We start from the raw sequence: 42,192 nt of genomic DNA on the forward strand, positions 1-42,192 counted from the left end.
GTCGTCTCCGCCATGACGCGATCTCCCTTGATCCAGCGGATGGTTGAAGCTGTGCCGCGCGCGTGTTGTACGTGGGTTCAATAACGCTCCAGTGTGGTCCCGTTGTTGAACCGACGTCAAGTAAAGTGACGCCATGCCCGCGAACCAGGGGGAGCGCGCCCGGCGCAGACTCAGTACCGAGGAGCGCCGTGAGCAGCTGCTGTCGGTCGGTGCGCGGCTGTTCTCGGAGAGCCCCTACGACGAGGTGTGGATCGAGCAGGTCGCCGAGATCGCCGGAGTCTCGCGCGGACTGCTGTACCACTACTTCCCGACCAAGCGGGACTTCTTCGCCGCCGTCGTGGAGCGGGAGAGCACCCGCATGCTGCGGATGACGGAGGCCGTGCCCGGCGTGCCGGCGCGCGAGCAGCTCGCCGCCGGCCTCGACGTCTACCTCGGCTACGTCCAGGCCCACGCCCACGGCTTCCGTGCCTTCCACCGCGCCGACGCGGCGGGCGACCAGACGGTCCGCCGGGTCTACCGGACGGCACTGGCCGCCCAGGAGAAGCAGATCCTGGCCGCACTCGCCGCCGATCCCGAGTTCGGGCCCGTCGTCGAGGCCGCTCCCGAGGTGCGGCTCGCGGTGCGCGGCTGGCTCGCCTTCACCACCGCCGTCTGCCTCGAATGGCTCCGCGGGGACGGCGGGTTGAGTCGTGAACAGGTGCGCGACCTGTGTGCCCGCGCCCTGCTGGGCGTCCTCGCGTAGCCCTGTCCGCCGGTGCGGCGTGGTTGGCGTGCGCCCGGATCTTCGGTAGGTTAGGCAAGGCTTACCTTAGGAGGTCTCGGATGGGTGACACGCAGGACTGGACGGCCGCCCCCGGCGCGGCGGAACGGGCCCGCTCGGTGCTGGCCGCCGCGTGGTCGTGCGCGGTGACCGCGGACGGCGTCCGCGAGGAGTACGTCGGCGCGCACACCGTGACCGACGACGGCCGGGTGCGGCTGTCGGTGCCCGACGACAGCGGTCTGTTCGCCGCGGCCCTGTGCGCCCCGCGCCAGGAGCCCTCCGCCCTGCTGGAGTTCGCCGACGTGGCCCCCGTACCGGTGCGCAACCGCGTCCGGGCCCGGCTCTGGCTCTCCGGCTGGTTCGCCCCGTCCGGCGACGCGCTGCTCTTCCGGCCCACCCGGGTGGTGCTCCGGCAGTCCTCCGGGCCCGTGGTCATCGACCTGGACGACTTCACCGCCGCCCGGCCCGACCCGCTGGCCGGCGCCGAGGCCCACCTGCTCACGCATCTCGCCGACGCCCACCCGGACGCCGTCGAGCGGCTCACCCGCCTGGTGCGCCCCGAGAGCCTGCACGCCGCGACCCGGGTGGTGCCGCTCGCCGTCGACCGGCACGGACTGACCCTGCGCATCGAACGCAGCCGCGCCCACGGCGACGTACGGCTGCCCTTCCACGCGCCCGCCGACGACGTCACCCAGCTCACCGAGCGGATGCACGTCCTGCTGGCCCAGGCGAGCGCCGCCGCCTGCCCGCGCGCGCTACAGCGGCAGCGCGCAGACGGCGACGGGTGACGGGAACGGCCCGCCGGCCGGACGGAGTTCTCCGCCGTCCGCGCCGACGTGGAAGACGGTGACCGTGCCGGAGCGCTGGTTCGCCGCGAACAGCAGCCGGCCGTCGGGCGCGAACGCGATCTGCCGCGGGAAGTCCCCGCCGACCGGTACCGTGCCGAGCAGCCGCAGCCGGGCCCCGTCGGCCTCGACGGCGAACCGCGCGAGGCTGTTGTGGCCCCGGTTGGCGAGGAAGGCGTACCGGCCGTTCGCCGTCACCAGGATCTGCGCCGGATAGTTCGTGCCGCCGTCCGACCCGGTCGGCTGCGGATCACCGATGGTCAGCCTGCCGGACCGCGGGTCGTAGGCGCAGACGGCCACGGTGTCGTCCACCTCGTTGGCCAGGTAGGCGTACCGGCCGTCCGGGTGGAAGGTCAGATGGCGTGGCCCCGCGCCGGGCCGGGTGTGCGCCCGCGCCACCTCGGTGAGCGTGCCCTTCGCCGGGTCGAGGCGATAGGTGTAGACGGTGTCGGTGCCGAGGTCCACGGCGAGGATGTGCCCGCCGTCGGGGCTCGTGACGCACTGGTGCGCGTGCGGGCCCTGCTGGCCGGGTCCCGGCGCCGGGGAGCCGTGCGTGACCAGGGCGGTGCGTTCGCCCAGGGCGCCGGAGGCGTCGATCGGGTGCACGGCGACACTGCCGGACCCGTAGTTCGCGCTGAGCAGCCACCGCCCGCCGGGATGCACCGACAGATGGCAGGGGGCCGCGCCGCCGGTGCTCCGGGTGCCCAGGACGCGCCGGTCCGCGAGGCGTACGGCCGTCACACCGCCGTCCTCCCGCTCGTCCACCGCGTACAGCGTGCGGCCGTCCGGGTGCACGGCCAGGTAGGACGGGTCAGGAACCCCGGTGAGCGTGCCCGAGCCGGTGATCCGGCCCGACCCCGGATCGTACGACGCCAGGCCGATGCCGGTGCCGCCGCCGTCGACGGAGGTGTAGGTGCCCACGTACAGCGGGCGCGGTCCGGCCGGCTCGCGGGATGGTGCGGCGGCCTTCGGGCCGCTGTCCGTCGCCGGAGTCCCGGCGGGCGGGGCGGCCGGGGCCGGCACCGCCACGACGGCCGCCGTACCCGCCGCTGCCCCGATGAACCGGCGCCTGGTCCAGCCGCCGCCGTGCTCCCGGCCGCGCCGGGGCGGCGGAGATCCCTCTCCCGCCGCCCGTGCCTCCGTGTCCATGCCGCACCTCAGGTCGTCGGTCGCCCGCTCGTGACAGCAACCTTGGCCCGCAGCCGCCGCCGAGGGCAAGCCGGGCAACAGGCATTGCGGGGGGCGCAACCCGGAGGGGCCGTCAGGGCGTCGGGCGGTGCGGCGACGGCGGTGCTACCACTCGCCGTCCTCGACCGGCTTGCCCGGCGCGTCCTTCAGCGGGGTCACCTGGCCGGCGGACGGCGACTGCCACGCGTCCAGGTCGTCGCCGAGCCACTCGCCGGCCGGCCGCACGTCCCCCAGGGCGTCCGTGGGGGCGAGATCCTCGGCGGCGTCATCGTCGTCGTAGTAGTCGTACCAGGGCAGGCCCGCCCGGGTGTACGCCGCCCGGTCCACCGGCGACGGCGGGGGCTCCTCGCCGGTGATCCGGCGCCACTCCGGGGGCGTGACCAGGTGGACGAAGACCCGCCCGGCCGGCTCCTCGGACCAGTCGCCGAGCGGCCGGTCGTCCCGGTAGACCTCCTGCCGCATCGAGCCGCCGACGCCGAGCCCCATGGCCGCCGCCCGCCGCGGGGCCGCCCCGGCCGGCGGCGGGGGAGCGCCGTAGGACGCGGCGGGCGCGGGCGGCGGCGATCCGGGCGGCCCGGCCTGCCCGGGGCCTCCGGGGGCCGCCGCGCTCGGCGGCGGGACCGCGCCGAAGCCGCCCGACACGCCCGCCGGGCCCGTCCGCAGCCGCCGCTCCCGCTCGCGCTCCAGGCGCCGCCACTCGGCGAGCGCGCCCTCCCGGAGCCGGAACGACTGGAGCTGGACCCCGCCCCACACCTCCTCGCCGGTGACCTGCCCCTCCACGGTCGCACCGAGCCCCAGCGGCACGGCCACGAACTGGCGGACCGTGCCCTTGCCGGAGTTGATGCCGTCCAGCCAGGGCTGGCGGGGCAGCACCACATAGTTCTGCGGGCGCCCGGACAGCCGGTCGCGCCACGGCTCGCCGGACACCGCGCACACCTTGCCCACGCCGACCTGGAGCGCGGCCGGCTCCGCCGTGCCCGCGAAACTCAGCCACATCGCCTCGCGCAGATACACCGGCAGCATCACGCCGCCGCGCCGGAGCCACTCTGGCGGCACCCGGTCGGCGTGGTCGGCCACCCGCCGGACCGGGAACTCGCCGAGCCCCGGCGGCAGCGGATGCGTGCCGTTCTCCGGCAGCCGCAGCGTGCGCACGAACCGCACCGCCACCCCGCCCGGCAGCCGCAGTGTGTTCCCGTCGATCCGGACCCCGGATCCGGTCATCGGCCCGCCCCCTCCGTTTCCGCGCCGGCCCCGTCCCGGCACCTCCTCACCGAGAACGCTCACCGACCCCCGCACGGTTCCGCCACAGCTCCTCCTGGACACCGAGGCGTTCGCGCAGCCGGGTCATCCGGGGCAGCTTGGTGCGGTGCCGGCGGGAGACCCGGTCCAGCTCCTCGAAGAGGCGGCGGGTGCGGTGCTCGGTGTCCAGCTCGTCGATCATCCGGGTCGTCTCGGTGAGCACGGCCCCGAGCAGCTGCCAGTTCGCCCAGTCCTCGCTGACCTCCTCCCGGAGCAGCTCGGCCAGCCGGTCCCGGGTGCCGGCCGCCGTGTGCAGCTCGGCCGTCAGCCGGGCCTCCGCCGACTCGGCGTTCTCGCTCAGCTGGGTGGTCACCAGCACCGCGAAGCTGACCACCGCGTCGGCGATCTCCGACAGCAGCTGCTCCACGGTGGCCCCCACCCGGGGCGAGAACAGCTCCTGGGACCCCCGGGCCTTCGCCAGGTCCGTGAGCGAGCGGGCCAGCACCCGCAGCACCACGGTGCAGATCTCCAGCGTGTCGAGGCCGGTGCGCAGCACCACCCGGTGCAGCAGCCCCTCCTTGACCCGCGGATTGAGCCGCAGGCTGTCCTCGGCCTGCCGCAGCGCCGCGTCCACCTGCACGATGTCGTGGTCGAGCCGGCGTGCCTCGTGCAGCCGTTCGGCCGCCCGCTGCCAGGGTGTCCGGCCCGCCGCCTCCTCGCCCATCCGCAGCATCAGCCGGCGCACCCGCCGGGCGAGGTCCTCGATGGACCGGCCCGCCTCGTCCACCCACACCGGCGGCGGCAGCAGCAGATTGCAGGCGGTGCCGACGACCGCGCCGATCAGCGTCTCCACGATCCGCGCCCACGCGGTGAACCCGACCGTGGTGACCCCGAGCACCAGCATGGCGCTGATCGCCACCTCGGCCACGTACTCGTCGACGCGCACCAGGTGCCCCACCGCGAGGGAGGCGACGATCAGCAGCGCGAGGCTCCACCAGGTCAGCCCCACCAGCACGCTGAAGGCGATGGCGACCAGCACACCCGCGACCACCGAGTTCACCCGGCGGATGCCGTTGGTGAGGGTGGCGAAGAAGGTCACCTGGACGACCAGCAGTGCGGTCAGCGGAGCGGTGAGCGGGGCCGGCTCGGGACTCAGCCGGAGCGCGATGACGTAGGCGACCGTCGCCGCCGCCGCCGAACGAAGCGTCTGGACGACCACCGGCTCACGGCGGCGCCGCACCAGACGCAGCAGTCCCTCGGGCCACTCTCGTAGATCGCGCATCCTTTGGCCTGTTCCCGTTCCCCGGGGGGACCGAACGTGGCCGTTTGCGGGCTGTTTCCGGCCGCACCGCGCGCGGGCCCGCTACGCGTACAGCTTGTCGACGAAGGCGGCCAGGTGGCCCTTCGCGCGGGTGATCTGCTCCTCCAGGGTCAGGCTCTCCTCGAACCGGGCGCCGGACTCCGGGACCTTCTTCCCGCGCACGTACAGCGAGCACGCCAGGTCGGTGCACATGTACAGGCCCACCGAGTTGCCCTCGCGGCCCGCCGCCCCCGCCTTGCGCGCGGTCATCAGTGACACGCCTCCGCCGGGATGGGTGGTCAGGCACACCGAGCACATGCTGCGGTGCAGGTAGCCGCGTTGCGCGGGCGGGAAGCGCAGGGCGACACCGGCGAGCCGGCCGTCCCGCTCGGTGACCAGATAGCTGCGGTCGGGGGCGCCGGGATCACGCCAGCCGAGGAAGTCCAGGTCGTCCCACGGCCGTTCACCGAGGTCGCGCGGGACGGCCAGGCGCTTGGCCTCACCCTTGGTGCAGTTGACGAACGAGTTGCGGATGTCCTGCTCGGTGAGCGATTTCATGGGGGGAGTCCTTCCGGGATCCGGTGCCCTGCCCGGTACCTAGAGGGTCTAGGTGTATGGCTATCTTATTTAGTCACAGAGGGGTGGGCCAATGGATTTCAGGTGGGGGCCGTCGCCGCGTGCCCGGCGGGCGCTGGAGCATGTGGCGACCGGTGCGTCCGGACCGCCGGTCGATCCCGGCTTGCGCATCACCCTGAACTTCCATCCCGACCGCGGCTCCGGCGGCCTGCCGATCCTCCAGTCGCTGGCCCGGGACGGCGCGTACTTCTCCCAGTTCGTCACGGGCACCGGCAACGGCGGCCTGACCGCGCACCCGGGCGGCGAGCGGACCCGCTGGGAGAGCCGGATCTTCGGCGGCGCGTACGACGACGCGGACCCGGCCGAGCGTCCCGTCTACGGCGCGCTGGACTTCCGCCGCCAGGTGGTCGGCGCGGCCCCCCGCTTCGGCTCCTCGTACCTCAGACTGTCCGCCGCCGTCCTGGCCCGGGCCACCTTCTGCTACCCGGACAGCGCGGCCGAGCCCACCGACTTCGGCGTGGCCGCCGCCATGCCCCTCGTCCCGCTCGCCGAGGCCGACGAGCGGGACGCCCTCGACGACTACATCGAGGCCCATGTGCACGGCGGTGTGCGGCTCGACCGGGACGCGGAGGTGCTCGTGCTGGACGCCGGCTACCGGGGCACGGCGGTGGAGGCGGCCGCCCGCGCCCTGCCCGTCCCGCTCGCCTGGCACCCCGGCTACCGGCTCACCGTCACCGCGCTGCGCCGGCACGCCGGCTACCGCGGCCCGCGCTACGCCGAGCTGGGCGCCCGCATCGCCGAGGACGGCGTCATCACCCCGCGTGTCATCGGGGACGCGGCCCGCGGCGGCCGGTACGAGCTCCAGGATCTGAAGAAGGTGTGGCACACGCTGGCCCGTTTCGGGGCACCGGAGGGCGCCGGAACGGCGTACACCGCGACGGCGGAAGGTGCCGGAACGGGGTACACCGCGACGGCGGAAGGCGCCGCCGTCCGCGGTGGGGCCACCGGTTACGGAGCCTCGGACTCCGCGGTCCCCGCCGCGGGCGGCCACACTCCGGGGGCCAGCACCCCCACGGCGTAGGCGCGGGCGACCAGCTCGGTGCGGTTGGCCGCGCCCCACCGCGCCGACAGGCGCCGCAGGTGATAGGTGACGCCGTCCCTGCTGAGGCCCAGCTCGCGGGCGACGCGCGCGGTGGTGGCGCCCCCGGCCAGCAGCGCGAGCACCTGCCGCTCCACCGCGGTGGCCCGCTCCGGCTCCGGCGCGCGGCGCTCGCCCAGCACCCGCAGCATCACCAGCAGGGCCGGCGTCTCCTCCACCCGGTCGCTGACGGGGTCCGCCGTCAGCTCGCCGTACCGCTCGGCCCCGCCGGGCGCCCGCCAGCACACCGACACCTGGTAGCGGGAGCGGTGCCGCAGCCGCAGCGCCTCGGCGATCCGCTCCACCTGCGTGGCCTCCTGCGGCCGGAACAGCTCCAGCACCTGCCGGCCGCGCAGCCCGCCCGGCGTCGTACCGCACTCCGTGGCCATCGCCGGGTTCGCCAGCACCACCTGGCCGTACACGTCGCACACGGCCACCGGTACCGACACCCGGTCGAACACCAGCAGCGCGCGGTTGCGCCAGACCACCGCCTCGGAGCGCCCCGCGTCCATCCCACCTCCCGGTCCGCCGCCCGCCATCAAAGAGGAAGCGACAGGTCAGCGGCAACTCGGCGAACGCGCGCCGGGCCGGGCGGCGCAAGACCGGCGGCGGAATTTCCACTGCACGATCGTGTAGTGCCATGGCACCGGCCCGGACCGCCGGTCGAGCACGCTGGAGCGCAGTCGTCCGCTTACCGCGAAAGGCAGTTGTCGCGCCATGCCCCCCACCGCACAGCACGCCGCACCGTCCGGGACCCTGCCCGGCGTCCCCGTCGTCGACATCACCGCCACCGGCCCGGGCCGTACCCCCATCCAGCAGGTCATGGAGCTGATGCGGGTCCACGGCCCGGTGCTGGTGCGCCGGCTGCACGGCCGGGACGTGCTCTTCGTCGCCGACGCGGACCTGGTCGCCGATCTGGCCGACGAGGAGCGGTTCGCCAAACACGTCGGACCCGCCCTCCAGAACGTCCGCGAGTTCGCCGCCGACGGACTGTTCACGGCCTACAACGACGAGCCCAACTGGGCCAAGGCGCACGACATCCTGATGCCCGCCTTCGCCCTCGGCTCGATGCGCACCTACCACCCCGTGATGCTGAAGGTGGCCCGGCGGCTCATCGACGCCTGGGACGGCGCGGCCCGGACCGGCCGGCCCGTGGACGTGCCCGACGACATGACCCGGATGACGCTCGACACCATCGGACTCGCCGGATTCGACTACGACTTCGGCTCCTTCGCACGCGACGAGCCGCACCCCTTCGTGGAGGCGATGGTCCGCTGCCTGGAGTGGAGCATGACCCGCCTGGCCCGCACCCCGGGCCAGGACCACACGGCGGCCGACGCGGCGTTCCGGCGGGACGCCGGCTACCTGGCCCGGGTCGTGGACGACGTCATCGCCACCCGCACGGGTACCGACCAGAGCGGTGCCGACGACCTGCTCGGGCTGATGCTCGGCGCCGCTCACCCCGCGGACGGCACCACCCTGGACCCGGAGAACATCCGCAACCAGGTCATCACCTTCCTGATCGCCGGCCACGAGACCACCTCCGGCACGATGTCCTTCGCCCTCTACCACCTCGCCAAGGACCCGGCCGTGCTCCGGCTCGTGCGGCGCGAGGTCGACGCGCTGTGGGGCGACACCCCGGACCCGGAGCCGACGTACGACGACATCGGCAGGCTCACCTACACCCGCCAGGTCCTCAACGAGGCGCTGCGGCTGTGGCCGACGGCCGCCGCGTTCAGCCGGCAGGCCCGCGAGGACACCCTGCTCGGCGGGCGGATCCCGCTGCGCGCCGGGCAGGCCGTGACCGTGCTCGCGCCGATGCTGCACCGCCGGCCCGTCTGGGGCGACAACCCGGAGCTGTTCGACCCCGAGCGGTTCACCCCCGAGGCCGAGGCGGCCCGCCCGGTGCACGCCTTCAAGCCCTTCGGCACCGGCGAACGCGCCTGCATCGGACGGCAGTTCGCCCTGCACGAGGCGACCATGCTGCTCGCCCTGCTGGTGCACCGCTACCGGCTGCACGACCACGCCGGCTACGCGCTCTCGGTGAAGGAGACCCTCACCCTCAAGCCGGAGGGGTTCACCCTCACCCTCACCCCGCGCACCACCGCCGACCGTGTGCACCCGGCCCTGCCCGGCGCCGCCCCCGCGCCCGCCGCGGGCACCCCAGCCCCGGACGCCCTCCCGGCCCGGGTCCGCCCCGGCACCCGCGCCCTCTTCCTGCACGGCAGCAACTACGGCACCTGCCGGGAGTTCGCCGCCCGGCTCGCCGAGGAGGCCGCGGCCGTCGGCTGCGCCACCGAGGTCGCCGCCCTGGACGACTTCGCCGGCGCACTGCCCGCCGACCGCCCCGTCGTCATCACCGCCGCCTCCTACAACGGCCGTCCCACCGACGACGCCGTCGCCTTCACCGCCTGGCTCGACGCCACCCCCGACCTGACCGGCGTCACCTACGCCGTCCTCGGTGTCGGCGACCGCAACTGGGCCGCCACCTACCAGCAGGTCCCCACCCGGGTCGACGCCCGCCTCGCCGAACTCGGCGCCACCCGGCTCACCGCCCGCGCCGCCGCCGACGCCTCCGGCGACCTCACCGGCACCGTGCGGGAGTTCACCGGCCGGCTGCGCACCGCGCTGCTCCAGCAGTACGGCGACCCGGACGCGGGGGCCGGCGCACCGGCCGAGCCCGCCCGCACGTACGCGGTGCGCACCCTGACCGGCGGCCCGCTGGACGCGCTCGCCGAACGGCACGGACTGCTCCCGATGACGGTCACCGAGGCGTACGACCTCACGGCCCCCGGCCACCCGCGCACCAAGCGGTTCCTGCGCATCGCCCTGCCCGAGGGCGTGGACTACCGGACCGCCGACCATCTGACCGTGCTGCCCGCCAACGCCCCGGAGCTGGTGGACCGCGTCGTCGCCGCGTTCGGCCTCGACGCCGACGCCGTCCTGGACATCAGGGCCGACCGCCCGCGCCGCGGCGGCCTCGCCGTCGACCGCCCGCTGACCGTGCGCCAGCTCCTGACGCACCACGTCGAGTTGCAGGACCGTCCGGCGGGCGAGCGGCGGGCCCTGCTCGCCGCTGCCAACCCCTGCCCGCCCGAGCGTGCCGCCCTCGCCGCCCTCGCCGACGACGACCCGCGCACCCTGGTGGAGCTTGCCGAGGACCACCCCGCGCTGCGCGGCGCCCTCGACTGGCCGCTCCTGCTCGACCTGCTGACCCCGCTGCGCCCCCGCCCCTACTCGATCTCCTCCGCCCCCGCGGCCGACGCCCGGCACGCGGACCTCATGGTGTCCGTGCTCGACGCCCCCGCCCGCTCGGGCAAGGGCCGCTACCGCGGCACCGGCTCCGGCCACCTCGCCTCCCTGCGGCCCGGCGACACCGTGTACGCCCGGGTCCAGCCGTGCCGCGAGGCGTTCCGGATCGACGCCGCCGCCCCCGTCGTGATGGTCGGCGCGGGCACCGGCCTCGCCCCCTTCCGCGGGGTCGTCGCCGACCGGACGGCGGCCCGGGCGCGGGGAGCGGAACTGCCGCCCGCACTGCTCTACTTCGGCTGCGACGCGCCCGACGCCGACTATCTGCACGCCGCCGAGCTGCGAGCCGCCGAGCGGGCCGGCGCGGTGTCGCTGCGCCCGGCCTTCAGCGCCGCCCCCGAGAACGGGGCCGCCTTCGTGCAGCACCGCATCGCCGCCGAGGCCGACGAGGTCTGGCGGCTGCTGGCCACCGGGGCGCGGGTGTACGTGTGCGGCGACGGCGCCCGCATGGCACCCGGGGTCCGCGCGGCGTTCCGTACCCTGTACCGGGAACGCACCCCGGGCGCCGACGAGGCGGCGGCCCGCCGGTGGCTCGACGCGCTGGCGGCGGACGGGCGTTACGTGGAGGACGTGTACGCGGCGGGCTGAGCCGCGGGGGGAGGGGGGCCGTGCGGGAGTCTCGGGAGCGTGTCCGGAGGGTCCCGCACGGCGCCGTGCGCGCTCCGTCTTAGCTCACAGCATGAACTAAGGCTTGGGGTAATGTCGCGCGGCGGCTGTCCGAAGGAGTATGTTGCAGGTCGGGCAGGGTTCGTGAAGGGAGCCATATGGCGGGGCGCAACGGGCGCACGGTACGCGACCTGAGACGAGGCAACCGCACGGCGGTGCTCCAGCGGCTGTACTTCGACGGCCCGCTCAGCCGTTTCGAGCTGGGACCGGCCACCGGACTCAGCTCCGGCTCGGTCAGCAACGTGGTCGCGGACCTGATCGCCGACGGCCTGGTCGAGGAGGCCGGCAGCGTCGACTCCGACGGCGGCCGGCCCCGTACCCTGCTGCGCGTCTCCCCGCACAGCGGCCAGATGATCGGCGTCGACGTCGGCGAGACCCGCGTCCGGGTCGAGCTGTTCGACCTGGCCCTCACCGAGCTGGCCCGCGCCGAACGCCGGCTGACCCAGCAGGGCTACGACGCCGAGGTCATCGCCGGCCACATCCGCGACGGCGTCGCCGAGGTCCTCACCGCCGAAGGGGCCGCCCCCGAGCTGCTGCTCGGCGTCGGCGTCGGCGTCCCGGGCATCGTCGAGCACACCCCGGACCGGGGTGCCGTGGTGCACGGGCAGACCATCGGCTGGGACGCGGTCCCGCTGGAGCGGCTGCTCCGCTCGGCCTCGCAGCTCCCCGACGAGGTGCCGTACCTCATCGACAACGGCGCCAAGACCCTCGGCCAGGCGGAGATGTGGTTCGGCGCCGGGCGCGGCGCCCGTAACGCCGTGGTGGTGCTCTTCGGCTCCGGTGTCGGCGCCTGCCTCGTCACCCCCGAGGTGGAGCACGGACGGGCGGTGGAGTGGGGGCATCTGACGGTACGGGTGCGCGGGCGGCGCTGCCGCTGCGGCGCCCCGGGCTGCCTGGAGGCCTACGCGGGCGCCGAGTCGCTGCTCGCCCGCTGGCGCGAGGAGGGCGGCCGGCCGCCGGAGGGCACCGACGAGGAGACCGCGCTCACCGCGATGCTCGCCGCCGCCTACCCGGCCGAGGACGGCACCCCCGATCCGGTCGCGCTCGCCGTCCTGGAGGAGACCGCCGAGTACCTCGGCGCCGGCCTGTCCGACCTGATCAACCTCTTCCAGCCCGAGCGGATCCTGATCGGCGGCTGGGCGGGCCTCCAGCTCGGCACCCGGTTCCTGCCCTCCGTACGCCGGCACGCGGCGACGTACGCGCTGCGGCACCCGGCCGACAAGGTGACCATCGACCTCGGCCGGCTCGGCCCGGACGCGGTCACCGTCGGCGCCGCGATCCTGCCGCTCGCCGACTTCTTCGCCAGCGGCGGCCGGCGGCCCGAACCGGCCGCCCAGGACCGGCTGCCCGCCTGGCGGGCGGCGCTCCAGGAGCGCGCCCCGCACTGAGGCCCCGTCCGTATGCCCCTTCCGGGCGGGTATGCGAAAGCCCCGGCCGTGACGGGGGATTCACGGCCGGGGCGGTCGGGGTGGTGGGCGCGGATGGCGGTCGCCTCTCGGCGAAAGGCTCCACAGGGCTTCAGCCGAACGATCGTCCCTGTGGGCAATGGGTGAGGCCCGGGGACACTGTCCCATCCGCTCCCACGGTTGGTTCAACGGGCAACCACGACATGCTGTTCCGCCCCCTTGCGTGACCTGTGTCACCCATGAGGCCCGGTGTCCGCGGCACGCGCCGGCAGCCGGCCCTCCCGGGTCCAGTCCAGCAGCTCCCCGGCCGACCAGGTGGTCACCACCCGCCCCGGCGGCACCCCGCACTCCTCGGCACGGGCGCAGCCGAGGATCTGCCAGTCCAGCTGGCCGGGCGCGTGCGCGTCGGTGTCGACGGCGAACAGCACCCCCGCCGCCACGGCCTCGCGCAGCAGCCGCCGGGGCGGGTCGAGCCGCTCCGGGCGGCTGTTGATCTCCACCGCGGTACCCGACTCGGCGCACGCCGCGAACACCTCGTCCGCGTCGAACCGGGACTCGGGCCGGCCCCGGCCCGTGACCAGGCGGCCGGTGCAGTGCCCCAGGACGTCGGCGTGCGGATCGCGCACGGCGGCCACCATCCGGCGGGTCATGGCCCGCGCGTCCATCCGCAGCTTGGAGTGGACCGACACCACGACCACGTCGAGCCGCGCCAGCAGCTCCGGATCCTGGTCCAGCGAGCCGTCCTCCAGGATGTCGCACTCGATGCCGGTGAGCAGCCGGAACGGCGCCCAGCGCGCGTTCAGCTCCGCCACCGCCGCCAGCTGCTCGCGCAGCCGCTCGGCCGACAGGCCCCGGGCCACGGTCAGCCGCGGCGAGTGGTCGGTGAGCACGGCCCACTCGTGCCCGAGACCGGCCGCCGCCCGCCCCATCTCCTCGATCGGGCTGCCCCCGTCGGACCAGTCCGAGTGGGTGTGGCAGTCCCCGCGGATCAGTGCCCGCAGGGCGGCACCGGCACCGTCGGTGACGGCCGGCCCGCCGGCCTCCTCCTCCAGCGTGCGCAGATAGCCCGGCACCTCACCGCCCAGCGCCTCCCGCACCACCTGGGCGGTCTTCGGCCCGATCCCCTTCAGCGACTCCAGCGTCCCCGCCGCCGCCCGCTCGGCCACCTCGTCCCCGGGCAGCGCGGCCAGCACCCGGGCGGCGGTCCGGAAGGCCCGTACCCGATAGGTGGGCGCGAGCGCCCGCTCCAGCAGGAAGGCGATCCGGTCCAGGGCGGCGACGGGGTCCATGGGGACCAGGGTGCACCTCGCGCACGGCCGGGGCACGCGGCCGGGAGCCGGCCGTGCCACCCGGGGGCACGGCCACCGTGTGCCGTCCACCGGTCCGCACGCGGTGCGTCGTCCGGGCGCGGCACGCGGTGGCCTGTGCGGGCGCGGTGCGCCGGTGGCCCCGGCCCGCGGTACGGCTGCGGCCTCCGCGCTCACCCGGCCGGGCGAACGGGGAGGCCACAGGCGTCCGGGCACGCGGGGAGCGGCCCGGACCGCGGTTCACGGTCTCCCGGACGGCTCCGGTGGACGACCCGTCCGCGCGGGTTGCGTTCTAGGCTCTATTGCATGACCGAACAAGGATCCCCCTACATCTCCCATCCGCGGGTCCTGGTCCTCGGCGTGTGTCCGGGCAGGCCGGGCGAGCCGCCGTTCCGGATCATGGAGCTCGACGGCGAGGTGGTCGGTGAGGCCAGGACCGTCACCGATGTCCTGGAGACCGCGGCCCATCACGGCGTCGTCATCCACGACCTGGACGATCCGGACATGGTCCGCTGGGTCGGCGGGGACAAGTACACCTGGACGCTGCACTGAGCGGACGGCTCAGCCGACCGTCCACTTCTGGTTGGCGCCGCCCGAGCAGGTCCAGATCTGCAGCCGGGTGCCGTTGGCCGAGTTGTTCCCGGTCACATCGAGGCACTTGTTCGCCTGCGGATTGACGATGTCGTGCGCCGCCGAGACGGCCCACTTCTGATTGGGGCCGCCCGTGCAGTCCCACAGCTGGACGGTCGTGCCGTCCGCCGTGCCGTTGCCGTTCACGTCCAGGCACTTGCCGAGCGCCCGGATCGTGCCGTCCGAGCCGACCGTCCACGCCTGCGCCCCCGTGCCGTTGCAGTCGTAGAGCTGGACCGGGGTGCCGTTCGCCGGGCTGGCGCCGGCCACGTCGACGCACTTGCCGGCGAGGCCCCGGATCGGCACGCCGGCGGCGCTGTCGCTGGTGGTGACCGACACCGAGTCCACCAGCAGCTGCTGCGGGAACTGCGTGGAGCCGTCCGGGTCGCCCGGCCAGTAGCCGCCGACCGCCAGGTTCAGGATCAGGAAGAACGGCTTGTTGAACACCCAGGTCTTCCCGCCCAGGTCGGCGGGGGTGCGGCGCTGGTAGACGTTCCCGTCCACCGACCAGGTGATCGAGTCGGGCGCCCAGTCCACGGCGAAGGTGTGGTAGGCGTCGGCGAAGGCCTGCCCGTTCGGCAGGGAGTAGCCGGCGCCGATGCCGCCCGAGCCGGAGTAGCCGGGGCCGTGGATCGTCCCGTGCACGGTCGAGGGCTCGAAGCCGACGTTCTCCATCACGTCGATCTCACCCGAGTCCGGCCAGTTCACCGGCGTGCCGAGCATCCAGAACGCGGGCCACATGCCCTGCCCGCGCGGAATCTTCATCCGGGCCTCGACATGGCCGTACTGCGCGTTGAACTTCCCGGAGGTGTTCAGCCGGGCCGAGGTGTACTGGCAGCTGCCGTACCAGCACTGGTACCCGGCCGGGTTCTCCTTGCGGGCCGTGATCACCAGATGCCCCTGGCCGTCAAGGGCGGCGTTCTTCGTACCCGAGGTGTAGTACTGCCGCTCGTGGTTGTTCACGTTGTCGCCGGTCTCCAGCGACCACTTCGAGCCGTTCACCGCCGAGCCCGCGGGCCCGTCGAAGGTGTCGGAGAACGTGGTGACGGCGGCGGCCGCCGGGGCGTCGGGCCGGGCCTGCGCCGGGCCGACGGCCGCGGAGCCGATCAGCACGGCGGACAGCGCGGCGAGAAGACATCTGCGGAGCAGACGGGGGGAGGCCATGGCTCTCCGTTCGGTGGGGGGCGGAGTGGTGTGCCTCTTGATTTAAGGAGTGAGATAAGGGAGCGTCAATACTCTGGTACGGACCTGCTGGTGACGATCACTCACCCGACGGCGCGGGCACGCGCCGGTGCACCCCGCGACCGAGCCGCCGCCCCAGCAGCAGCCAACCCAGCAGCGCCCCGGACGTGTTGAGGATCACGTCGTCGATGTCGAAGGCCCGCCCGGTCACCAGCGCCCCCTGGACCAGCTCCACCACCAGCATCACGAGGGCCGTCAGCGCCAGCACCTGGAGCGCCCCGCGGGCGCGCGGCGCGAGGACCGGCACCAGCACCCCGAAGGGCACACCCAGCAGCAGGTTCCCGCCGACCTGCCGCAGCGCGTCCCGTGCCGACGCCTGCTCCAGATAGGCGCGCAGGGACCGGCCCGGATGCAGATTGGCGTGCGTCAGCGCCACCGAGGCCGGGGACGGCTGGAGCGTGATCCGGGCGAGGACTACCGCGAACGCCACCATGCACACGAAGGCGATCAGCATCGCCAGCAGCCGCAGGGGCAGCGGCAGCGCATGCCGCGCGGGAGCCGGCGCGACCCGTTCGCTGCCCGGCTCGTCCCCGGCGGGCTGAGTGTCCTCGGCGGGCCGCGTGTCCCCGGCGGGTGTCTCGCCGGCGGGCTGTGTGTCGCCGGCCGGCCGGCGCTTGCGGACGGGGCGCAGGATCGTGGGCAGGAGCGGGACGGTGCGGGCCATGGGGTCCTCCGGGCCGGTTGTCAACTTCCCCGTGTCGGAGCCCGCTTACCCCCGGTGCGGCCGGGGATGCCGGCCGTCCGTGCGGCGCCGGGCGCACGCCGGTGGTTTCCGTCCACGCCCGCGGGGCACTCCGGATGCGACCCCGCGTGCCGCAGCTCCCGCCCGGCCCGGCGGTGCTTGGATGCCCCCAGCGAACCACGGACACAGCAGCGCACACCCGGGCACACCGGACCGAGAGGAGGTGCCGCATGACCCGCCGTACCGCCCCGCGCGCGGTGCTCCTGGCCGGTGCCGAACTCCTCGCCTGGTGGGCGGCGCTGGCCCTGCTGTGGCTGGTGCTCATCACCGCGGTCGACACCCTGGAGCGGATCGTCGGCGCGAGCGCGGCCGCCCTCGGCGCGCTGCTGGCGCGGGCCGGCCGGCGGGCGGTGACCTGGCGGTGAACGGCTGGATCCTCGCGGCGACCGCCGTGCTCGGCGGGGGAGGGGCCGCCGCCCTGTGGGGCGTGTCCACCGGCCCGACGTCCCGCCGGGTGCTCGCCCAGAACCTGACCACCTCCGCCCTCTGCCCGGCCCTGCTGCTCCTCGCCCAGGGCTACGGCCGCCCGTCCTATGTCGACCTCGCCCTGCTGCTCGCCCTGCTCGGCCCCGTCGGCACGCTCGTCTTCGCCCGGCTGCTCGCCGACGAACTGGCGCGGGAACACCCCGGCGGCTGGGCGCCTACCTGGGCCGCCGCCGTTGTCGGCACGGCGGTCGTGGTCGCCCTGTGCGTGGCCGGCGGGCCGGGCCGGGCGATGGCGAAACTGCTGGTGACCGGCGCCCTCCTGATCGGCGGCAACGTGATCGCCACGCGGGCGGTGGCGGGCGGGTTCCGGGAGGTGCGGCGTGGCTGACGGCACGGGCGCCGGACTCCGGGTGGCTGCCGGGCCCGTTGCCGGGTACCGGGTGGCTGTTGTGACGGCCGCCGGGTACCGGGTGGCTGACGTGCCGGCCGCCGGCTGCGGACCGGCTGAGATGCGAGGAGCGGGTGCCCTGTGTCCGACGCGGTGATCGCCGTAGCGCTGCTGCTGGTGGCCGCCGCCGCCACCGCGGCCGTGGCCCAGCGCGACCCCGCCCGCCAGGCACTGGTGCTCTCCGTCCTCGGGGTGCTGCTGGCCGCGTTGTTCACCGTGCTCCAGGCCCCCGACGTCGGACTGTCCCAGCTGGCCGTCGGCTCCGCGCTCACCCCGCTGCTGATCATGCTCTCGGTGCGCAGGATCAGGCGCCGCGGGCGCCGCGCGGAGGAGACGGAGTGAACCGGCTGCGGCTGTGGCTGCTGGCCGTCGGCGGCGCGGGCATGGCCGCCCTGCTCGTCGCCGCCTGCCTCGACCTGCCCGGCTTCGGCGGCCGCCGGCACCCCTACGGCGACCGGGCCGTGCACGCCTCGCTCGCCCGGCACACCGCCAACGTCATCTCCTCCATCAACTTCGACCAGCGCGCCTACGACACCCTCGGCGAGATGAGCATCCTGTTCGCCGCCGTCCTCGGCTGCGTGGTGCTGCTGCGCCAGGCCCGCGACGAGCACCGGGCGCGGCCCGCGCCCGCCGAGGTGGCCCGCCCGGTCCGCCGCTACGCCCTGCTCGTGCTGCCCATCGCCCTGGTCACCGGTCTGTACGTGATCGCCCACGGCCAGCTCAGCCCCGGCGGCGGCTTCCAGGGCGGGGTCGTCGCCGCGACCGCCCTGCATCTGCTCTACCTCGGCGCCGACCACCAGGCGCTGGAACGCGTCCGCCCGCTCGCCGCCTACGAGATCCTCGACGCGCTCGCCGTCTGCGCCTACCTGGTGCTGGGGCTCGCCGGAGTGCTGGCCGGCACCGCGTACCTGGCCAACACACTGCTGCCGTACGGCACCTTCGGCACGCTGTCCTCCGGCGGCGCCGTCCCCCTGCTGAACGCGGCCATCGGGATGGAGGTGGCCGGGGCGGTCGTCGTGCTCCTCGCCCACTTCCTCGACCAGGCCGTCGAGATCGAGGAGGAGCACGGGAAGTGAGGACACCGTGATGCACACGCTGCCGTACCTGGTCGCCGTCTACATCTTCCTGACCGGCTGCTACGGCCTCGCCACCAGCCGGAACCTGGTCCACGCCATCGGCTGTCTCGCCGTGTGCCAGTCCGCCACCTATGTCCTGCTGCTGGCGGTCGGCTACCGCGACGGCGCCACCGCGCCCGTCTTCTCCGACATCCGGCCCGGCTCCCGGCCGGTGGTCGACCCGGTGGTGCAGGCCCTCACCCTCACCGACATCGTCGTCGGCGCCACCGTCACCGCCCTGCTGCTCGCCCTCGTCCTGCAGATCGCCAAACGGCACGGCACGGTCGACCCCGACGAACTGCGGGAGCTGCGCGGCTGATGCACCATCTGCTCCCGCTGCTCGTGGTGATCCCGCTGCTCGGCGCCGCCCTGCTGACGGTCGTCGGCCGCAGGCTGCCCCGGATCGCCGCCGAGATCACCGGCTTCGCGGTCTCCGGCGGTACGGCCGCCCTCGCGCTCCTGCTGCTGCTGAACTCCGCGCCGCCGATGCTCGAATGGGCCGGCGGCTGGCTGCCCGTGGACGGCGAGAGCGTCGGCATCGTCCTGGTCGGGGACGGTCCGGCGCTCGGCATGGCGACGCTGGCGTCACTGCTGACCCTGGCGTCCCTCGTCTACTCCTGGCGCTACTTCGACGAACCGCCGGTCGGCCACCGCGGCGCGTTCACCTCGCTGATGCTGGTCCTCCAGGGTGCGATGTGCGGCTTCGCCATCGCCGGGGACCTGTTCAACGCCTTCGTGTTCTTCGAGCTGATGAGCGTGGTGGCCTACGCCCTGACCGGCTACCGCATCGACGAGGCGAAGGCCGTCCAGGGCGCCCTGACCTTCGGGGTCGTCAACTCCCTCGGCGCGTACGCCCTGCTGATGGGCATCGCTCTGCTGTACGCGCGTACCGGCGAACTGGCCATGACGCAGATCGGGCGCGGCCTCGACACGGCGGCCGGTCCGGGCGGCCCGGACGCGCTGGTCCTCGCCTCCTTCGTCCTGGTGCTGACCGGGCTGCTGGTCAAGGCGGCGGCCGTGCCCTTCCACTTCTGGCTCCCGGACGCGCACGCCGTCGCCCCGACCCCGGTGTGCATGCTCCTGTCCGGCGTCATGGTGGAGCTCGGCGCCTACGGCGTCTGGCGCGTGTACGGCACCGTCTTCGCCGGGCCCGGTGGCATCCCCGCCGCAGATCTCACCCGGGCCCTGGTGACCCTCGGCGTGCTCACCGCCGTGATCGGCGCCGTCATGTGCTGGTACCAGCGGCACATCAAACGGCTCCTCGCGTACTCCACGGTCTCCCACACCGGGCTCTTCCTCATCGGGCTCGGCGTCCTCACCCCCGAGGGCGACGACGGCGTCGCCCTGTACATCCTGGGACACGCCGGGGTGAAGGCCGCGCTGTTCGCCTGCGCGGGCGTCCTCCTCGACCGGTTCGCCGGCGTCGACGAACACACCCTGCACGGCCGGGGCAGACCGCTGCGCGCCACCGCGGTGCTGTTCACCGCCGGTGCCCTCGGCCTCGCCGGCCTGCCGCCGTTCGGTACGGCCCTCGGCAAGGCGGTCACCGAGGAGGCGGTCGGCGGCCCGCTCACCGTGGTGTTCGTGGCCGCCTCCGCGATCACGGCCGGTGCGGTGCTGCGGGTCGCCGCCCGTGTGTTCCTCGGCCTCGGGCCGCGCCCCGCTGACGCGGAGTACGAGACCAGCGGCTCCGACGAGGAACCCGAGACCTCCGGCCGGCTGAGCCGGATCCCGGACACCATGACGACGGTGCCCGCCGTGCTGCTCGCCGCCGCCCTGGCCATCGGGGTGATCCCCGGCTTCGGCGCGGTGGTGGCCCGCTCCGTCAACGAGGCCGGTTCGGGCGGCGCCCACACCTCCGTGCACTGGACCCCGCACGGCGTCCTGCTGGGCCTGGTCTCGACCGTGCTGGCCGGCGTGCTCGCCGGGCTCGCCGTCACCCGCCCGCGCTGGGTGGCCGCCCCCGCCTGGGCCGAGCCCCTCCGGCGCCTGCAGTCCGGGCACATCGGTGACTACGTGGCCTGGCTGTTGGTGGGGGCGACCGTGCTGGGGGCGCTGGCCCTGCCGGGCGTGCCGGGGTTCTGAGCGGCGAGGAGCGGCTACGGCCCGGCGGATGCGACCCGCCGTCGGCTCGCGCCCGAGCCGTGGTCGACGCCGGACACCATCGCGTGGACGCGGGTCGCGCGGCACGGGTCCGCCGGGCCACCCGGCCCCCGAGCGCCTTCACCGCGGCCTCGCCGACGTGCGGACACCCGGCGATCTGCGCCTGGGACAGCCCCCGGCCTGCGGGAGCGGCACCTCGTGCTCCCGGTCGGCCGGTCCGCCGCCGGGTGACGGCCGGACCGGGCCGGGCGGGCTCACAGGGAGCCGGACGCCGCCTCGGAGCGGGCCAGGGCCGCGTCCAGGCTCGGCTGCGGGGGCAGCAGCCGGGTCAGCCCGGTGACCCGGAAGACGCGCAGGGTCAGCGGGTGGGTGCAGACCAGGTGCAGCTGCCCGCCGCGCTCCAGCATCCGGGCCCGCGCCCGGTACAGCAGCCGCAGCCCCGAGCAGTCGAAGAACTCCACCTGCCGCAGGTCGATCACGGCCCGCGCCTGTGGCCGCCCGGTGACCCGGTCGAGATGCGGGCCGATCTCGGTCGCCGCGACGATGTCGATCTCGCCCCGGAGCTCCAGCACGGTGTGCCCGCGGTACGCGTACATGCCCAGCTGCCGAGTGAGTGGTACGGGTTCGTGTCGCACGTCGGCACCACCTCCCACCCCGTGCCCCGACGTCGCTTTCCGATCGTCAAGTTACCCTCGATGGAAGGAATTTGAGCATGTTCGATTGACATATGTCTTCGAGTTTCACGCGTCCGGGGGCGGGTGCCGCTCAGTCCGCCAGGAGGACCAGCTTGCCCGTCGTGCGGCCGGTGTCGCCCAGCTCGTGCGCCTTGGCCGCGTCGGCCAGCGGGAACGTCCCGGCGATGGTCGCCCGCAGCTTCCCGGACTCCGCCAGTTCAGCGATCGCCCGCATTCCGGTCCGGTCGGCGTCCACCAGCATCCGTACCGCCCGCACGCCCAGCCGCTCGGCCTCCGCCTCGAAGTCCGGCGAGCCGACGGGCAGGATCGACACCACCGCACCACCGGGGCGCAGCATCCGCAGGGACCGCACCGAGGTGTCGCCGCCGAGGGTGTCCAGGACGACGTCGACGTCCCGCACCGTCTCCGTGACGTCGGTGGCGTGGTAGTCGACCGGCTCGTCCACGCCGATCTCCCGCAGGAAGTCGTGCTTGCCCGCGCTCGCCGTGCCGATCACGTACGCCCCGCGCGCCTTGGCGATCTGCACGGCCACATGGCCGACCCCGCCGGCCGCCGCGTGGATCAGCACCCGCTGGCCGGCCTGGACGTCCGTGTGCTCGGTCAGCGCCTGCCAGGCGGTCAGGGAGACCAGCGGCAGCGCGCCCGCCTGGACATGGTCGACCGAGGCCGGCTTGTGGGTCAGGGCACGGACCGGGGCGATCACGTAGTCGGCGTGCGAGCCGTGGCCGTAGGGGTAGGGCAGCATGCCGAAGACCTCGTCGCCGGGCCGGAAGGCGGCCACGCCGATCCCGGTCTCGACGACCTCGCCCGAGACGTCCCAGCCGAGGACGAACGGGGGCTCGCCGAGGAAGCCGCCGGTGGCCCGGTGCTTCCAGTCGGTGGGGTTGACCCCGGCCGCCCGCACCCGGACCAGCACCTCGTTGGGACGCGGCTCCGGCCGCTCCACCTGTACTTCCTTCAAGACCTCGGGACCGCCGAGGACGTCCTGGCTGATGACTCGCATGGTGTTCACATCGCTCATGGTCACCCAGCCTGCCGGAGTCCGCCCGCCCGGGAAATGGCATGATTGCCAAGCTTCGATAGGATCGTGCCATGCTCGACATGCAGCTCCTCAGCCGGCGCCCGGAACGGGTCGTCGTCCTGGCGCTCGACGGCGTCTACCCCTTCGAGCTGGGCATCCCCAGCCGGATCTTCGGTGCGGCCGACGGCCACTACGAGGTACTCACCTGTACGGTCGACGGCCGGCCGGTGCGCACCAACGCCGACTTCACCGTCGGCGTCGCCCACGGCCCCGAGATCCTGGACACCGCCGACACGGTGATCGTCGCCTCCGTGCCGCCCGCGCACATCCCCGCCGAGCTGTCCCCGGAGGTGAGCGCCGCGCTCGCCCGGATCCGCCCGGACGCCCGGATCGTGTCCATCTGCACGGCCGCCTTCGTGCTCGCCGCCGCCGGACTGCTCGACGGCCGCCGGGCGACCACCCACTGGCAGGTGGCCGACTCGTTCCGCCGCCTCTACCCCGAGGTGGACCTGGACCCGGACGTCCTCTTCGTCGCCGACGGCCGGATGCTCACCTCGGCCGGCGCGGCCTCCGGAGTCGACATCTGCCTGCACATCGTCCGCACCGACCACGGCAGCGAGCTGGCCAACGCCGTAGCCCGCCGCTGTGTCGTCCCCCCGTTCCGGGACGGCGGGCAGGCCCAGTACATCGAGCAGCCGGTCCCCGAGAGCGGTGCCGCGAGCACGGCCGCGACCCGCGCCTGGGCGCTGGAGCGCCTTGACGATCCGCTCACCCTTGCCGACCTCGCCGGACACGCCCGCATGAGCCTGCGCACCTTCGCCCGCCGCTTCGGCGACGAGGTCGGCCTCAGCCCCGGCCGCTGGCTGATCCAGCAGCGGGTGGCCCGCGCCCGGCATCTGCTGGAGGCCAGCGACCTGCCCGTGGACCGGATCGCCGCCGAGGTCGGCTTTGCCACCGGCGCCTCGCTGCGCCAGCACCTGCACGCGGCGATCGGCGTGTCCCCGCAGGCCTACCGGCGCACTTTCCAGCAGGCCCGCTGAACGTTCCGGACCGCCCCGGCGTCGCAGGACCGTACGGAGACCCGTACGGGACACGGGAGAACGGGGGCGGGGATGCGCAGAGGGTGCGTGGCGGTGACGGTGGTGCTGACGGCGGCGGTCGTGGCGGGGTGCGACGACGGGCCCCGGAAGGACCTGGTGGTGCGGGGCACCCCGCCGGCGACGCCCTACAGCGGCCCGCTCGACGTGGCCACCCGGGAACGCGACGAGAGCGGCCCCCGGGCCCTCCGTCTAGCCTCCGGGGCGGCGGGGCGCGCACTGGAGTGCGACGGGGAGATCTTCGACGGCTCCGGGCCGGACGGGTGGGGCAGGTCCGACGGCGGTGCCACGCCCGAGGCGGGCCTCGCCCTCTACTTCGACATGTTCCAGCCGGAGGTGCCCGACCACGGCTACCGGGTGGAACGCCGGACGGCGGACCGGGTGCTGTACTCCTACGACGTCGCGGGCCGCACCAGGGTGGCCGTCGTGGTCGCCGAGGACCAGCCGGACCGGCCCGGCTGGGGCCCGGAGACCAGCGCCTCCTGCGACCCGGCCGAACTCCCGGAGAGCTTCACGGCCACCACGGAGCGGGAGATCTGGAAGGACCGTGCCGGCCGGCGGGTCCCGGTGGGCAGGCTGGAGAGTTCCTCGGGGCCGGAGCACTGCGGCTGGCAGTCCGCCGTCCTCCTCACCCTGGGCGACCGGACGTACGCCCGCGACCCCGACGGCGTGCTCGGCCGGGACGGCCTGCTCGCGGCGCCGTACCGCCCCGAGGTCCGGATGCCCGCCGGTGCCGTGGACACCGGCTACCACCGCGGCGGCCGGCGGCTGTGGCTGACGGACGACAGGGCGACCGCCTACGTCCGCACCGACGCCGGCGTGGAGGCCTGGCCCCTGCTCGGCAAGGGCGTCGCCTGCCAGTGACCGGTGACCGGTGACCGGTCACCGGCTGCGGTGCAGGGCAATGAGCAACTGCCAGACCTGATCGGCCACTTCGGCCGGTGAGGCGTCCAGCAGCCCGTGCAGCCAGTCCGCGAGGACCCCCGCGAAGGTCGCCGCCACGGCCGAGGCGACCAGCGGGGCGTCCGCCGCGCCGGCCAGTTCCCGCTCGGCCCTGCTGCGGGCCCGCAGGTCCCGGTGCAGCACCCGCCCGAGCGGCCCGCCGCCGCCCGGCGCGAGCAGGGACCGGTACAGGGCCGCGTGCGGGGCGAGCCCGGCGAAGAACTCCCGCAGCGCGGGCGGGGCGTTCACCGGATCGGGCCGTCCCCGCCAGGCGTGCAGCGCGTCCACCGCCTGCCGTACGACGTCCGCGCACGCGTCGACCGCCAGCTCCTCCAGGCCGTCGTAGTGGACGTAGAAGGTGGCCCGGCCGACGCCCGCCCGGCGCACCAGCGCGGCCACCCCCACCTGCTCCAGCGGCCGTTCGGCGCACTCCGCGAGCAGGGCCTCCCGCAGCCGCGCCCGGGTGCGCGCGGCCCGCGGGTCCTCGGCCGCGGCGCGGGCCGTCACGCGGCCAGCACCGCGGCCAGGGCCAGCGCACCGGGCAGCGCCTGGGCGAACAGGATCCGCCGGTTGGCCGTGACCGCCCCGAACACGCCCGCCACCACCACGCAGGACAGGAAGAACACCCGCACCCGGAACCCGGTCGGATCCGCCGCGACCAGGCCCCACACCAGGCCGGCCGCCAGGAAGCCGTTGTAGAGCCCCTGGTTCGCGGCCAGCGGCGCGGTCGTCCGGGCCAGTTCCGGAGCGAAGCCGTGCAGCCCCCGCCCCGGCTTCTTCTGCCACAGGAACATCTCCAGCACCAGGATGTACGCATGCAGGACGGCCACCAGGCCGACCAGGACGTTCGCCACGATCTCCATGACCGGCGGACCTCACCTTCTTGGACAGGTGTCCAGCATACCTGGGCACCTGTCCAGGAACTCACCCGGCGGCGTACACCCGCTCGCCCCCCACATAGGTGAGCGCCACCCGCGCCTCGGCGATCGCCTCCGGCGGTCCGTCGAACGGGTCGCGGTCCAGGACCACCAGGTCGGCGAGGGCACCGGCGGCCACCCGGCCGGCGTCGTCCAGGTGGTTCACGTACGCCGACCCGGCCGTGTACGCCGTCAGTGCCTCGGCGAGGCCGAGCCGTTCGCCCGGCAGGAACACCGGACCGCTGCCGCCCGGCTCCACCCGGTTGACCGCGACATGCACGCCCTGGAGCGGATCGGGGCTGCTCACCGGCCAGTCGCTGCCCGCGGCCAGCCGGGCGCCCGAGCGCAGCAGCGCGCCGAACGGGTACTGCCGGGCGGTCCGTTCGGGCCCGAGGAACGGGATGGTCAGCTCGTCCATCTGCGGCTCGTGCGCGGCCCACAGCGGCTGGATGTTGGCCGTGGCACCGAGCCGCGCGAAGCGGGGCACGTCGTCCGGGTGCACGACCTGGAGGTGCGCCAGATGCGGCCGGGTGCCGCTCGGCCCGTTGGCCGCCCGGGCCGCCTCGATCGCGTCCAGCGCGTCCCGTACGGCCCGGTCGCCCAGCGCGTGGAAGTGGCACTGGAAGCCGAGCGCGTCCAGCTCGGTGACGTACCCGGGCAGCCGCAGCGGATCGATGAAGCTCTTGCCGCGGTTGGCGGTGGCACAGCCGCACCGGTCCAGATACGGGTCGAGCAGCGCCGCCGTGTGGTTCTCGGCGACGCCGTCCAGCATCAGCTTCACCGTGCCCGCCCGGAACCGGCCCCGGCTCAGGGCGGCCCGTCGCTCCACGAGTTCGGGGATCTGCTCGGCCCCGCGCTCCCGGTCCCACCACAGGGCGCCCACGACGCGGGCGGTGAGCGAGCCGTCCCCGGCGGCGGTGAGATACGCCTGTGCCGGGTCGTCCATGCCGAGGAAGTCACCGACCAGGGCGTCCTGCCAGGCGGTGATGCCGAGCGCGTGCAGATGCCGCTGGGCGTGCAGCAGCGCGGCCAGCCGGTCGGCGGCGGTGGCGGGCGGCGTCAGCCTGCCGACCAGCTGCATCGCACCCTCCTGGAGGGTGCCGCTCGGTGTCCCGGAGGCGTCCCGTTCGATCCGCCCGTCGGCCGGATCGGGGGTGTGCCGGTCGATCCCGGCCAGCTCAAGGGCCCGGCTGTTCACCCAGGCGCCGTGGTGGTCCCGGTTCGGCAGGTACACCGGACGGTCCGGGACGACCGCGTCCAGCAGCTCCCGGGTCGGCGTGCCGCCTTCGAACGCCTCCATCGACCAGCCGCCGCCGAGGATCCACTCCCGCTCCGGGTGGGCGTCGGCGTAGGCGCGGACGGCGGCCACGGTCTCCCCGGCCGTCGTCCGGCCGGACAGATCGCACTGGGACAGTTCGAGGCCGGCCGGCACCGGATGGACGTGCGCGTCCTGGAAACCGGGCAGCAGCAGCCGCCCGGCCAGATCGACCACCTCCGTGCGCGGCCCGGCGAGTTCGCGCACCTCCGCGTCCCCGACAGCGGTGATCCGGTCGCCGGTGACGGCCACGGCGGTGGCGGTGCGGCCCTCGGGGGTGAGGACGGGGCCGCCGGTGAAGAGCAGGTCAGCGTGCATGGTGCCTTTCCAGACAGGTCAGTTGGAGGGAGCGAGCAGCTTGGGCGAGTCCGCGTCGGTGCCCGCGCCGGTGCGGAAGTAGGGCGACTTGCGCACCCACTTCGCCCAGGCGGCCACCGCGAACCCGGAGACGATCATCGCCACCGGCATGAGCAGCAGGAACCAGCCGTTGTCCGCGCTGACCTCGAAGTGGTCGGCGGAGCGGTAGAAGGACCAGCCGAGATAGCCGCCGAGGCCCAGCAGGGCCACGGCGCTGAGCGCGGGCAGCACCACCGCCCGTACGGCCTGCCACCGGTCCGTGCGCAGCAGCGAACGGAAGCGCACGGCCGCGGCCAGCGCGGTGCACGCGTAGGACAGGGCGACGACGATTCCGACCGCGTTCACCGTCGCCAGGATCATGTCGGCCAGCCGGGGGATCACCAGGGAGAGCACCGCCACCGCCGCGGCCAGCGCCCCGATCAGCAGCGTACCGGCGGCGGGGGTCCCGTACCGGGCGCTGACCCGCGACCACACCGGACCGAGCGTGCGGTCCCGGCTCATCGCCAACGCGCCCCGGGCCGTCGGGATGACCCCGGCCTGCAGCGAGGCCACCGCCGAGAACATCAGCGCCACCAAAGGCAGCGCGGCCAGCGGCTGGTCGGCAAGCCGGTCCCCGTAGTACGCGAGGCCCTGCGCGCCGTGCCCGGCCAGCTCCGGACCGGACAGCACCCGCTGGAAGGCGACCGAGCCCAGCAGGAACAGGCCGAGCATCGCCACCAGCGTGATCAGCCCGGCCCGCGAGGCGTCCCGCGGATCGCGCACCTCCTCGGCGACGGTGAACACGGCCTCGAAACCCCAGTAGCAGAACACCGACAGCAGCAGGCCCTGAGCCAGCGCGGTCGCCGAGGGGATCGCGAACGGGTCGAACCAGGACAGGCTGAAGGAGTGCGGTCCGGTGGCGATGCCGTAGCCGCAGAACCCGAGCAGCACGACGTACTCGAAGACCAGCAGCCAGGTCTGCAGCCGGGCGGCGGTCCGCACCCCCGTCACCGCCGTCACGGTCACGGCGGCCAGCACCACGACACCCACCGCCGTCGTCTGCGCCGTCGAGTCCGGGTCGAGACCGAGCGAGCCGATCCGGTGCAGCCCCGCGAGACCGGCCAGCTGGATCAGGGCGGAACCGGTGACCGCCGTCGTGTACGCGAGGAACGCCACGCTCGCCACGATGTTCACCCAGCCGACCGCGAAACCCAGCCAGGGACTGAGCGAACGGCCCACCCACATAGCCGTTGCCCGCGTTCGGCTCCACCCGGTTGAGCCGGGCGTAGGCCCCGGCGATGCCCAGCACCGGCAGGAACGCCAGCAGCATGATCGCCGGCAGATGCGGGCCGACCACCGCGGCGGTCACCCCGAGCCCGATGCCGATGCTGGTGGTCGCCGCCGTGCTGGACGCGGCGACGGCCACGCCGTCCAGCACGCCGAGGGACCTGCGCAGCCCTGGTCGCGCGGCCTCGTCCGTTCCGAAAGGTGTCTCGTTCATCCCCGGCTCTCCGCTCACGCGCGGGGGCCCCGGCCGGCCCCGATGAGCGGACATGAAACTGCCGCGGTACTTAACAGGTCAACGGTGTTGTCATAAGGTGCGGCCACACCTGATGCCGGCCCGCCCCCGACCGCCAGTGAGGCCACCTTGAGCGACCGCGTCGTCCCGCCCGCCGCCCGGCAGCGGCGCCGCCCCACCAAACAGGGCGTCGTCCTGTCCGCCGAGCTGATCGTCGCCACCGCGCTGCGGCTGATCGAGGAGCACGGCGCCGAAGCCCTCTCGGTACGCCGCCTCGGCCGGGCCCTGGGCGCCGACCCCAGCTCGCTGTACCGGTACTTCCGGCACACCGACGACCTGATGCTCGCCATCGCCGACGAGCTGATCGGCGGCAACCTCAGGTCCTGGCGGGTCACCGGCGACTGGGTCGCCGACCTGCGCGACCTCGGGCTGCGGATCCACGCCGGTGCCCTCGCGCACCCGCGGGCGGCGATGCTGAGCGCCCACCGCGTCACCGGCCGCACGCACGAGATCCAGGCCGTGGAGAGCATGCTCGGCGTGCTGCGCGGGGCCGGGTTCCCGGACCCGGAGGCGGTGCGGATCTACCACGCGTTCGTGGACCAGGCCCTCGCCTTCGGCGCCCTCGACTCCGCGTGCACGGCCCTGCCCCGGGCCGCGCGCGAGGCGGAGGCGGAGGTGTGGCGGACCACCTACGCCCGGCTGCCCGCCGCGACCCATCCGCACATCGCGGCCACGTCCCGGCATCTCGTCGCCACCATGCGCACCAGCTCCTACCCGGCCGCCCTTGATCTGCTCCTCACCGCGGCCCGGACACGCCTTGCCGAGCTTCGCGCGAGGACCGGGGAGGCCCGGCCACACTGATCGCAGCGATCATCCAGAGGAGGCCGTACGCCATGACCCCGACCCCCGCCCGTTCCACCGAGCAGCGCAAGAAGGACACCCTCCGCCGGCTGGAGGACGACGTCGACGTGTGGGTCGCCACCGCGGGGCCGGACGGCGGTACCCCCCATCTGGTGCCCCTGTCGTTCGTGTGGGACGGCACCGCACTGCTGATCGCCACCCCGGCCGAGAGCGCCACCGGCCGCAATCTGGCGGCGACCGGCAGGGCCCGCCTCGGTATCGGCCCCACGCGGGACGTCGTCCTGATCGAGGGCGCCGTCCAGTCGGTGACGCCCGAGGACCTGCCCGAGGAGGACGCCGAGGTCTTCGCCGGCAAGACCGGCTTCGACCCGCGTCAACTGGCCACCCGTTACCTGTACTTCAAGGTTGTCCCGCGGCGGATCCAGGCCTGGCGCGAGGAGAACGAGCTGAGCGGGCGCGAACTGATGCGCGACGGGCAGTGGCTGCCACCGGCCGGCGCGCGCACATGACCCGCCCGGGGCGGACGCCGTCGCACGGCACGGGCCCGGTGGACAGGCGGCTGTCCGCTTTCCCGGGGGCGGTGCCGACCGGATACCGCCGCCCGGACCGCCGTGCGCCGAGCAGTTCGAGCCGCCGGACGCCCCTGGCGCACGCCTCCTGCCGCCCCGTTCGCCGCGGGCCGCACGGTGTGAGCCGCACCGTCGGGGGCAGGCGGCGATAGATGAACGGGACATCGGCCGACGACGGCATGGCAGGACCGGCACACCCCACGGGCCCCCAGGCGCCCCCAGCACCCGGCCCGGACGCCGGGGCCGCATCCGTACGCGCCGAGGAGGGCGTCGGCAGGGCCGGGACACGCCCCGCGCGCGCACCGGCCGGCGGTGCGGCGGACGGCGACTCGGGCCGGGCCGCCGGGCCCGGCACGGACGGCGCGGACAGCCCCGACGCGGACGGCGCCGCCGGCCCCCGGGCCGACCGGCACACCCGGGTCACCGTCCTCGTGGCGCTCGGCGCCAATCTGGTGATCGCCGTCGCCAAGGCGGTCGGCGGTGTCCTCGCGGGATCGCCCGCGCTGCTCTCCGAGGCCGCCCACTCGGTCGCCGACAGCCTCAACGAGGTCTTCCTGCTGGCCGCCCTGCGCCGCAGCCGCCGCCCGGCGGACGACCGGCACCCCTTCGGCTACGGCAAGGAACGCTTCTTCTGGTCCCTGCTCGCCGCCGTGGGCATCTTCGTCATGGGCGGCTGCTTCTCCTTCTTCCAGGGCGTCGAGGCCCTCCGCAGCGGCGCCGACGAGAAGTTCAGCGGCTATGTGGCGGGCCTGATCGTGCTGGGCGTCGCCCTGCTCGCCGAGGGCGCCTCCCTGCTGCGGGCCCTGCACCAGGTGCGCCGGTCCGACGGCGGGCTGCGCGATCCCGCGCTGCGCACGGTCGTCGCCGAGGACGGCACGGCCGTGCTCGGCGTGACGCTCGCCCTGGCCGGGATGGCCCTGCACATGGTGACCGGGCAGGTCGTATGGGAGGCGTCCGCCTCGCTGGCCATCGGCGTCCTGCTGGTCTGCGTCGCCTACCGGCTCGGCCGCGACGCCCGCGACCAGCTGATCGGGGAGGCCGCCGACCCCGAACTGCGGGGCCGGATCCGGGCGCTGCTGCGGGCCCAGCCCGAGATCGACAGCGTGGAGGCGCTGTTCACCATGCAGACGGGGCTCGACTCCACGCTGGTCGCCGCCCGTATCGACCTGGCGCCCGGGATGGACAGCGAACGCGTGGAGGAGGTTGCCGTACGCATCAAGCGGTCCCTCGCCCGGACGTTCCCCGAGGCCGACCCGATCTTCCTCGATGTCACCGACCGGCCGGCGGGGGAGGCACAGGAAAGCCCCGCCGCGACGGGGGAACGCGGCGGGGCCTGACGCACGAGTGCCCGTCCGGAAACGGCTTCACACGTCTCCAGAACAGATTTTTCTGAAATGGAGCGGTGCCCGGCCTGAATCAGCTCACTTCGGATCAGCTCTCGTGGAGGGGCTCCAGCACGAAGAGCGGGATCTGCCGCGAGGTCTTCTCCTGGTACTCGGCGTACTGCGGGAACGCGGCCACGGCCCGCTCCCACCACTCGGCCTTCTCCGCCCCGGTCACCTCACGGGCCCGCATGTCCTGCTTCACCGTGCCGTCCTGCAACTCGACGTGCGGGTCCGACTTCACATTGAAGTACCAGACCGGATGCTTGGGTGCGCCGCCCAGCGAGGCGACCGCCGCGTACCGGCCCTCGTGCTCCACCCGCATCAGCGGCGTCTTGCGGATCTTCCCGCTCTTGGCCCCCCGGGTGGTCAGCAGGATCACCGGCATCCCGGTGTCGAGCAGCGTGGTGCCGCGCGTCCCGCCGGAGCTCTCGTACAGCTCCACCTGCTCGCGCACCCACTGCGTCGGGCTGGGCTCGTACTCGCCTTCGAGAGGCATGGGGTCTCGTCCCTTCGTCGGTCCAACGGATCACTGCCACCGGCTTCAACACCGAAGGCCGCTAGAAGCATCCGTACCGCGCGCCGTGTCCGCCGACGCGGTGATCCCCTCCCGCGCCATCGCGCCCGGCACGGTGGGCGCCGTCCCGGTCGCCGCACACCCGGAGACGGAACCAGCCACGTCCGCCGGCCGCACCACCGCCACCCGCCCCGTCGCACAGCACGCCTGAGCAGGCCGGCGAGGACGCGGTCGGGCACGGTGTCGTCCGGCGGACCGCGGACCCGACCGGCCGAGCCCGCTCCGCCCGGTTTCGCCGCGCACCGACCGCCCGGGACGGCCTGCTCGCACGGCACCCCGTGTACGAGGGCGGCCTCGCCGTGGCACGCGCCTTCGCCGCTGGTCAGGGCGGTGCCCGGCGGCCCTGACCGGACGGTCGCGCGGGGCGGCGGGGCCACGGCCGGTTCCCGCCCCCGGACGGGAGGCGCTTCGGCCAGATGACGAGCGACACTGAAGTGGCTGAACTTGCAGTCGACCTATAGATGCCTGGGGCATCTAATGAAGATCGGCACGACGCACTTCTTTCGTCTGCGAGGTCTTTCCATGACGGAACTGACGGACACCACCCGCCCGGCCACCCCCACCGACCCCGTCGCCTTCCCCCAGGACCGCACCTGCCCGTACCACCCGCCCACCGGGTACGGGCCGCTGCGCGACGGGCGCCCCCTGTCCCGTGTCACCCTCTACGACGGCCGCGAGGTCTGGATGGTCAGCGCGCAGGCCACCGCCCGCGCCCTGCTCGCCGACCCTCGGCTGTCCACCGACCGCCGGCACGACGGCTTCCCCTCGCCCACGGCCCGCTTCGCCGCCACCCGCAACCGCGCCGTGGCCCTCCTAGGGGTGGACGACCCCGAGCACCAGCGCCAGCGGCGGATGCTGATCCCGGCGTTCACCGTCAAACGCGCCGCCGGTCTGCGCCCCTGGATCCAGCGGATCGTGGACGAACTCCTGGACGCGATGATCGCGAAGGGACCGCAGGCCGAACTGGTCTCCGCCTTCGCGCTGCCCGTGCCGTCCATGGTGATCTGCGGGCTGCTCGGGGTGCCCTACAGCGACCACGAGTTCTTCGAGGAGCAGTCCCGCCGGCTGCTGCGCGGCCCGACGACCGAGGACGTCGAGGAGGCCCGGGTGCGCCTGGAGGACTACCTCGGCGGGCTGATCGACAGCAAGGCCGCGCAGGCGGAGCCGGGCGACGGCATCCTCGACGGCCTCGTCCACCAACGGCTCCACGAGGGCGAGCTGGAACGTGAGGAGGTCGTGTCGCTCGCCATGATCCTGCTGGTCGCCGGGCACGAGACGACCGCCAACATGATCTCCCTCGGCACCTTCACCCTGCTCCAGCACCCGGCCCGGCTGGCCGAACTGCGCGCGGACCCCGCGCTGCTGCCGGTCGTGGTGGAGGAGCTGATGCGGATGCTGTCCATCGCGGAAGGGATGCTGCGGGTCGCGCTGGAGGACATCGAGGTCGCCGGCACCACCATCCGGGCGGGCGAGGGCGTCCTCTTCGGAACATCGGTGATCAACCGTGACGCGTCGGTGTACGAGGACCCCGACGCCCTGGACTTCCACCGCGCCGACCGTCACCACCTCGGGTTCGGATTCGGCATCCACCAGTGCCTTGGCCAGAACCTGGCCCGCGCGGAACTGGAGATCGCGCTGGGCGGCCTGTTCACCCGGCTGCCGGGGCTGCGCCTCGCCGTGCCGGCCGAGGACATCCCCTTCAAACCCGGCGACACGATCCAAGGAATGCTGGAACTCCCGGTGACCTGGTAAGAGGCTCTGATCATGCACTTCGACATCGACATCGACCAGGACGTCTGCATCGGCGCCGGCCAGTGCGCACTGGCCGCACCCAAGGTCTTCACCCAGGACGACGACGGCTACAGCACCGTGCTGCCCGGCCATGAGAACGGCACGGACGACCCCATGGTCCGGGTGGCGGCCAACGCCTGCCCGGTGAGCGCGATCCGCGTCCGGGAGCGCACCGGCTGACCGCCCGGCGGTACGGCGGCCACCGCCGCCGTACCGCCGTACGGGTCCTAACGGCAGGTCAGCGCGGGCCCGGCCACCATGTCGCCGGTGTACAGGTCCTGCCCCCGCGGCATCCAGTACCCGAGCTTCGACACCACCGTGGAGCACTTCGCCCCCACGGTGACCCGGACCCGCACCTTCTCCGGGTGACCCGGCTGGAGTTCGGTCAGCGCGCAGTCCAGCGCATGCGTCAGGCGCGTCTTCGCCGGGTGCCGGCCGACCAGCGGATTGACACAGCGCGCGTCGGACGTGGCGAGCCGCACGCCGGTGCCCGTCTCCCCGATGAGCCCGAACCGCGCGCTGCCGTCGCCCTGGTCGCTGTCCCGGCGGATCGTGTAGGTCAGCGTGGTCGTGGCGTTGCGGCGCAGGGCGGTGCCGTCGACGGTGACGGCGTGCGTGGGCTTCGCCTTGGCCGCGGTCAGCGACAGGGCGGCCCGGACCGTGCCCCGCAGGTCGACACCGCCGGGCGCGGAGCGCACATGCACGGCGGCCGTGATGTCGTACGTCCCCGGCCCGGGGTACTCACCCGCGCCCGACAGGGTGCCCGTGATCAGTTTCCGGCCGGCCCGCGCGGCCGTCCAGGTGCCGTCGGTGCGGCAGCTGTACCGGACCCGGACGCCGGACCGGCCGCAGGTGGCCGGGGCCGAGACGGCCAGCTGGGGGCTGCCGCTGCCCGCGCACAGACTCACCACCGCCTGCTGGCCGTGGTCGCCGCGCAGGGTACCGGCGACCGCGCAGAGCGCGGCCGGAGCCTCCGGCGCCTGCGCGGTGGCCGCCGGCCGCCCCCAGGCGGGTGTGACGAGGGCCGGCGGCAGCAGCGCCGCCGCGGCCAGGGCTCTCAGAATGGTGGGACGTGTCGGCACCGCGTTCCTCCCGGGCGGCCCGGACCGGCCGGGCGCCGGTCGTCTGCGCCGAGGATGAGCCGACTGTAGGACGATCCGACGGATCCCACGCCGGACGGTCACCTGAAAGGGCAGCAACCGCCGGACGGGTCGCTTCGGGCCCCCTGGCTCCAGGGGGCGTGCCTAGCGCACCTTGCGCACGTACGCGGCGTTGCCCGGTTTCGTCACGTCCCGGTCCCGGCGGACGATGCTCAGCCGGTCGCCCCAGCGGGCGCGGGCCGCGCGCAGACCGCCGTCGGTGTACTCGATGTCCACCACCCGGTCGTCGAACGCCTTCGCGTACACCTCGCACTCGTCGTACTGCCCGCACTCCTCGGCCACCGCGAAGTCGAGCCCGGCCCGCTTCCGCTGCCCGGCGAGTTCCGAGGTGTTCTTCTGCGCGATGGCCAGATGCCGGGCGTGCGCGTGCCGGGAGAGCAGGGCCATGAACGCGGTGGCGTCGCCCGCGCCGAGCAGCCCGTGGGAGCGGGTGTAGCTGTCGTAGTTGTCGGGCTCGACGGCGTCGAAGCCCTTGTCCGCGCAGCCGTCGATCCAGCGGTTCACCCGCCGCGCCACCCGCTCCCGCTTGGCCGGCGTGCCGAGGTCGAGCAGCGCCTCGTTCCAGTCCTCGTCGATCACGGCCTTGCCGTGCGCGTCCCGCAGCAGCAGATCGGGCGGCCAGGAGGAACGCTCGGCGGGCTGGGCCTGGAACGCGTTGACGTAGCAGATGTTGTACAGGCCGGGCGCGGGCGCGTCGGACCGGTCGCGGCTGACGATCCGCACACCGGAGGGCGGGGGATAGGCGCCCCCGATCTGGTAGTCGAACCCGGCGTGCCGCGGGGGCAGCCGCACCGCGGCGGGCTTCGCCCGACGGTCCGCGTCGCGGTCGCCGGAAGCACAGCCCGCGAGGGCCGACACCGCGACGGCCAGCGCCGCCGACAAGGCGCCCAGGGCCGTGCGGGACCCCGAGGCGCGAAGAACACCCATGGGGGGCAAGTCCGCTCCATCCTGCCCACGCCGGGCGGCGCGGCACGTGTCAGGATCAAATCGCCCGCGCGTTCCCGTCGTCAAGTCGGCCCCAGGTCACGTCGTAGGCTCGATCGTGACCATCGTTCCGAAGGCAGGAGCAGCAACGATGCAGTACGTGAAGCTCGGTTCGACGGGCCTGGACGTCTCGCGGATCTGTCTGGGCTGCATGACCTACGGGCTGCCGGACCGCGGCACGCACGAGTGGACCCTCGACGAGGAGGCGTCCCGTCCGCTGATCCGGCAGGCGCTGGACGCGGGCATCAACTTCTTCGACACCGCGAACGTCTACTCCGACGGCACCAGCGAGGAGATCGTCGGCAAGGCCCTGCGGGACTTCGCCGACCGCGACGAGATCGTGCTGGCCACCAAGGTGCACGGCCGGATGCGGCCGGGGGCCAACGGGGCCGGCCTGTCCCGCAAGGCCATCATGACCGAGATCGACCACAGCCTGCGCCGCCTCGGCACCGACTACGTCGACCTCTACCAGATCCACCGCTACGACCGCACGACCCCCGTCGAGGAGACGATGGAGGCGCTGCACGACCTGGTCAGGGCGGGCAAGGTCCGCTACATCGGGGCGAGTTCGATGTACGCGTGGGAGTTCGCCAAGGCGCAGCACACCGCCGAGCGGCACGGCTGGACGAAGTTCGTGTCCATGCAGAACCACTACAACCTGCTCTACCGCGAGGAGGAGCGGGAGATGCTGCCGCTCTGCGCGGACCAGGGCGTCGGCGTGCTGCCGTGGAGCCCGCTCGCGCGAGGCCGGCTCACCCGCGACTGGGGCACCGTCACCGGGCGCAGCGCCAGCGACACCTTCGGCAGCGGGCTCTACCTGGAGAGCGACCGGGCGATCGTCGAGGCCGTCTCCCGGATCGCGGCCGAACGGGGCGTGCCGCGCGCCCAGGTGGCGCTCGCCTGGCTGCTGCACCAGGACGCGGTGGCCGCCCCCATCGTCGGCGCGGCCAAGCCGCAGCACATCGAGGACGCGGTGGCCGCCGTGGAACTGGAGCTGAGCGAGAAGGAACTCGGGGAACTGGAGCAGCCCTACACCCCGCACGCCATCAGCGGCCACTGACCGCGCCGCCCGGCCGGAACCCGGCCCGGATCCACGGCCCGGCCGCCTCGGGCGGCCGGGCCGACGGCGGAACAGACGTGCCGGGAAGAAATGGCCGCCCTTGACAGAATGTCAAAAGAGAAAAGGCGGCGGGAAATCCGGAGAAACGCGAGATCTCTTGTTAGAGCGTGTTCCGCTGTGCGAAAGTGTGCGCTGTCGGCGCGCAGGCACCTGCATTCCCGCTGTATGTGCCAGGCCGCTCCCCGGACACCCCTCACGCTTCAAAAGAGCCGCCTCAGGTGGACGTTCGAGCTGCCTCACGCCCTCTCCATACCTCTTGGTATGGACTAATTCCGTTATGGGCATCTGGAGGAATGCGGCCGTGACCGAGGCAGGCCCGTCGGACGAGAGACTGAGCGCCGAACTGATGAAGTGGACGGGAGCGTCATCCGCCCTGCATCCCGTCGGTGAACTCCTCGACCGGCACTGGGCGGCGGCCCTCGCGTACGCCCGGCTGTGCACCGACGGACCGCGTGCCGCCGGCATGCTCACCACCGCCGCCTTCACCCGGCTCTTCGGCGCGTCCCTCAGGCAGTCCGGCCCGACCGCGGCCTGGCGGCCCCATGTGCTGGCCGCCGTCCGCCGGATCGCCGCCGAGTGGGACACCGACGACCGCCGGGAACTGCTCCACCCCGACCTGCTCTCCGGCTCCGGCACCGGTGAGCGCGCCGCCGCCCGGCTGCTGCCGCCGCCCGAACGGCGCCTCCTGTCCCGCGCGTTCCAGCGGGTGCCCGAGACCTCCCGTGCCGTGCTGTGGCACACCGAGGTCGAGGGCGAACCCCTGGCCGTGCCCGCCGCGCTGCTCGGCCTGGACGAGGAGGACGCCCGCGTCGAGCTGCGCCGGGCCCGCGAGCGGCTGCGTGAGGAGTGCCTCCAGGCGCACCGCGAACTCGCCCCCGGCAACGAGTGCCACCACTATCTGCGGATGCTCGACGTGACCTTCCGGCGCGGCGGCACCGACATCGACCCTGATCTGCGCCGGCACCTGGCCGGCTGCGCGCACTGCGGCCGGACCGCCGACCAGCTGGCCCGGTTCGACCGCGGCCTCGGCCTCGCGCTCGCCGAGGCGGTCCTCGGCTGGGGTGCCCGCGGCTATCTGGAGTCCCGCACGGCCGCCGGCGAACCCCCGGCCGAACCGGCCCCGCCCGCCGCCGCCGTGGCCGGGGAGGCGTTCGCGTCCGGCGCCTGTGCCGCACCCGGCGCCGCCATCCCTGCCTCCGGGACCGCCGTCACCCGCCGCTCCGCGCTGCGCGCCGCCCGGCGTACCCGGCGCCGCCATCTCGCCCTGGCCGCCGGCACCGTCAGCGCTCTGGTCGTCCTCCCCCTGGTGCTGTGGTCGGCGCTGAGTTCCGACGGCGCCCCCGTGCCCGGCGCCGCTCGCCAGCCCGCCCGGACGCCCGGCGCGAACACCCCCTCGCCGGGGGCTTCCTGGGCCGGCTCGAACGCCGCCGCACAGGGGGCCCTGCGCGGCAGGCTGCGCAACCTCACCTCCGGGCTGTGCGTCGGCGTCGTCGGCGAGCGGACCGCCAAGGACGCCGAGACGGAACTCACCGCCTGCTCCGCCGCCGAGACCCAGCAGTGGACCTACGAGACCGACGGACTGCTGCGCAGCGGCGCCGACCCCGGCCTCTGCCTGGACTCCCACCTCGGCTACTCCGTCCGCCTCGCCCCCTGCACCGCCGCGGGCACGGCCGCCCGCGACATCCACTACGACTTCACCCTCCAGGGCGCCCTGGTACCCCGCTGGAACCAGGGGCTCGCCCTCACCCCGGCCGCCACCGACGGCTCGGGCGCCCTCGTGCTCAAGACCCGCACCGCGGGCACCGCCCAGCGCTGGACGATCGACACCGCCCACGCGGATCTGCGCATGGAGAACGTCAACTGGGGCGCCGACAGCACCCTCGCACCGGCCTCCGCCGCACCCCGCACGGTCCCGCCGCCGGCCACGCCCACCCCGTCCGGCACCCCCGAGACCAGCCCGGAGGCGGGTACGGGGCCGACGCCGGCGCCATCGAGCCCGGCCCCCTCGCCGACCGCCACCGTCACCCCCGGCCCCTGCGCCGCGTACCCCGGGTACTGCGGCGGGGACCGGGGCGGCCGCACCGGGGGCGGCGGCCGCCGGCACCGCTGAGTCAGGGGTGGTGCGGCGGCGGGGGCGGGATCGTCGCCAGGCCCGGGGCCGGTTCCGGCCACACCAGCAGCACCGGGCAGGGCGCGTGGTCGACGGCGAACCGCACGGCCGGGCCGAGGCTCTTCGGCCCGAGCCCGGACCGGTCCCCGTCCCGGGCCACCACCAGCAGCCCGGCCCCCTCGGCGGCGGCCACGACCTCCCGCTCGACCCGGCCCGACCGCTCCGCACGGACGCAGGGCCGGCCCAGCCGTTCGGCGGCGGCGGCCAGGAGCGAGACCGCCGACGTCCCGCCGAGCGCCTCCAGCCGGTCGCCCGGGTCCCGCTCCGGACGGCCCCGGCCGAGCAGTCCGGCGAAGGCCCCGTGCGCCACGGCGGGCACCTCGGGTCCGCTCACATGGAGCAGCACCACCTCCGCGTCGTCCGGCGCGTGCGCGCGCACCGCGTCCACGCAGGCGGGCCAGGTGCCCTCCACGAGCCAGGCGATCACCCGCATCCCTCGGCCTCCCTCCGCCGCCGCACACGGCTACAGCAGCTGCAGTGACCCCCACAGTGCCACCACCGCGACGGCGAGGGAGGACGGCACGGCGAGCAGACCGAGCCGGGTGAACTCCCCGAGGTCCACATCGTGCTCGTGCTGGTGCACGATCCGCCGCCACAGCAGCGTCGCCAGCGACCCGGCGTATGTGAGATTCGGCCCGATGTTCACCCCCAGCAGCACGGCGAGGACCGCCCCGGGCCCGGCGGGCGCCGCCAGCGGCAGCAGGACCAGCACGGCGGGCAGGTTGTTGATGACGTTGGCCAGCAGGGCGGCCAGCGCGGCGGTCCCGAGCAGCGCGACCAGCCCGGTGCCGTCCGGCACGACCTGCCCGAGGACGTCCGCGAGCCCGTTGTCGACCACCGCCCGGACCACGATGCCGAGCGCCAGCACGAAGGCGAGGAACGCCGGGGCCGCCGCCCGTACGACGGTCAGCGGGGTCGCCTTGCGCCGCGCCAGCGCCCGCACGGCCAGCACCAGCGCGCCGGCGGCGGCCACCCAGGCCGGTTCCACACCGAACGCCGACGCCACCACGAACCCGGCCAGCGTGCAGCCCACGGTCACCAGCGCGAACAGCGGCAGCCCGGGTTCCGCGCCGGTGTCCCGGGCCGCCGGGGCCGCCGCCGCGAGATCCCGGGCGAAGAACCGCCGGAACACCAGGTACTCGACGCCGATCGCGGCCACCCACGGCAGCGCCATCAGCGCCGCGAACCGGGTGAAGCTCAGCCCGCTCGCCGCGAACGCCAGAAGGTTCGTCAGATTCGACACCGGCAGCAGCAGCGACGCCGTGTTCGACAGATGCGTACAGGCGTAGACATGCGGTTTGGGGCGTACCCCGGTGCGCGCGGCCGTGGCGAAGACCACCGGGGTGAGCAGCACGATCGTGGCGTCCAGGCTGAGCACGGCGGTGATGGCCGAGGCCAGCGCGAACACCGCCGTCAGCAGCCGCACCGGACGGCCCCCGGACCACCGGGCCGTCCACGCCCCGCACGCCTGGAACAGTCCGTCCACGTCGCAGAAGTGGGCGAGCACCAGCACCGCCGCCAGGAACCCGACCACCGGGCCGAGCCGCTCCGCCTCGGCCCTGGCGTGGTCGAGGGAGATCGCCCCGGTGGCGACGGCGATGCCGGCGGCGGGCACGGCCAGGGCGGCCTCCGGCCATCCGAAGGGCCGGACGACGGCCCAGGCCAGCACGGCGGCCAGCAGAACGGCGGACAGGGCCTCGGCGAGCGGGGTGTTCAGGGCGGGTCCTTCCGGAATCGATCACGAGGTGCCCGCCCATCAAAACAGATGACCCGGAACGGGTTACGACGACGTGCTGCCCGCCGCGCCCAGGAACTCGGCCCAGCCGACCGCCGGGGCCTGCCCGGGCGAGAGCGTGCGCAGCTTGCGCAGCACCGCCCGGTCCTGCGCCTCCAGCCAGGCCACGAGCTGCTTGAAGGACACGAAACGCACCTCGTCGTAGGCCGCCATCTTTCCGATGGCCTCCTCGACGGCGTCCATGTAGATGCCGCCGTTCCAGCGTTCGAAGTGGTTGCCGATGAAGAACGGCGCCCGGTTGGTCTCGTAGGCCCGCCGGAACCCGGCCAGATAGGTGTCACGGGCCTGCACCCGCCAGGCGTCGTACCGGGCGCGGTCGCCGAGCGGATTGCCGCCGGACTGGTTGTACATCAGGTTGTAGTCCATCGAGAGCACTTGGAAGGAGTGCCCGGCGAACGGTATGGACTGCAGCGGGAAGTCCCACAGCTTGCCGCCCTGCACCTTCCCGGGCCAGATCTGCAGGCCGCCGGGGGAGCTGGCGTCGTACTTCCAGCCGAGCGCCGCGGCCGTGGGCAGCAGGCCGGCCTGGCCCTCCAGGCAGGGGGTGCGGCCGCCGGTCAGCTCCTTGCGGTAGTCGAAGGGGAGCGGGTCGAGGTCGGTGAAGCCGGTGTTGGTCTTCCACTTCGTGACGAAGTCCATCGCCTGGTCGATCTCGCTGCGCCACTCGGCCGGGGACCAGTTGCGCACCCCGTTCGCACCGCAGAAGTGCCCGTTGAAGTGGGTGCCTATCTCGTGGCCCTCCAGCCAGGCCCCGCGCACCTGCTGGAGCGTGGCGTGGATGTGCCGGTCGGCGAGGTAGCCGATGTCGGAGGCGCCGACCGCGTGCCGCGGCGGCCGGTAGAGGCTCTTCTTGGATTCGGGCAGCGTGTAGATGCCGCTGAGGAAGAACGTCATCCTGGCGTCGTGGTCGGCGGCCACCTTGCGGAACCGGGAGAACAGCTGATTGCTCAGCTCGCCCGCGCCGTCCCAGGAGAACACCACGAACTGCGGGGGCCGCCGGCCCGCGGTCAACCGGGCCGGCTCCGGCTGGTGCGGCTGGGCGCCGGTGTCGGCGGTGGAGCCGTCGCCGATCGGCCTCGCCGGCCGGGCCTGCGCGGTGCCCTTGCCGTCGGCCGGGCCCGCTCCGCCGGCCGGGCGGCCGGTGCCGGAGGAACAGGCGGCCAGTGTTCCGAGGGCGCCCGCCGCCGCCCCCGCGGTGAGCACCCGCCTGCGTGAGATCCCGCTCATCTTGTCCCCGATTCCCAGGTCGTGGCCCCTGCGGGGCCGGTTCGCCGTGCGGTCGACCGGGTTCGATGGCGCAAGTGCGGGGAAAGATCGCGGACGCCGGCGCCTGTTGCCGTCCTGTGACAGTTGTGGCGCCGTCATGACGGACCCCGCTGCCCCGGGGGAGAGGGCAGCGGGGTCCGCGGTGCGGGGGGGGGGGGGGGGGGGGGGGCGCCCGGGGCGGGGCCCGGGGGGGGGGGGGGGCCGGGCGCGCCCCGGCCGGCCCCCCGCCGGCCGG

42 protein-coding genes and 1 pseudogene (1 of these 43 cut by a window edge) are annotated in these 42,192 nt (G+C 74.4%); 22 read left to right on the forward strand and 21 right to left on the reverse strand.

All coding sequences use genetic code 11. The annotated features are described in order from the left end of the window. Window positions 1-14: the beginning of a cytochrome P450 gene (locus ACF073_RS09380; protein WP_392067952.1), read on the reverse strand. It extends 1,687 nt beyond the left edge of the window; the window shows 14 of its 1,701 coding nt (coding positions 1-14); its start codon is at window positions 12-14; its stop codon lies beyond the left edge, outside the window. A gap of 119 nt (window positions 15-133) precedes the next feature. Between ACF073_RS09380 and ACF073_RS09385 the strand changes: the two genes are divergently transcribed. Together ACF073_RS09385 and ACF073_RS09390 are read left to right on the forward strand one after the other, a co-directional pair. Next, on the forward strand, window positions 134-742 hold the full coding sequence (locus ACF073_RS09385; protein WP_392067953.1) for a TetR/AcrR family transcriptional regulator: 609 nt from the start codon (window positions 134-136) through the stop codon (window positions 740-742). Window positions 743-822: 80 nt separating this feature from the next. After that, window positions 823-1,548, forward strand: coding sequence for a DUF2470 domain-containing protein (locus ACF073_RS09390; RefSeq protein ID WP_392067954.1), 726 nt, complete (start codon window positions 823-825; stop codon window positions 1,546-1,548). Here the strand turns inward: ACF073_RS09390 and ACF073_RS09395 are convergent. From ACF073_RS09395 to ACF073_RS09410, 4 genes are all read right to left on the reverse strand, one after another. Further along, the gene (locus ACF073_RS09395) at window positions 1,516-2,754 is read right to left on the reverse strand and encodes a lactonase family protein (protein ID WP_392067955.1); all 1,239 of its coding nucleotides are present in this window, start codon (window positions 2,752-2,754) and stop codon (window positions 1,516-1,518) included. The genes ACF073_RS09390 and ACF073_RS09395 overlap by 33 nt on opposite strands. A 144-nt stretch (window positions 2,755-2,898) precedes the next feature. Then, a complete protein-coding gene (locus ACF073_RS09400) occupies window positions 2,899-4,014 on the reverse strand; it encodes a hypothetical protein (protein WP_392067956.1) in 1,116 nt (371 codons plus the stop codon). A 46-nt stretch (window positions 4,015-4,060) separates the two neighbouring features. Then, the gene (locus ACF073_RS09405; RefSeq protein WP_392067957.1) at window positions 4,061-5,314 is read right to left on the reverse strand and encodes an aromatic acid exporter family protein; all 1,254 of its coding nucleotides are present in this window, start codon (window positions 5,312-5,314) and stop codon (window positions 4,061-4,063) included. A gap of 81 nt (window positions 5,315-5,395) precedes the next feature. Then, on the reverse strand, window positions 5,396-5,890 hold the full coding sequence (locus tag ACF073_RS09410) for an FBP domain-containing protein (RefSeq protein WP_392067958.1): 495 nt from the start codon (window positions 5,888-5,890) through the stop codon (window positions 5,396-5,398). 91 nt (window positions 5,891-5,981) lie between these two features. Here ACF073_RS09410 and ACF073_RS09415 point away from each other — a divergent pair, with 91 nt between their 5' ends. Beyond that, on the forward strand, window positions 5,982-6,989 hold the full coding sequence (locus tag ACF073_RS09415; RefSeq protein WP_392067959.1) for a DUF3626 domain-containing protein: 1,008 nt from the start codon (window positions 5,982-5,984) through the stop codon (window positions 6,987-6,989). Here ACF073_RS09415 and ACF073_RS09420 read toward each other — a convergent pair. After that, window positions 6,917-7,558, reverse strand: a complete 642-nt coding sequence (locus ACF073_RS09420; protein WP_392067960.1) for a LuxR C-terminal-related transcriptional regulator — start codon at window positions 7,556-7,558, stop codon at window positions 6,917-6,919. The genes ACF073_RS09415 and ACF073_RS09420 overlap by 73 nt on opposite strands. A 205-nt stretch (window positions 7,559-7,763) precedes the next feature. On the opposite strand from ACF073_RS09420, the gene ACF073_RS09425 reads away from it, so the two are divergent. Both ACF073_RS09425 and ACF073_RS09430 read left to right on the forward strand, forming a co-directional pair. After that, window positions 7,764-10,943, forward strand: a complete 3,180-nt coding sequence (locus ACF073_RS09425) for a cytochrome P450 (protein WP_392067961.1) — start codon at window positions 7,764-7,766, stop codon at window positions 10,941-10,943. 176 nt (window positions 10,944-11,119) lie between these two features. Further along, window positions 11,120-12,409: an ROK family protein gene (locus ACF073_RS09430; protein WP_392067962.1), complete on the forward strand. Its 1,290-nt coding sequence runs from the start codon at window positions 11,120-11,122 to the stop codon at window positions 12,407-12,409. 251 nt (window positions 12,410-12,660) lie between these two features. Here the strand turns inward: ACF073_RS09430 and ACF073_RS09435 are convergent, their stop codons facing one another. Then, entirely contained in the window at window positions 12,661-13,716 is a 1,056-nt protein-coding gene (locus tag ACF073_RS09435) for a PHP domain-containing protein (RefSeq protein WP_392067963.1), read from the reverse strand. A 324-nt stretch (window positions 13,717-14,040) separates the two neighbouring features. Between ACF073_RS09435 and ACF073_RS09440 the strand changes: the two genes are divergently transcribed. Next, window positions 14,041-14,286, forward strand: coding sequence for a hypothetical protein (locus ACF073_RS09440; protein ID WP_392067964.1), 246 nt, complete (start codon window positions 14,041-14,043; stop codon window positions 14,284-14,286). 9 nt (window positions 14,287-14,295) lie between these two features. Here the strand turns inward: ACF073_RS09440 and ACF073_RS09445 are convergent, their stop codons facing one another. Together ACF073_RS09445 and ACF073_RS09450 are read right to left on the reverse strand one after the other, a co-directional pair. Beyond that, a complete protein-coding gene (locus tag ACF073_RS09445) occupies window positions 14,296-15,528 on the reverse strand; it encodes a ricin-type beta-trefoil lectin domain protein (protein WP_392067965.1) in 1,233 nt (410 codons plus the stop codon). 97 nt (window positions 15,529-15,625) lie between these two features. Continuing rightward, entirely contained in the window at window positions 15,626-16,270 is a 645-nt protein-coding gene (locus tag ACF073_RS09450; RefSeq protein ID WP_392067966.1) for a VanZ family protein, read from the reverse strand. Window positions 16,271-16,518: 248 nt separating this feature from the next. On the opposite strand from ACF073_RS09450, the gene ACF073_RS09455 reads away from it, so the two are divergent. The 6 genes from ACF073_RS09455 (at window position 16,519) to ACF073_RS09480 (ending at window position 20,422) form a co-directional block, all read left to right on the forward strand. After that, the gene (locus ACF073_RS09455; RefSeq protein WP_392067967.1) at window positions 16,519-16,713 is read left to right on the forward strand and encodes a hypothetical protein; all 195 of its coding nucleotides are present in this window, start codon (window positions 16,519-16,521) and stop codon (window positions 16,711-16,713) included. Continuing rightward, entirely contained in the window at window positions 16,710-17,162 is a 453-nt protein-coding gene (locus tag ACF073_RS09460) for a monovalent cation/H+ antiporter complex subunit F (protein WP_392067968.1), read from the forward strand. The genes ACF073_RS09455 and ACF073_RS09460 overlap by 4 nt, the downstream gene beginning before the upstream one ends. A 141-nt stretch (window positions 17,163-17,303) precedes the next feature. Beyond that, window positions 17,304-17,564 (forward strand): hydrogenase subunit MbhD domain-containing protein, encoded by a 261-nt coding sequence (locus tag ACF073_RS09465; protein ID WP_392067969.1) that lies wholly within the window; start codon window positions 17,304-17,306, stop codon window positions 17,562-17,564. 41 nt (window positions 17,565-17,605) lie between these two features. Beyond that, a complete protein-coding gene (locus ACF073_RS09470) occupies window positions 17,606-18,298 on the forward strand; it encodes an MnhB domain-containing protein (protein ID WP_392068897.1) in 693 nt (230 codons plus the stop codon). Window positions 18,299-18,308: 10 nt separating this feature from the next. Continuing rightward, a complete protein-coding gene (locus ACF073_RS09475; RefSeq protein WP_392067970.1) occupies window positions 18,309-18,656 on the forward strand; it encodes a sodium:proton antiporter in 348 nt (115 codons plus the stop codon). Next, on the forward strand, window positions 18,656-20,422 hold the full coding sequence (locus ACF073_RS09480) for a complex I subunit 5 family protein (RefSeq protein ID WP_392067972.1): 1,767 nt from the start codon (window positions 18,656-18,658) through the stop codon (window positions 20,420-20,422). The genes ACF073_RS09475 and ACF073_RS09480 overlap by 1 nt, the downstream gene beginning before the upstream one ends. 272 nt (window positions 20,423-20,694) lie before the next feature. On the opposite strand, the gene ACF073_RS09485 is transcribed toward ACF073_RS09480, so the two are convergent. Together ACF073_RS09485 and ACF073_RS09490 are read right to left on the reverse strand one after the other, a co-directional pair. Then, window positions 20,695-21,036 (reverse strand): anti-sigma factor antagonist, encoded by a 342-nt coding sequence (locus ACF073_RS09485; RefSeq protein WP_392068899.1) that lies wholly within the window; start codon window positions 21,034-21,036, stop codon window positions 20,695-20,697. Between the two features lie 169 nt (window positions 21,037-21,205). Next, window positions 21,206-22,156, reverse strand: a complete 951-nt coding sequence (locus tag ACF073_RS09490; RefSeq protein WP_392067973.1) for an NADP-dependent oxidoreductase — start codon at window positions 22,154-22,156, stop codon at window positions 21,206-21,208. A 71-nt stretch (window positions 22,157-22,227) separates the two neighbouring features. Between ACF073_RS09490 and ACF073_RS09495 the strand changes: the two genes are divergently transcribed. Further along, the gene (locus ACF073_RS09495; RefSeq protein ID WP_392067975.1) at window positions 22,228-23,196 is read left to right on the forward strand and encodes a GlxA family transcriptional regulator; all 969 of its coding nucleotides are present in this window, start codon (window positions 22,228-22,230) and stop codon (window positions 23,194-23,196) included. Window positions 23,197-23,268: 72 nt separating this feature from the next. Beyond that, a complete protein-coding gene (locus tag ACF073_RS09500) occupies window positions 23,269-24,117 on the forward strand; it encodes a hypothetical protein (RefSeq protein ID WP_392067977.1) in 849 nt (282 codons plus the stop codon). An 18-nt stretch (window positions 24,118-24,135) separates the two neighbouring features. Here the strand turns inward: ACF073_RS09500 and ACF073_RS09505 are convergent, their stop codons facing one another. From ACF073_RS09505 to ACF073_RS09520, 4 genes and pseudogenes are all read right to left on the reverse strand, one after another. Continuing rightward, window positions 24,136-24,702 (reverse strand): TetR/AcrR family transcriptional regulator, encoded by a 567-nt coding sequence (locus ACF073_RS09505; protein ID WP_392067978.1) that lies wholly within the window; start codon window positions 24,700-24,702, stop codon window positions 24,136-24,138. Continuing rightward, on the reverse strand, window positions 24,699-25,058 hold the full coding sequence (locus ACF073_RS09510; protein ID WP_392067979.1) for a DUF1304 domain-containing protein: 360 nt from the start codon (window positions 25,056-25,058) through the stop codon (window positions 24,699-24,701). The genes ACF073_RS09505 and ACF073_RS09510 overlap by 4 nt, the downstream gene beginning before the upstream one ends. A gap of 61 nt (window positions 25,059-25,119) precedes the next feature. Then, on the reverse strand, window positions 25,120-26,745 hold the full coding sequence (locus ACF073_RS09515) for an amidohydrolase (protein WP_392067981.1): 1,626 nt from the start codon (window positions 26,743-26,745) through the stop codon (window positions 25,120-25,122). Between the two features lie 18 nt (window positions 26,746-26,763). Further along, a pseudogene (locus tag ACF073_RS09520) lies at window positions 26,764-28,264 on the reverse strand (APC family permease). 147 nt (window positions 28,265-28,411) lie between these two features. On the opposite strand from ACF073_RS09520, the gene ACF073_RS09525 reads away from it, so the two are divergent. The 3 genes from ACF073_RS09525 to ACF073_RS09535 all read left to right on the forward strand — a co-directional run bounded on the left by ACF073_RS09525 (window position 28,412) and on the right by ACF073_RS09535 (window position 31,049). After that, window positions 28,412-29,143, forward strand: coding sequence for a TetR/AcrR family transcriptional regulator (locus ACF073_RS09525; protein ID WP_392067982.1), 732 nt, complete (start codon window positions 28,412-28,414; stop codon window positions 29,141-29,143). 32 nt (window positions 29,144-29,175) lie between these two features. Beyond that, window positions 29,176-29,652, forward strand: a complete 477-nt coding sequence (locus ACF073_RS09530; protein ID WP_392067984.1) for a pyridoxamine 5'-phosphate oxidase family protein — start codon at window positions 29,176-29,178, stop codon at window positions 29,650-29,652. A gap of 212 nt (window positions 29,653-29,864) precedes the next feature. Further along, window positions 29,865-31,049 carry a cation diffusion facilitator family transporter gene (locus tag ACF073_RS09535; protein ID WP_392067985.1) on the forward strand — a complete coding sequence of 395 codons (1,185 nt, stop codon included), beginning with the start codon at window positions 29,865-29,867 and terminating at the stop codon, window positions 31,047-31,049. Between the two features lie 94 nt (window positions 31,050-31,143). Here ACF073_RS09535 and ACF073_RS09540 read toward each other — a convergent pair whose 3' ends face one another. Next, on the reverse strand, window positions 31,144-31,593 hold the full coding sequence (locus ACF073_RS09540) for a nitroreductase family deazaflavin-dependent oxidoreductase (RefSeq protein WP_392067987.1): 450 nt from the start codon (window positions 31,591-31,593) through the stop codon (window positions 31,144-31,146). 85 nt (window positions 31,594-31,678) lie between these two features. Here ACF073_RS09540 and ACF073_RS09545 point away from each other — a divergent pair, with 85 nt between their 5' ends. The 3 genes from ACF073_RS09545 to ACF073_RS09555 all read left to right on the forward strand — a co-directional run bounded on the left by ACF073_RS09545 (window position 31,679) and on the right by ACF073_RS09555 (window position 33,642). Then, complete coding sequence (locus ACF073_RS09545) at window positions 31,679-31,822, forward strand: hypothetical protein (protein ID WP_392067990.1); 144 nt, start codon at window positions 31,679-31,681, stop codon at window positions 31,820-31,822. Between the two features lie 371 nt (window positions 31,823-32,193). Next, window positions 32,194-33,423: a cytochrome P450 gene (locus ACF073_RS09550; RefSeq protein WP_392067992.1), complete on the forward strand. Its 1,230-nt coding sequence runs from the start codon at window positions 32,194-32,196 to the stop codon at window positions 33,421-33,423. 12 nt (window positions 33,424-33,435) lie between these two features. Then, window positions 33,436-33,642 carry a ferredoxin gene (locus ACF073_RS09555; RefSeq protein ID WP_392067993.1) on the forward strand — a complete coding sequence of 69 codons (207 nt, stop codon included), beginning with the start codon at window positions 33,436-33,438 and terminating at the stop codon, window positions 33,640-33,642. Between the two features lie 47 nt (window positions 33,643-33,689). On the opposite strand, the gene ACF073_RS09560 is transcribed toward ACF073_RS09555, so the two are convergent. Both ACF073_RS09560 and ACF073_RS09565 read right to left on the reverse strand, forming a co-directional pair. Next, window positions 33,690-34,544, reverse strand: coding sequence for a hypothetical protein (locus ACF073_RS09560; protein ID WP_392067995.1), 855 nt, complete (start codon window positions 34,542-34,544; stop codon window positions 33,690-33,692). A gap of 162 nt (window positions 34,545-34,706) precedes the next feature. After that, window positions 34,707-35,549 carry an endo alpha-1,4 polygalactosaminidase gene (locus ACF073_RS09565; protein ID WP_392067998.1) on the reverse strand — a complete coding sequence of 281 codons (843 nt, stop codon included), beginning with the start codon at window positions 35,547-35,549 and terminating at the stop codon, window positions 34,707-34,709. A gap of 148 nt (window positions 35,550-35,697) precedes the next feature. Between ACF073_RS09565 and ACF073_RS09570 the strand changes: the two genes are divergently transcribed. Beyond that, window positions 35,698-36,666 carry an aldo/keto reductase gene (locus ACF073_RS09570; protein ID WP_392068000.1) on the forward strand — a complete coding sequence of 323 codons (969 nt, stop codon included), beginning with the start codon at window positions 35,698-35,700 and terminating at the stop codon, window positions 36,664-36,666. Between the two features lie 337 nt (window positions 36,667-37,003). Continuing rightward, window positions 37,004-38,836 carry a ricin-type beta-trefoil lectin domain protein gene (locus ACF073_RS09575; protein WP_392068001.1) on the forward strand — a complete coding sequence of 611 codons (1,833 nt, stop codon included), beginning with the start codon at window positions 37,004-37,006 and terminating at the stop codon, window positions 38,834-38,836. A gap of 1 nt (window position 38,837) precedes the next feature. Here ACF073_RS09575 and ACF073_RS09580 read toward each other — a convergent pair whose 3' ends face one another. The 3 genes from ACF073_RS09580 to ACF073_RS09590 all read right to left on the reverse strand — a co-directional run bounded on the left by ACF073_RS09580 (window position 38,838) and on the right by ACF073_RS09590 (window position 41,918). After that, window positions 38,838-39,329 carry a universal stress protein gene (locus ACF073_RS09580; RefSeq protein ID WP_392068004.1) on the reverse strand — a complete coding sequence of 164 codons (492 nt, stop codon included), beginning with the start codon at window positions 39,327-39,329 and terminating at the stop codon, window positions 38,838-38,840. Between the two features lie 30 nt (window positions 39,330-39,359). After that, window positions 39,360-40,613, reverse strand: a complete 1,254-nt coding sequence (locus ACF073_RS09585; RefSeq protein ID WP_392068901.1) for an SLC13 family permease — start codon at window positions 40,611-40,613, stop codon at window positions 39,360-39,362. A 63-nt stretch (window positions 40,614-40,676) separates the two neighbouring features. Continuing rightward, window positions 40,677-41,918, reverse strand: coding sequence for a hypothetical protein (locus ACF073_RS09590; protein WP_392068006.1), 1,242 nt, complete (start codon window positions 41,916-41,918; stop codon window positions 40,677-40,679). Window positions 41,919-42,192 lie beyond the last annotated feature (274 nt).

The organism is Streptomyces sp. NPDC015171 (genome assembly GCF_043079545.1).
Classification (GTDB): Bacteria; Actinomycetota; Actinomycetes; order Streptomycetales; family Streptomycetaceae; genus Streptomyces.

Excerpts from the sequence above, each read along its gene's own strand:
- ACF073_RS09420 (WP_392067960.1), bottom strand. The coding sequence starts at position 7,558 with ATGGACGCGGGGCGCTCCGAGGCGGTGGTCTGGCGCAACCGCGCGCTG.
- ACF073_RS09500 (WP_392067977.1), top strand. The coding sequence starts at position 23,269 with ATGCGCAGAGGGTGCGTGGCGGTGACGGTGGTGCTGACGGCGGCGGTC.
- ACF073_RS09425 (WP_392067961.1), top strand. The coding sequence starts at position 7,764 with ATGCCCCCCACCGCACAGCACGCCGCACCGTCCGGGACCCTGCCCGGC.
- ACF073_RS09455 (WP_392067967.1), top strand. The coding sequence starts at position 16,519 with ATGACCCGCCGTACCGCCCCGCGCGCGGTGCTCCTGGCCGGTGCCGAA.
- ACF073_RS09475 (WP_392067970.1), top strand. The coding sequence starts at position 18,309 with ATGCACACGCTGCCGTACCTGGTCGCCGTCTACATCTTCCTGACCGGC.
- ACF073_RS09530 (WP_392067984.1), top strand. The coding sequence starts at position 29,176 with ATGACCCCGACCCCCGCCCGTTCCACCGAGCAGCGCAAGAAGGACACC.
- ACF073_RS09510 (WP_392067979.1), bottom strand. The coding sequence starts at position 25,058 with ATGGAGATCGTGGCGAACGTCCTGGTCGGCCTGGTGGCCGTCCTGCAT.
- ACF073_RS09385 (WP_392067953.1), top strand. The coding sequence starts at position 134 with ATGCCCGCGAACCAGGGGGAGCGCGCCCGGCGCAGACTCAGTACCGAG.
- ACF073_RS09580 (WP_392068004.1), bottom strand. The coding sequence starts at position 39,329 with ATGCGGGTGATCGCCTGGCTCGTGGAGGGCACCTGGCCCGCCTGCGTG.
- ACF073_RS09570 (WP_392068000.1), top strand. The coding sequence starts at position 35,698 with ATGCAGTACGTGAAGCTCGGTTCGACGGGCCTGGACGTCTCGCGGATC.
- ACF073_RS09590 (WP_392068006.1), bottom strand. The coding sequence starts at position 41,918 with ATGAGCGGGATCTCACGCAGGCGGGTGCTCACCGCGGGGGCGGCGGCG.
- ACF073_RS09550 (WP_392067992.1), top strand. The coding sequence starts at position 32,194 with ATGACGGAACTGACGGACACCACCCGCCCGGCCACCCCCACCGACCCC.
- ACF073_RS09535 (WP_392067985.1), top strand. The coding sequence starts at position 29,865 with ATGAACGGGACATCGGCCGACGACGGCATGGCAGGACCGGCACACCCC.
- ACF073_RS09395 (WP_392067955.1), bottom strand. The coding sequence starts at position 2,754 with ATGGACACGGAGGCACGGGCGGCGGGAGAGGGATCTCCGCCGCCCCGG.
- ACF073_RS09415 (WP_392067959.1), top strand. The coding sequence starts at position 5,982 with ATGGATTTCAGGTGGGGGCCGTCGCCGCGTGCCCGGCGGGCGCTGGAG.
- ACF073_RS09515 (WP_392067981.1), bottom strand. The coding sequence starts at position 26,745 with ATGCACGCTGACCTGCTCTTCACCGGCGGCCCCGTCCTCACCCCCGAG.
- ACF073_RS09470 (WP_392068897.1), top strand. The coding sequence starts at position 17,606 with ATGGCCGCCCTGCTCGTCGCCGCCTGCCTCGACCTGCCCGGCTTCGGC.
- ACF073_RS09405 (WP_392067957.1), bottom strand. The coding sequence starts at position 5,314 with ATGCGCGATCTACGAGAGTGGCCCGAGGGACTGCTGCGTCTGGTGCGG.
- ACF073_RS09400 (WP_392067956.1), bottom strand. The coding sequence starts at position 4,014 with ATGACCGGATCCGGGGTCCGGATCGACGGGAACACACTGCGGCTGCCG.
- ACF073_RS09575 (WP_392068001.1), top strand. The coding sequence starts at position 37,004 with ATGGGCATCTGGAGGAATGCGGCCGTGACCGAGGCAGGCCCGTCGGAC.
- ACF073_RS09410 (WP_392067958.1), bottom strand. The coding sequence starts at position 5,890 with ATGAAATCGCTCACCGAGCAGGACATCCGCAACTCGTTCGTCAACTGC.
- ACF073_RS09390 (WP_392067954.1), top strand. The coding sequence starts at position 823 with ATGGGTGACACGCAGGACTGGACGGCCGCCCCCGGCGCGGCGGAACGG.
- ACF073_RS09430 (WP_392067962.1), top strand. The coding sequence starts at position 11,120 with ATGGCGGGGCGCAACGGGCGCACGGTACGCGACCTGAGACGAGGCAAC.
- ACF073_RS09555 (WP_392067993.1), top strand. The coding sequence starts at position 33,436 with ATGCACTTCGACATCGACATCGACCAGGACGTCTGCATCGGCGCCGGC.
- ACF073_RS09495 (WP_392067975.1), top strand. The coding sequence starts at position 22,228 with ATGCTCGACATGCAGCTCCTCAGCCGGCGCCCGGAACGGGTCGTCGTC.
- ACF073_RS09485 (WP_392068899.1), bottom strand. The coding sequence starts at position 21,036 with ATGTACGCGTACCGCGGGCACACCGTGCTGGAGCTCCGGGGCGAGATC.
- ACF073_RS09490 (WP_392067973.1), bottom strand. The coding sequence starts at position 22,156 with ATGAGCGATGTGAACACCATGCGAGTCATCAGCCAGGACGTCCTCGGC.
- ACF073_RS09435 (WP_392067963.1), bottom strand. The coding sequence starts at position 13,716 with ATGGACCCCGTCGCCGCCCTGGACCGGATCGCCTTCCTGCTGGAGCGG.
- ACF073_RS09445 (WP_392067965.1), bottom strand. The coding sequence starts at position 15,528 with ATGGCCTCCCCCCGTCTGCTCCGCAGATGTCTTCTCGCCGCGCTGTCC.
- ACF073_RS09565 (WP_392067998.1), bottom strand. The coding sequence starts at position 35,549 with ATGGGTGTTCTTCGCGCCTCGGGGTCCCGCACGGCCCTGGGCGCCTTG.
- ACF073_RS09440 (WP_392067964.1), top strand. The coding sequence starts at position 14,041 with ATGACCGAACAAGGATCCCCCTACATCTCCCATCCGCGGGTCCTGGTC.
- ACF073_RS09540 (WP_392067987.1), bottom strand. The coding sequence starts at position 31,593 with ATGCCTCTCGAAGGCGAGTACGAGCCCAGCCCGACGCAGTGGGTGCGC.
- ACF073_RS09480 (WP_392067972.1), top strand. The coding sequence starts at position 18,656 with ATGCACCATCTGCTCCCGCTGCTCGTGGTGATCCCGCTGCTCGGCGCC.
- ACF073_RS09450 (WP_392067966.1), bottom strand. The coding sequence starts at position 16,270 with ATGGCCCGCACCGTCCCGCTCCTGCCCACGATCCTGCGCCCCGTCCGC.